Origin of the sequence: Mycolicibacterium psychrotolerans (genome assembly GCF_010729305.1) — a bacterium.
Taxonomy (GTDB): domain Bacteria; phylum Actinomycetota; class Actinomycetes; order Mycobacteriales; family Mycobacteriaceae; genus Mycobacterium; species Mycobacterium psychrotolerans.
In genome coordinates, this window is the sequence record NZ_AP022574.1 from 3,170,473 (window position 1) to 3,226,549 (window position 56,077).

The window sequence follows — 56,077 nt, forward strand, 5'->3', positions numbered from 1 at the left end:
CGAGTTCCAGATCGCGTCCGCGGATGTGATCCACGGGTTCTGGGTGCCCGAGTTCCTGTTCAAGCGTGACGTGCTGCCGGACCCGAAGGCGAACAACTCCGACAACGTGTTCCAGGTCAGCGAGATCAACCAGACCGGCGCGTTCGTCGGCCGCTGCACCGAGATGTGCGGCACCTATCACTCAATGATGAACTTCGAGTTGCGGGTCGTGGAGCCCAACGACTTCAAGGCCTACATGGACCAGCGGATCGCCGGCAAGAGCAACGCCGAGGCGTTGCAGGCGATCAACCAGTCACCGGTGGCCACCACCACCAGGCCGTTCGACACGCGCCGCGGTGAGCAGGTCGGCGTGCCCCAGGCGAGCAGGTAGGACAGCACATGCATATCGAAGCCCGGTTGTTCGAGTTCCTGACGGCGTTCTTCGCGCTGGCATCGGTGGTCTACGCCGTACTGACGGCGCTGTTCGCCAACGGCGGCGTGGAGTGGGCCGGCACCACCGCGCTGGTGCTGACCACCGGCCTGACGCTGATCACCGGCACCTTCTTCCGCTTCGTGGCGCGTCGCCTCGACACCCGCCCCGAGGACTACGAGGACGCCGAGATCGCCGACGGCGCCGGCGAGCTGGGCTTCTACAGCCCGCACAGCTGGTGGCCGGTGATGATCGCGCTGTCGGCGTCGGTCACCGCGGTCGGCATGGCGCTGTGGCTGCCGTGGCTGATCGTCGCGGGGGTGTGCTTCGTGCTGACCACCGTCTCCGGTCTGGTCTTCGAGTACCACACCGGGCCCGAGAAGCACTGACGCCCGGCGACTTCGACGCAAGGGTCGCGTGCAAGGTCACAATCCGGACATGAGTTGGTGCGCCACCCGCGCACGACGGCTCACCGCAGACCCCGCGTTGGGTAGTGTTGCCGTCGCGCCGTGGGCCGCCGAAGGTGGCCGTCGGCGCCGGACAAGCCGGCGAGAAGGATAGACGCACATGAGCGGGCCGAAAGGCGAGGACCCGGGGGACCGGCCCTCCCCGGATGAACCGACCCAGGAGGTCCCCGGGGTCGGTGACAGCGCCGCTGACCCCGGCACCGGCGCAACCGACTTCTACTCCCGGGCCTACTCCGCACCGGAGTCCGAGCAGTTCGTCAGCGCGCCGTACGTCGCCGGCGACTCCTCCCTGTACGACTACGACAACTACGACGCCGCCGAGGAACCGGTCGAGACGCCGGAGCCGCCGCGCTGGCCGTGGGTCGTCGGCGTGGTGGCCATCGTCGCGGCCGTGGCCCTCGTGGTGTCCGTCTCGGTCCTGGTGACCCGCACCGAGACCGACACGCTCGCGACGCCGGAGACCACCACCAGCGCGCCGCCGGTGCAGGACGAGATCACCACCACGACGCCGCCCCCTCCGCCGCCACCGCCACCGCCCACCACCGAAGAGCCCCCGCCTCCGCCACCGGAGACGGTGACGGTGACCGAGCCGCCGCCCCCGCCGCCGGCCACCGAGGAGCCCCCGCCGCCTCCGCCGCCGACCACCAGTGAAGCGCCGCCCCCGCCGCCTACCACGACGCGGGCGGGCCCACGCCAGGTCACCTACTCGGTGACCGGCACCAAGGCGCCCGGCGATATCATCACGGTCACCTACATCGACGCGTCGGGGCGCAGCCGCACCCAGCGCAACGTCTACATTCCGTGGTCGCTGACGGTCACCCCGATCTCGCAGTCCGAAGTCGGCTCGGTGCAGGCCTCCAGCCTGTTCCTGGTCAGCCGGCTGAACTGCTCGATCACCACCAGCGACGGCACGGTGCTGTCCTCCAACGCCAACAACACCGCCCAGACCAGCTGCTAGGCCGATACACACCAGTGATGACGACTCCTGCCGCCGAATACACCCCCGACCGCACCGATCGCATCCTGCTCGGCAGCTGCGCGGCCGTTTGGCTCGCCGCGCTCGGGGCCGGCGTAGCCGCGACGGTGGCCCTGGTCGACCTCGCGAACGGCCGCACCGGCGGTGGCGGGGACTCCGGCACCCCGTGGTTCCTCTACGTCGTGATCGGTGTGTCGGCGGCCGTCATCATCGCGGCCGTGCCGCTGCTGCTGCGTGCGCGCCGTGACGCCCGCCGGGACGCCGAGCCCGTCTCCCGTGCCCCTGAGCGCGCTGCAGAGCCGTCCGCGCCCGCGCGGGTGGCCGAGGCGCCCACCGAGAAGATCCGGGCGGTCACGCCCGCTGCGACGGCGCTGCGCGCGCCCGCGGCGACCCCCTCACCGGCGGTCGAACGTCTGTGGGTCCGCGCCGCCTCGTCGATCGGCTGCGCGATGGGCGTCGCCACGCTGCTGATCGGCGTCGCGACCTACCTCATGGCGGCCGAGAACGATGTCGCATCCTGGGTGTTCTACGGGGCGGCCGGCGTCGTCACGCTCGGCATGATCGCGATACCGGTCTACTTCCTGCGCGAGCTGCACGCCCAGACCGGAGTCTGATCCGCGCACAAAAAAATCCGCCCCGGCCGGAGCCGGGGCGGATCTTCTCAGGTGACGTGGTGGTCAGTGATGACCGTTGCCGGACGAGCCGTTGCCGTGCCCGTCGGACGAGCCGTTGGAGTGCCCGTTCGACGAGCCGTCCGTGCCGAGGCGTTCGCGCAGGGCGGTGAGCGCCCTGCGTTCGGACGCATGGGCAGCCTCGGTGAGCGCCTCGTGCTCGGAGATCGGGTCGGCACTGATGAAGCTGCCCGTTCCGGGGGCGCCCGCCGAACCAAGCTTGTTCATCCGCTTGGGCAGCGCCGCGCCCTGGTACTCCAGCGGGATGGCGTGGCCGTGCTCGTCGACCGGACCCAACGGCTGGTGCAGCTCGATGTAGGCACCGTGCGGTAGCCGCTTGATGATGCCCGTCTCGATGCCGTGCTCGAGCACCTCGCGGTCGCTGCGCTGCAGCGCCACCGCCCAGCGGTAGGCGAGGTAGTAGACGATCGCGGGCAGCACCACCATGCCGATGCGGCCGATCCACGTCGTCGCGTTCAGCGAGATGTGGAACTTCAGCGCGATGATGTCGTTCATGCACGCGAACGTCAGCACGATGTACAGCGCGATCGCCGCCGAGCCGATCGCGGTGCGCGTCGGTGCGTCACGCGGACGCTGCAACAGGTTGTGGTGGGCGTCGTCGCCGGAGAACTTCTTCTCCAGGAACGGGTAGGCGATCAGCAGCATGAACACCAGGCCCATGCCGACCGCCACCCACACGCCCTGCGGAATGGTGTGGCCGAAGGGGTAGAACTCCCACGCCGGCCACAGGCGGATCAGCCCGTCCGTCCACATCATGTAGAAGTCGGGCTGGCTGCCCGCTGACACCTGGGAGGGCTTGTACGGCCCCAGCACCCAGATCGGGTTGATCTGCAGAAGGCCGCCCATCAGGCCCAGGATGCCGACGGTCACGGCGAAGAACGCCCCGGACTTGACCGCGAACACCGGCATGACGCGCACGCCGACGACGTTGGTCTCGGTGCGGCCGGGGCCGGGGAACTGCGTGTGCTTCTGGAACCAGACCAGCGCGAGGTGCACACCGATGAGCGCCAAGATGATCCCTGGGATCAACAGGATGTGCAGCGCGTACAGCCGGGGGATCAGGATCTCGCCGGGGAAGTCGCCGCCGAACAGCGCCCAGTGCATCCAGGTGCCGACGATCGGGATGCCCATCGTGATGCCGGACAGCGCGGCGCGGATACCGGTGCCGGACAGCAGATCGTCGGGCAGCGAGTAGCCGAAGAAGCCCTCGAACATCGCCAGGATCAGCAGCAACGAACCGATCACCCAGTTCGCCTCGCGGGGCCGGCGGAACGCGCCGGTGAAGAAGATGCGCGCCAGGTGCACCATGATCGACGCGGCGAACAGCAGCGCCGCCCAGTGGTGGACCTGCCGGACGAACAGGCCGCCGCGGATCTCGAAGCTGATGTCCAGCGCGGTCTCGTACGCCCGCGACATGCCGACACCGCGCAGCGGCTGATAGACGCCGTTGTAGGTGACTTCCTGCATCGACGGGTCGAAGAACAGCGTCAGCCACACACCGGTGAGCAGTAGCACGATGAAGCTGTACAGCGCGATCTCACCGAGCAGGAACGACCAGTGGGTCGGGAACACCTTGTTCAGCTGGCGGCGGACCGCGGCCGACGGGTGGTACCGCGAGTCGATCGCCTCGCCCTGCTTGGCGGCGATCTCGGCCATGTTGAGTCGTGGGCTCATGACGTGCGCTCCCAGAATGCCGGTCCGACGGGTTCGATGAAGTCACCGTTGGCTACAAGGTAGCCGTCTTTGTCGATCGTGATCGGGAGCTGCGCCAACGCGCGGGCCGCCGGTCCGAAGATGGGTCGTGCGAAGTGCAGTGCGTCGAACTGCGACTGGTGGCACGGGCACAGGATGCGATTGGTCTGCGACTCGTACAGCGACGCCGGACATCCCAGATGCGAGCACACCTTGGTGTAGGCGAACAGCTCGCCGAAGTTGAAGCTCTCCTGGCCCTTGCGCTTGACCACCCGCGACATCTCCGCCGGCCGGATGCGGATCAGCATCACCGGGTTGCGCACGCCCATCGAGATCTCGTGCAGCTTGTGCTCGGACTCCACGGTGGTCCCGTCGCCGTCCGACTCCCGCCACGGGAACACGGTCTCCATGCCGCCCGCGTCGATGTCCTCCGGGCGCATCTTCACGAACGGTGACTCGCCGGGTCGGCCGGTGGCCCGGGCCAGGTAGATCGTCTCGCCGGTGAACCGCGGCGTCCAGCCCGACGTCCACAGCACGGCCTTCATGCCCTCGGCGGTCGGGACGACCGGCTTCCACGGGTTCTTGATCAGGCCACCCATGAACGCGACCAGAGTGCCCAGGCCGAACGCGCCGAAGCCGATGCCCAGCGAGAGTCCGATCAGCTTGCGCCGCTTGAGCGTCGAGCCCTCCAGCGCGTTCCCGAGGTTGGCCGCGATGGTCCTGCGGTGGAGCTCGGGGGAGGCGCCGTCGTGGCGGTCCTGGATCGAGATCTCCTCGGGGATGAACTTCTTCTGGAACAGCACCGCGCCGACGCCGATCGCGAGCACCGACAGGCCGAAAGTCAGACCGTAGAGCGGAGTGGCCAGCGAGTACAGGAACTCGCCTTCGGATCCGAACGGCTTGTACTCCCACGGCCAGAACAGGAACACCAGCAACAGCGCGAAGCCCGAGATGCCCGCCAGCAGAAGCCAATACGCGACGGTCCGCTCAGCGCGCTTCTCGGCCTTGGTGCCGGGGATGGGCCACCGCGGCTCCTGGTAGACGATTTCGACGCCGTCGAGCTTGCCGCCGAGCGCGAGCAGTTCCTGCTGCGACATCTCGGCGAGCTGGGCGTCGGTCGGCTGGCCGGGCGCACCCTCCTGCCCCGGCGAGTCCGTGCCCTTCACGGTGCCCTCCTCAGGGCCCCGTTCGGTACCGGTGGTGGCGTCACTCATGCCCGTGCTCCGATCCAGAGGGCGGCCGCGATGATGGCCACCATGCCGACGATCCACGCGACCATGCCCTCGGAGGTCGGACCGAAACCGCCCAGCCCGAGACCACCGGGCGAGGGGGTCTCCGCCGCCTCGCGGACGTACGCGACGATGTCGCGCTTCTCGTCGGGCGAGAGCTGACGGTCGGAGAACTTCGGCATGTTCTGCGGACCGGTCAGCATCGCGGTGTACACCTGCGCGGGCACCTTGGCCGCGTCGCCGAGGTCCGGCGCCCACTTGCCCGACGACAGCGCGCCGCCCTTGCCGGTGAAGTTGTGGCACGACGCGCAGTTCAGCCGGAACAGGTCGCCGCCACGGGCGACGTCGTTGCCGATCAGCGACTGCGAGGCGATCTGGCCGTTCTCGTCGCGGGGGACGACCGGTCCGCCGCCGTTGGCCTGGATGTAGGCGCCGAGCGCATCGATCTGGGACTCGTCGAAGGCCGGGTCCTTGCGCTGGGCCTGCGCCTCGCCGCGCATCGCCGGCATGCGTCCGGTGGACACCTGGAAGTACACCGCCGCCTCACCGACGCCGATCAGGCTGGGCCCACGCTGCTCGACGCCCTGCAGGTTCAGGCCGTGGCAGGACACGCACGAGGTCTCGTAGAGCTGTTGGCCGGTGCGCAGCATGGCGGACGCCGACTCGTCGGCGACCGCCACCTGGGGTGTCGGCGTGAAGGTGGCCGCCAGGCCACCGGCCACTGCCAGTCCGATCAGCAGCAACAGTGCCGCCGAGACGCGCCGGCGCAGTCGGCGCTGGCGCACTGTCGCCGGCCTCCCGGCCCCGGGTGCCTTGCTTGTCATCGAACCCCTTCTCATCCGCGGGTTGGGAGACTTCGGTGTCATCGCTTCCGTCATCGCACGAAGTAGATGACGGCGAACAGCGCGATCCAGACGATGTCGACGAAGTGCCAGTAGTACGACACGACGATCGCCGCGGTGGCCTGCGCCGGGGTGAACTTGCTCATCCGGGTGCGCATGAGCAGCAGGATGAACGCGATCAGACCCCCGATGACGTGCAGGCCGTGGAAGCCGGTGGCGAGGTAGAAGACGGTGCCGTAGGCGCTGCCCGGGATCGTGGTGCCCTCGTGGACCAGGTGGTAGTACTCGTAACCCTGGCCGGCCACGAAGAAGGCACCCATCGCGAACGTCAGCAGGTACCAGCGGCGCAGACCGAAGACGTCGCCGCGCTCGGCGGCGAAGACACCCATCTGGCAGGTGAACGACGAGGCGATCAGCACCAGCGTCACCGGCACCGCCAGCGCGAGGTTCAGCTCGGTCGGTTCCGGGGGCCAGTTGCCCTGCGCCTGGGCGCGGGCCGTGAAGTACATCGCGAACAGTCCAGCAAAGAACATCAACTCACTGGAAAGCCACACGATCGTGCCGACACTGACCATGTTCGGACGGTTCAGCGAATGCACTCGCGACGTGATGGCGGTTCCCGAGGTCCCTACAGCGCTCGTCACAACAGCAAGTATGACGCTTTGTAGTTGTCGAACTCCACCCGGGTCGAGCAATTCGTCATAATCGCGTCGTGACTTCCGCTCCCGCCCCGAGCTGGCCGATGATCCTCGGCAGGCTGACCACCAACCAGTCGCTGCTGCCCGGGCAGGCGGGCTGGGCGATGGACCAGATCATGACCGGCGTAGCGACCCCCGCCCAGATCGCCGGATTCGGCGTGTCGATGAAGATGAAGCGCCCGACGTCGGCGGAGGTCGCCGAGCTCGCCGACATCATGCTCAAACACGCCCGGCGGGTGCCCACCGACACGATCGGCACCGACACCGTGGATGTGGTCGGCACCGGCGGCGACGGCGCGAACACCGTGAACCTGTCCACGATGGCGTCGATCGTGGTGGCCGCCGCGGGGGTCAAGGTGGTCAAGCACGGCAACCGCGCGGCGTCGTCGCTGTCCGGCGGTGCCGACACCCTCGAGGCGCTCGGGGTACGCATCGACCTCGAGCCCGAGCAGGTGGCACGCTGCGTGGCCGAGGTGGGCATCGGCTTCGCGTTCGCCCCGCAGTTCCACCCGTCGTATCGGCACGCCGGGGCCGCGCGACGCGAGATCGGGGTGCCGACGGTGTTCAACCTGCTCGGTCCGCTGACGAATCCGGCGAGCCCGCGGGCGGGGCTGATCGGTTGCGCGTGGGCGGAACTGGCCGAGGTGATGGCCGAGGTGTTCGCGACGCGCGGCGCCAGCGTGCTGGTGGTCCACGGCGACGACGGCCTCGACGAGCTGACCACGACGACGACCAGCACGATCTGGCGGGTGCAGGCCGGCACCGTCGAGCGGTTGCGATTCGATCCGGCCGCGTTCGGCTTCGCGCGCGCCCACATCTCCGAGCTCGTCGGCGGGGACGCCGAGACGAACGCGGCCGAGGCCCGGTCGGTCTTCGGCGGCGCGCCGGGGCCGGTGCGCGACGCGGTGGTGCTCAACGCCGCGGGGGCGCTGGTCGCTCATGCCGGCTTATCCAGCGACGCCAAGTGGGTCCCGGCCTGGGAGTCCGGGCTCGCGCGCGCCAAGGAGGCGATCGACTCCGGGGCGGCCGAACAGCTGCTCGCGCGTTGGGCGCGGTTCACCCAGCAGCTCTGACCCGTCGAACTGCTCGGTCAACTGCTCGGCCGCCACGCGCGCGGACCGGGCCGACGCCGCCCAGCCCGCCCACCGTCCCGCTGCGCCGATCGGCGAGCAGTACCCGCTGTCGGCCCGCACGATCCGGACGCCGGGGTGGGCCAGCCACCGTGCGATGAGCGCGATCTCCTCGACCAGTGCGCCGCCGTGCGGCCCGTCGATGGGCAGCACGGTCTGCGCGGCGGCGCACAGCGCGTCGACGACCGGCATCGGCGGGACTCCGCGGGGCGCCACCCCGGCCGCGGCGAGCTGACCGTGCCGGATCACCGCGAGGTGCCAGCCGCGCGCGCCGTCGGGCCGGGCGGCGATCAGTTCGCCGATGCCCGACAGGGCGCGTAGTCGCTGGCCGCGCCAGAGCACGTCGATGGTGGCGGCCGCCCGGTCACGCATCCGCGCCGCGGTCTCGTAGCGGTGGCGTCCGGCGAGGTCGTCGATGTGGGCCAGCATCGCGCTCAGTGCGTGCCCGTGGTGCCCGTCGATGAGCGCCCGCGCGTCGCGCACGACGGCGGCGTAGTCGTCGGGTCCAGTGCCCCGTACCGCCGGGCAGGGGGACACCTCGAGTTCCGGGCAGGCGGGCCCGTGCACGGCCGATCGGGACAGCCGCCGGGTGCAGGTGCGCACCCCGGTGAACCGCGCGACCAGGTCGGCGGCGTCGACGGCGTCGGCGCGGGCGCGGAACGGTCCGATCGCGGTGTCGGTGCGCGGCGCCCGCACCACGGTGAACCGGGGGAACGCCTCGTCGGTGAGCGTCACCCACCACCAGCGGTGCGGGAACTTCGACCGGCGGTTGTACGGCGGTGCGTGGGCGGCCAGCAGGCGCAGTTCCCGCACACCGGCCTCGAGGTCGTGGGCGCACTCGACGTGGTCGACCGCGGTGGCCAGGGAGGCCATCTCCTTCATCCGGGTGCGTGGATCGGCGCCGTTGAAGTACTGGCCCACGCGGCGGCGCAGGTCCACCGCCGTGCCCACGTAGAGCACCTCAGCCGACGGGCCGCGGAACAGGTAGACCCCGGGGCCGCGCGGCAGCGACCGGGCCAGGTGGCGGTTGCGGCGCTGGGCCGGGCTCACGTCGGGCAGATACGACCGCAGCTCGGTGTAGGTCTGCACGCCTTGGTTGCCGACCCGCTCGATCAGCCCGTGCAGCACGTCCACCGTGGCCCGGGCGTCGGCGAGGGCGCGGTGGTTGGGCGTGGTGGCGGCGCCGAACAGCTGCGCGAGCGCGGACAGCCGCACGCTGGGCGCCTCGTCGCGGTTCAGCACGCGGCGCGCCAGCCGCACCGTGCACAGCACCGGCGGCTTGGGCCAGGGGATGTGGTTGCGTTCGGCGGCTGCGCGCAGGAAGCCGATGTCGAAGCCGGCGTTGTGCGCGACGAGCACGGCTCCGCGGGCGAATTCGAGAAACGCCGGCAGCACCGCGTCGATGCGGGGGGCGTCATAGACCATCGCCGTCGTGATGCCGGTGAGCGCGACGATCTGCGGCGGGATCGCCCGTCCCGGGTCCACGAGCGTCGCGAACTCGCCCAGCACCTCGCCGGCGCGCACCTTCACCGCCGCGATCTCGGTGATCTCGTCGTGCCGGTCGCCGCTGGCGCGGCCGCCCGTCGTCTCGAGATCGACGACGACGAACGTGGTCTCGCGCAGCGTCAGATCGGCGTCGGGGTCAACGTCGGCGAAGCTCAGCTGACCCATGCGCCGACCGTAGGCGGCGGCGCCGACAAGTCCGGGGAGAAACGCGGCCCGCCCGGACTTGTCGGTCGGTGTCGATACCGTGCGCTCGACTGCGATGAGAGGACGGGTGCCATGACACACGAACAACCACCGGGCGAGAGCCCACGTTCGGCCGACACGGGGACCGTGACGATCGACTGCGACGACTGCGCAGTCCGGGGACCCGGCTGCGAGGACTGCGTCGTCAGCGTGCTGCTCGGCGTGCCCGAAACTTTGCTGGTCGACGAGCGTCGCGCGCTGGAAGTGCTGGCCGAAGTGGGTCTGGCGCCGCGATTGCGGTTGGTTCCGATCCATCGACACGGCAGCTCCGGAGTTGCCTGAGGACACGCCGCGTCACCCGCGCCCCAGGCACCACAGGAGCAACTGTTAAATTTGCGTCTCCTGTTGGACAAGGCCGATGCCGTTTCGTAACCTGTCTGAGACCAAAGAGAGTTCGAGACGGCTCGTTACGGCAGTTGAAGGACATATAAACCTTGACGCTCGACCGCGCGCACCGGAGTTCCAGCCGTTCCCGGCGACCCGTCATCAGTGCACTGGCCTTCTTGGTGATGCTCGGCGCCGTCTTCGCCGGACCGGGTCATGCCGATCCCGCCGACGACGCGCTGACGAAGCTGAACGAACTGTCCCGGCAGGCCGAGCAGACGACGGAGGCGATGCACTCCGCGCAGCTCGACCTCAACAAGAAGCTGGAGATCCAGCAGGCCGCGGAGACCAAGCACACCGCTGACGTCGCGGCCGTCGACACGGCCAAGGCGCAGCTTGCCGACTTCCAGCACAAGGTCGACAACCTCGCCGCCGCCCAGTACATGGGTGGGCGGCCGTCGGGCTTCCAGGCGATGCTCACCGCGTCCTCGCCGCAGGGTCTGATCGACCAGCTCGCGATCCAGCGGGTGATGGCCCACGAGATGTCGGCCCAGATGAGTCGGTTCCTCGAGGTCGGCAAGCAGGCCCAGGCCGCCGAGCAGGCCTCGGCCGCATCCGCATCGGAGGCCAAGACCGCCGCCGAGCAGGCCGCCGCGGTACGCGCCGACCTGCAGTCCAAGCAGAGCCAGCTGCAGGTGCAGATCGCGATCGTGAAGTCCCGCTACGACGCGCTGACCCCGCCGCAGCGCGAGGCGCTCGCCGCGATGCCGCCCGCCCCGCCTGCCCCTGTCGCCGCGCCCGTCCCGCCGCCGCCTGGCCAGGATCCGGCCGTGCTGGCCGCCCCGCCCGCGCCTCCGGCGCCCGGTGCGATCCCGCCCGGGGACATGGCCGCGCCCGGATCACCGGAAGCCACCACTGTCATCCAGGCCGCGCTGAGCCGGATCGGGTCGCCGTACTCGTGGGGCGCCGCCGGTCCGAGCGCCTTCGACTGCTCGGGTCTGGTGATGTGGTCCTTCCAGCAGGCCGGCATCTCGCTGCCGCACTCCAGCCAAGCGCTCGCCGCAGGCGGGCAGCCTGTCTCCCGCGACCAGATGCAGCCCGGCGACCTCGTCACCTACTACTCCGATGCCTCTCACGTCGGCATCTACATCGGTGACGGAATGATGGTGCATGCGTCCACCTACGGCACGCCCGTGCGAGTCGCCCCCGTGGACAATGCGCCCATCTACAACGTCCGCCGCTACTGACCGTGCCCGGACCCGGCGCCGCCTGGCTGCGGTCCTGGGTACCGAACTGGTCTGCGCCGCTCTGCTGATCAGCGGTCCGCTGCCGGGCACTCCGGTCGGGCCGGCGGTCGCGGCGCCGTCGCCCACCACCGGCACGGCCGCACCGAGCGGTGCTCCGCTGCGCACCGTGACCACGCCCGACGGCCGGACCGCGCAGTTGATCGATCTCGGCGGCGGTGCCGGCGCGCTGCTCGACCGGGTGGCCGCCGAACTCCCCGGGGCCGAGGCGGCCGTCAGCGCATTCTGGGGGCCGCAGTGGCCGCGGGAGATCCCGATCGTGGTGGCGGGTTCTCCTGAGCAGTTCGCCGTGCTGGCCGGCGCGGGAGCGGACACCGCCGCCACCACCACCGCCGAGCGCATCACGTTCTCGCCGGCTGCGGGGGCGATGGATCCCGCAGATCTGCGAATCGTGTTGCGTCACGAGCTCTTTCACTACGCGGCGCGCGCCGGGACCGCGGCAGACGCTCCGGTCTGGCTGACCGAGGGCGTCGCCGACTTCGTCGGCCGCCCGGCGCCGAGCGTCCTCGTCGGGCTGCCTGAGCGCCTGCCCACCGACGCCGACCTGGTCACCCCCGGACCCCAGCGCTCGGCCGCCTACGACCGGGCGTGGGCGTTCGCGACCCATGTCGCCCAGGCCTACGGCGCCGACCGGCTGCGCGCGCTCTACGTCGGCGCGTGCGGGCCCGGACACTCCGATACCGCCACCGCGGTGCGCGACGTGCTGGGAATCGACCTGCCCGCATGAGCCGCGTCCTGCTGGTCACCAACGACTACCCGCCGCGCCGCGGCGGCATCCAGTCCTACCTGGAGGCGCTGGTCGACCATCTTCTCGGATCCGCCGATGCGGGGGTCGACGCGCTGACGGTGTACGCCCCGAAATGGAAAGGCGCGGATGACTACGACGCGGTGGCGGCCACGTCGGGCTACGACGTCGTCCGTCATCCGACGACGCTGATGCTGCCCGAGCCCGCGGTCGCGATGCGGATGCGGCGGCTGATCCGCGAGCGCGACATCGACACCGTCTGGTTCGGCGCGGCCGCGCCGCTGGCGTTGATGGCGCCGCTGGCGCGGGCGGCCGGGGCGCGCCGCGTCATCGCGAGCACCCACGGCCACGAGGTCGGTTGGTCGATGGTGCCGCTGGCACGAACGGCGTTGCGCCGCATCGGCAATGACGCCGACGTCGTCACCTACATCAGTTCCTACACCCGGCGCCGGTTCGCGTCGGCGTTCGGCCCGCACGCCGCGCTCGAACGTGTGCCGCCGGGCGTCGACGTCGAGCGCTTCATGCCCAACGAGGTGGCCCGCGCCGAACTGCGCGCCCGATACCGGCTCGGCGACCGGCCGGTGGTGGTCTGCGTCTCGCGGTTGGTGCCGCGCAAAGGTCAGGACATGCTCATCCGCGCGCTGTCCGCGATCCGCGAGCGGGCGCCGGGCGCGGCGCTGGTGATCGTGGGCGGCGGGCCATACCGCACCTCACTGCACCGTCTGGCGCACACCTTCGGGGTGGCCGAGCACGTGGTGTTCACCGACGGCGTGCCCGGCGAGGAACTGCCCGACCACCACGCGATGGCCGACGTGTTCGCGATGCCGTGCCGCACCCGGGGCGCCGGTCTGGACGTCGAGGGCCTCGGGATCGTCTACCTGGAGGCCTCGGCGACCGGGGTGCCGGTGGTGGCGGGACGTTCCGGAGGCGCGCCGGAGACCGTCCTCGACGGCGAAACCGGCCTCGTCGTCGACGGCTGGGACGTCGGAGCCATCGCCGCGGCCGTGGGCGATCTGCTCGCCGACCCGGCGCGTGCGGCGGCGATGGGCGCCGCCGGCCGGAAGTGGGCCGTCGATCACTGGCAGTGGAGCATGCAGGCGCAGCGGCTGGCGCGGCTGCTTCAGTCCGACGACGATCAAGCGGCGAGGGACGAGCCGCGTTGAGGAGTTGGACCGGCTGCTCTAGCGGTCAGTCCTTCTCGTACAGAGCTTCGATCTCGGCGGCGAACTTGTCGGCGACGACCTTGCGCTTGACCTTCAGGGTCGGCGTCAGCTCGCCGGTGAGCACCGTGAAATCGCACGGCAGGATCCGGAACTTGCGGATCGCCTCCGCCTTGGAGACCGCCTGATTGGCGTTCTTGACCGCCTGGTCGATCTCGGCGAGAAGGTCCGGGTCCTCCGCCAGGTCGCCCACCGATGCGCCCGCTGCCTTGCCGTGGTGCTGCTTCCACACCTCGAACGACTCGGGGTCGATCGCGATCAGCGCCGCGATGAACGGCTTCGCGTCGCCGACGGCCATCGCCTGGCTGATCAGCGGGTGCGCGCGCAGCTGATCCTCGAGCACGGCGGGCGCGACGTTCTTGCCGCCCGCGGTGACGATGATCTCCTTCTTGCGCCCGACGATCGACAGGAAACCGTCCGCGTCCACGCTGCCGAGGTCACCGGTGTGGAACCAGCCGTCGACGATGGCTTCCGCGGTGGCGGTCTCGTTGTGCCAGTAGCCGCCGAAAACCACTCCGCCGCGCACCAGCAGCTCGCCGTCGGGTGCGATCGTCATGCTGTTGCCCGGCAACAGTTTTCCGACGGTGCCCACCTTCAGCTCGCCGATCCGGTTGGCGGTGATCGCCGCGCTTGTCTCGGTCAGCCCGTAGCCCTCGTAGATGGTCAGGCCGATGCCGCGGTAGAAGTGGCCGAGGCGGGCGCCCAGTGGAGCGCCGCCGGAGATCGACGCCCGGCAGTTGCCGCCGGTGGCAGCCCGCAGCTTCGTGTACACCAGCCGGTCGAACACCGCGTGCTTGGCGCGCAGCAGCAGACCCGGGCCCCCGGTGTCCTGGGCCTTGCTCCAGTCGATCGCCGCCTGGGCGGCCATCGCGAAGATCGCGCCCTTGCCGCTGTCCTGGGCGTTGAGTTCGGCGGTGTTGTACACCTTCTCGAACACCCGGGGGACCGACACGATCACGGTCGGCTTGAACAGCCCGAACATCGGAACCAGATTCTTGATGTCGCTGGTGTAGCCGATCGTCACCCCGTTGGCGAACGCCGTCATCGACAGCGCCCGGGCCAGCACGTGCGCCAGCGGCAGGAACACCAGCAGCCGCTCACCCTTGCGCAGCAGGCTGGGGAAGCAGTGCGTCGCCCCGCGGGTCTCGTGCAGCAGGTTGGAGTGGGTGAGCTGGCAGCCCTTCGGCCGGCCGGTGGTGCCCGAGGTGTAGATCAGCGTGGCGGGATCACTGGACCGGATGCCGGCCAGCCGCCGGTCCACCTCGGCCGGTTCGGTCGCCGCGCCGGCCTGCGCCAGCGCGTCGAGCGCCGACGGCGCCGCCGACTCGATGACCGCCACCTTGCGCAGCGCAGGCAGCTCGTCGTGCAGCTCCTTGACCATCAACGCGTGCGCCTCGATCTCGACGAACGCGAGCACCGCCCCGGAGTCCTCGAGCACCCAGCGCACCTGCTCGGGCGAGGACGTCTCGTAGATCGGAACGGTCACCGCGCCGATGGACAGGATCGCGTAGTCGAGGATCACCCACTCGTAGCGGGTCGACGACAGCAGCGCCACCCGGTCTCCGGGCTGCACGCCCTCGGCGATCAGGCCGCGGGCGGCCGAGCGGATCTGCTCGGCGGCCTGACGGCACGTCACGTCGACCCAGACCCCGTCGACCAGCCGCTGGAAGATCACGTGGTCGGGGTTCTCCCGTTCGTGGGAGTAGACGACGGAGGCGACGTTGTCCTGATCCCCGACGGTGAAGGTTGCCGGAACGGTGTACTCACGCACGATGAAGGCCCTCTCGCTGTACCGGCCGCATTGGCCCTGTACAGCGTAGTCGCCCCGTCTCGGCCGTCGCCGGAGCATGTGTGAAGCTTGTCAGTCATGTACAGCATCCAGATCGCCGACGAGACGTTCGTCGCGGCGGATCCCGCAGCGGTGGGCGCCGCGATCGCCGATCCCGCGAGTTGGGCGCGCTGGTGGCCGGATCTGCGGCTGACCGTGGTCGAGGATCGCAAGGAGCTCGGCCAGCGCTGGACGGTGACGGGCGCGTTGACGGGCACCATGGAGATCTGGCTGGAGAAGGTGCTCGACGGGGTGGTGCTGCACTATTTCGTGCATGCCGAACCGTCCGGAGCGGCCGCGTGGCAGCTGGCGAAGATGAACCTCGCCGCGATGAACCACCGCCGCCGGGTCGCCGGCAAGGAGATGGCCTTCGAGATCAAGCGCACGCTCGAGGCGGGCCGCCCCGTCGGCGTGTCGCGGTTGGCCTAGACGATCCCGGCCATACCTGTCGACGGAAGGGTAGATTCGCCGCCATCGGCGGGGTACTCGAGGGTCGGGAACGGCCCCGAGACGGCACCGAAAGGACTGGGGAAGGCTTCAGTGGCGGACAAGACGGCACAGACCATATACATCGACGCCGACCCTGCGACGGTGATGGACGTCATCGCCGACATCGGCTCCTACCCGGAATGGGTCAACGAGTACAAGGAGGCCGAGGTTCTCGAGGCCGACGACCACGGCTATCCGAAGGTGGCCCGGCTCGTGCTCGACGCCGCGGTGCTCAAGGACAGCATGGTGCTGGCCTACCAGTGGCCCACCGATCACAAGTCGGTGACCTGGTCGCTGGTGTCCAGCTCGCTGCTCAAGTCGCTGGACGGCGCATATCGGTTGGCGCCCAAGGGATCTGGCACCGACGTCACGTACGAGCTGTCGGTGGACCTGATGATCCCGATGATCGGCCTGCTCAAACGCAAGGCCGAACGACGGCTGACGGACACCGCGTTGAAGGACCTCAAGAAACGAGTCGAGGCTGACTGAGCGCGCAGCCGCCGCCGACGCGTCCGGGGTGACCCGGATCAGTCTGTTCGTCGGCAAGGGCGGCGTGGGGAAGTCGACGCTGGCGACCGCGACGGCCGTGCGCGCAGCGCGTAGCGGGCTGCGCGTGTTGATCGTGTCCACCGACCAGGCGCACTCGACCGGCGATGTGCTCGGCGTGACGATCACGCCGACGGGGGAGCGCGCGCCGACCCGGGTGATGGCCGACCTCGACACCGCCGACGCCGGCGGCGGAGTCCTCGACGCGCTGGCCCTGGACACCCTGGCACTGCTGGCCGCGCACTGGCGCGACACCGCCGGGCTGCTCGCCGACAGGTTTCCCGAATCGGACATGAGTGATCTTGCGCCTGAGGAGCTTTCGGCGTTGCCGGGAGTGCAGGAGGTGCTCGGGCTGCACGAGGTCGCCGAGCTCGCCGGCTCGGGACGCTGGGATCTGGTCGTCGTCGACTGTGCCTCGACCGCCGATGCGATGCGCATGCTCACCCTGCCCGCCACGTTCGGGCTGTACCTGGAGCGGGCCTGGCCCCGGCATCGGCGGCTGTCCACGTTCGACGATCCGAAGTCCGCGGCGGTGGTCACGCTGCTCGAGCGCATCGGCGCGGGCACCGAACGGCTCGGCGCACTGCTCACCGATGCGTCGCGGGTCGCCGCGCACCTGGTGATGACTCCCGAGCGGGTGGTCGCCGCCGAAGCCGTCCGCACGCTGGGGTCGCTGGCCCTGATGGGCGTCAGCGTCGCGGAGTTGATCGTGAATCAGGTCCTGGTGCAGGACGATTCGTTCGAGTACCGCAACCTGCCCGAACATCCGGCCTTCGACTGGTACTCCGAGCGGATCGGCGAACAGCGATCGGTGCTCGACGAGCTCGACCGGGTCATCGGCGACGTGGCGCTGGTGATGGTGCCGCATCTGGCCGGCGAGCCGATCGGGCCCAAGGCACTCGGTGAGCTGCTCGACAGCGCGCGCCGGCGCGACGGCCTCCCACCGCCGGGTCCGTTGCGGCCGGTCGTGGACCGCGAATCGGGCAGTGGTCTGGATGCGGTGTACCGGCTGCGGGTCGATCTGCCTCAGGTGGATTCCACGGCGCTGTCGTTGGGTAGGGTCGACGATGACCTGATCATCGGCGTCGGCGGTATGCGGCGCCGGGTGCGTCTTGCGTCGGTGCTGAGAAGGTGCATCGTCGTCGACGCCCAGCTCCGCGGCACCGCGCTGACGGTGCGTTTCCGACCGAACCCGGAGGTGTGGCCGGCATGAGTGGCTCTCACCCTGATCCCGGCCCGGAGTTGCGCGCCCTGGCGCAGGCCCTGCTGGACCGTCTCGAGCCCGCGATCCGGTTCGCGGCCGCGCGGGCGAAGACCTCGGCCGACAATCCGGGTCGGTGCCAGCAGGTGTGGTGCCCGGTGTGCGCGCTGGCGGCGATGGTCTCCGGCGAACAGCACCCGTTGCTGTCCGTGGTGGCTGAGCACAGCGTCGCGCTGCTGGCGGTGGTCAAGGCAATCGTCAACGACGTCGACGACGGGCCGAACACGACACCGCCGCCGGAGCCGGGCGGTCCGCCCCCCGAGGCCCCGCCGCCGCCCGGGCGGTACGAACACATTCCTGTGACGGTCGAGGAGTAGGGCGCAGCTGTGGTTGTTCCCACATTGCGTGGGTAAGGTTGGCGCAGAGCATCGCGGTGGGATGATCCGGAGGATCCATGTGGTACTGGCTGTTCAAGTTCGTCTTCATGGGACCCTTGCTGACCCTGTTGGGCCGCCCGAAAGTCGAAGGCTTGGAGAATGTTCCGGCCTCCGGTGCGGTGATCCTGGCCAGTAACCACCTGGCCGTCGCTGACAGTTTCTACCTTCCGCTGGTCGTGAGCAGGCGCATCACGTTCCTCGCCAAGGCCGAGTACTTCACCGGGACCGGTCTCAAGGGCTGGTTCACCCGGTGGTTCTACACCGTCGCGGGGCAGGTTCCCATCGACCGCACCGACGCCGACAGCGCGCAGAGCGCGCTGACCACCGCTCAGCGCATCCTCGGTCAGGGCAAACTGCTCGGGATGTACCCCGAGGGCACCCGCTCGCCCGACGGCCGTCTCTACAAGGGCAAGACCGGTCTGGCCCGCCTCGCCCTCGAGACGCAGGTGCCCGTCATTCCCGTCGCGATGATTGGAACCGACGTCGTCAACCCGCCCGGCAGCAAGATGTGGAAGTTCGGCCGGGTGACCGTCAAGTTCGGCGCCCCGATGGATTTCAGCCGGTTCGAGGGGCTCGCCGGGAACCGCTTCATCGAGCGTGCGGTCATCGACGAGGTCATGTACGAGCTGATGAGCCTGTCGGGCCAGGAGTATGTCGACCTCTACGCGGCCGACATCAAAGAGGGAAAAGGTGAGGCGGCCGTGAAGCCGCCGACCCGGCTCCCCGAGGCTGCGGCCGGCTAGTCCCGTCCCCCTTTCTCTCTCTCCTCTTTCGCCCAAACCAACGTTCGGGCGAGAAAGTGCGAGTGAATTGCGCCTTTTCGTCGGTTTCGACGCCGGCCGGGCATGGTTGTCATAGGTGACGGCGACGATCTCGTCATGACAGAGGTCTTTCTCGGCCGAGAAGCGCTGGGCGACGGTCTTCCCCGCCACGAGTTGCGTCGCTGGTACAAGCAGATGTTCCGCGGGGTGTACCTGCCCAAGAACGCCACGCCCACCTTCGAGGACCGAGCTCTCGGCGCGTGGCTGACCTCGGATCGACAGGGTGTCATCGCCGGAGCCGCTGCCTCGGCGTTGCACGGCGCCCGGTGGGTCGACGTGCGGGAGCCGATCGAGCTTCTGGTCGCAGAACGTCGTCGTCAACCCGGCTTGGTCATCCGCATGGACCGGTTCCGGGACGACGAGGTCACCACGCTGGCGGGGATGCCCGTCACGACGGCAGCACGCACGGCGTTCGACCTCGGCCGTCATCAACCACGCGCACTGGCCTTGGGCCGGCTCGACGCGCTGATGCGCGCGGCACCTTACGGCTTGGCCGATGTGCAGCGGCTCATCGACCGATACGGCCCGGTCCGGGGTGTGCGACAGCTACGTGAGCTGCTGCCCATCGTTGACGGTGGTGCGGAGTCGCTGCCCGAGAGCAGGCTGCGGCTGCTGCTCATCGACCACGGGTTCGCCGCCCCAGAGACCCAGATCGCGGTGTCCGGTGGCGACGGTTTCACCGCGTTGCTGGACATGGGGTGGCGGGATCTGCGCTTGGCCGTCGAGTACGACGGCGCGCATCACCAGAGCGACCGTGTCCAGTACCTGAAGGACAGGCGGCGCCTTCCGGGGCTGATGGAGCGCGAGTGGGAGGTGCTGACGTTCGTCAACGAGGACACGCCCCGCGAGGTGATCGCTCGCACGTATGAGGCGTATGTGCGCCGCGGCGGTGCCGAGATCGACGCTTTGGCGTGGGTCACTCGCAGTTCTGCGCCCAATCGTCGGTTCGGGCGGGAAGGGGGTGACGGGTGGGCCGCCTAGGCCTGGACGGTGTCGACCGCAGGCACGGCCGGAGACGGCCGGCGCCGCGGCGCGTGGGCACTGACCGTCCCGGCGACGACGATCAATGCCAGCGCCCACCACAGGTACGACGCGCCGGCGAGCTGCCGCCACAGCGACGCGGTCGTCTCGCGGTGCTCGGGCAGCAGGGTGATCGGCGTCCACACCATCAACGGCAATCCGACGGCGAACACCGCCGCCAGGCCGACATGCCGCAGTCGCACAGCCAGCACGGCCGTCGTCACCATGACCGGCAGGGTCCACACCCAGTGGTGCGACCACGACACCGGGGACACGACCAGGCCGAACATCGCCACGCAGACCAACGCCAGCACCGGCTGATCGGCGCGCAGTGCCCGGCGCACCGCCCACACGGTCAGGGCCAGCACCGCGAAGCACGCGACCGTCCACAGCACGAACCGCACGTCGTCGCCCAGCCCCAGCCGGGCCAGCGCCCCGGCGATGTTCTGGTTGGTGTTCAGCGTGGCTGTGCCGATGCGGTCGGTGTTGCGGACGGTCTCGGTCCAGTACTCCCAGGAGTCGCGCCACGCGAACGCGAAACCCACCAGCGTCGCCACCACCGCCGAGGCCACCGTCACCAGCAGGGCGCGGGTGTCGCGGCGCAGCAGGAAGTACAGCAGGAACACCGCGGGGGTCAGCTTGAGCGCGATCGCCAGCCCCAGCAGCATGCCCCGCGGCCACGGGGTCCGCCTGGGTACGCAGTCGGCGATCACCAGCGTCATCAGCACCACGTTGATCTGGCCGAAGTCGAAGTTCGCGCGGATCGGTTCCAGGTAGACCACCGCCGGTGCGACGATCGCCGCGGCCAGCCAGGTCCGGCGGACCCAGGCCGGCTCGCCGGTGATCTGGGTGGTCGGCCAGACGTCGAGCCGGGTCAGCAGGATCACCGTGGAGACCACCAGCAGCACCAGCGTGGTCGCCGTGATGGCCACGCTGGCGGCTTCCAGCGACAGGAGCGCGAACGGGGAGAAGACGACCGCCGCCAGCGGCGGATAGGTGAACGGCAGGTCCAGGCCGCCGCGGGTGTGGAACATCGCGCCGTCGGCGTAGAGCGGGCGCCCGTCGAGCCAGGCCCGCCCGCCCATTCGGTAGACGTCGATGTCGATGCGGTAGGGAACGTGCCCCAGCAACCGCCACGCCACCGCGGTCAGTGCCGCCGCCGTCAGCAGCTGGAAGAGCCGCCAGGCGAGCACTGGCCACCATTCGGCCCTCCCGGGCGACCGCAACGTCCTCATGTCGCCGACCAGACTATCGGGGCGCACCGGCGCACCTGCGAGTAACCACGCCTCGACACGCGCAGGTCGGCGCAACTTTTGACGTAAGTTCTCCTGGTGCACCTGACCATGGACTTCGACCTGGGGTTGCCCAACGGCATCCCGTACTCCCGGCTGCCGCTGGTGTGTTGCCTGGTCGCGTTCATCCTGACGTTCTCCGTCACCCGCACGATCGTCCGTTACATCCGCAGCCACGCCGACAGCGATGCGCCGCGCAAGTGGTGGCAGCCCCGCAACATCTCCGCGGGCGGCGGGCTGCACATCCACCACGTCGTCATCGGCGTGATCTTGGTCATGGTCTCCGGGGTGACGATGGTGACGCTGGCGGTCGACGGAGGAGTACCCGAATTCACGGCCGCGTCCATCGTGTTCGGCATCGGGGCGGCGCTGGTTCTCGACGAGTTCGCACTGATCCTGCATCTGTCCGACGTGTACTGGTCCGAGGACGGGCGCACGTCGGTGGACGCGGTGTTCGTCGCCGTCGCCGTGGCGGGACTGCTGATCCTCGGGTTCAATCCGCTGTCGTTCTTCGACGTCAGCATCTGGCGCAGCGACCAGTCGCCGGCGGCGCGGGCCGTCGTGGTCGGCTTCGCGGTCCTCACGCTGGCGCTGGCGGTCGTCGTGCTGCTCAAGGGGAAGGTGTGGACCGGGTTGGTCGGCATGTTCATCACCCCGCTGCTGTTCGTCGGCGCCATCCGGCTGTCCCGCCCGCATGCGCCCTGGGCGCGGTGGCGGTACACGAACCGGCCCCGCAAGATGCATCGGTCGCTGGAACGGGAACGCTGGCTGCGCCGGCCGGTGGTGCAGGCCAAGCTGTGGCTGCAGGACGCGATCTCCGGGATGCCGAAGTTTCCCGACGACGCGCTGGTCGACCAGGAACTCGACCGTGAGATCCATGCCGCGCCGGCGCCACGGCCGCGCGACGAGGCCAGCCAGGAAGTCGCGTAGCTTGCGGTATTTCTACGACACCGAGTTCATCGACAACGGGCGCACCATCGAGCTGATCTCCATCGGCGTGGCCGCCGAGGACGGCCGCGAGTACTACGCGATCTCCACCGAGTTCGATCCTGAGCGGGCGGGCCGCTGGGTGCGCAAGAACGTGCTGCCCAAACTGCCTTCCCCGGCGTCGAAGTTGTGGCGTTCGCGCCGGCAGATCCGCTCGGAGCTGGAGGATTTCTTCGGCGTCGACGGCGACGAGCCGATCGAACTGTGGGCCTGGGTGGGCGCCTACGACCATGTCGTGCTGTGCCAACTGTGGGGGCCGATGACCGACCTGCCGCCCGCGATGCCCCGCTTCACCCGCGAGTTGCGCCAGTACTGGGAGGACCACGGGTGTCCGCGCATGCCCCCGCGGCCGCGTGACGCGCACGACGCACTGGTCGACGCCAAGCACAACCTGGTGCGCTACCAGCTCATCACCGGCGAAAAGTGGTTTTGATCCGCCGTTACCATGGGTGGGTGAATTGGACCGTCGACGTACCCATCGACCAGCTGCCTGCGCTCCCGCCGCTGCCGGAGGATCTGCGTGCGCGCCTCGACGCGGCACTGGCCAAGCCGGCGCTGCAGCAGCCGAGCTGGGACGCCGGGCAGGCGGCCGCGATGCGCACCGTGCTCGAGAGCGTGCCGCCGGTCACCGTGCCCTCGGAAATCGAGAAGCTCAAGGCGCAGCTGGCCGACGTGGCGCTGGGCAAGGCGTTCCTGCTGCAGGGCGGCGACTGCGCCGAGACGTTCGTCGACAACACCGAGCCGCACATCCGGGCCAACATCCGCACGCTGCTGCAGATGGCGGTCGTGCTGACCTACGGCGCCAGCATGCCGGTGGTGAAGGTGGCCCGCATCGCCGGCCAGTACGCCAAGCCGCGCTCCTCGGACACCGACGCGCTGGGCCTGAAGTCCTACCGAGGCGACATGGTCAACGGGTTCGCCCCCGATGCCGCGGTCCGCCAGCACGATCCGTCGCGGCTGGTGCGCGCCTACGCCAACGCCAGCGCCGCGATGAACCTGGTGCGCGCCCTGACCTCCTCGGGGATGGCGTCACTGCACCATGTGCACGAGTGGAACCGCGAGTTCGTCCGGACCTCGCCCGCGGGGGCGCGCTACGAGGCGCTGGCCGGCGAGATCGACCGCGGTATGCGGTTCATGAGTGCCTGCCGGGTCGATGACCGCAATCTCGACACCGCCGAGATCTACGCCAGCCACGAGGCGCTGGTGCTCGATTACGAGCGCGCGATGCTGCGGATGGACACCGAATCGCCCACCGGACCGAAGCTCTACGACCTGTCCGCGCACTACGTGTGGATCGGCGAGCGGACCCGTCAGCTCGACGGTGCGCACGTCGCGTTCGCCGAGGTGATCGCCAACCCGATCGGCATCAAGATCGGGCCGACGACGTCGCCCGAGTTGGCGGTGGAGTACGTCGAGCGGCTCGACCCGAACAACGAGCCGGGCCGGCTCACGCTGGTCAGCCGGATGGGCAACCACAAGGTGCGCGACGCCTTGCCGCCGATCATCGAGAAGGTGCAGGCGTCGGGTCACCACGTGATCTGGCAGTGCGACCCGATGCACGGCAACACCCACGAGTCGTCGACCGGATACAAGACCCGCCACTTCGACCGTATCGTCGACGAGGTTCAGGGCTTCTTCGAGGTTCACCACGCGCTGGGCACCCACCCGGGCGGCATCCACGTGGAGATCACCGGTGAGAACGTCACCGAGTGTCTCGGTGGGGCGCAGGACATTTCGGACACCGACCTGGCGGGCCGGTACGAGACCGCGTGCGATCCGCGGCTGAACACGCAGCAGTCGCTGGAGCTGGCGTTCCTGGTCGCGGAGATGCTCCGCGATTAGGCAGGGGCGGAGATGCTCCGCGACTGACCTACAGCAGGTTCGGCAGGTTCGTGCCGAGCGTCCAGGCGCCTGCGCCGGCGAGTGCTGCCAGCGTCAGCACGGCGACGACCCAGAAGAACAGCACACGCTTGGCGCGCTGACGTGCCCAGTAGAACTCGTCCAGGTCGATCCCCGCGAAACGCGCTGTGAGAGACCGATATTCGTCGTCCTCCTCGGAGGGCGGGGGCGGCAACTCGTCGCGGGTGAACACCCGGGTGTGCCGCGGGCCGGCCACGTCGGCCGTCGGCGCCGAGGAATCGGCGACGAAAGACAGCGACTGGTGCATCGCCGAGTTGCGCGGTGCAGGCACCTTGAATCTGGGCAGACCCAGTTCGGTCGCGACCACCTCCAGTTCGCCGGCCATCTCGGCTGCGTCGGCGAATCGTTCGGCGGGGTCGCGCGCGGTCGAATACGCCACCAGCTCGTCGAACTGCCTTGGTACGCCGGTGATCCGGGTGCTCGGCGGCGGAACGTCGTGATCCATCCGCTGGTAGGCCACCGCCAGCGGGCTGTCCCCGGTGAAGGGCGTGTTCCCCGTGAGCAACTCGTAGACCAGCACGCCGACGGCGTACACGTCGCCGCGGGCATCCGTGTCGCCGGTGGCCACCTGCTCGGGGGACAGGTACGCCGCGGTGCCCAGGATGACGTCGGTCGAGGTGATCTTGGCGTCGGCCAGTGCGCGAACCAACCCGAAGTCGGCGATCTTGACGTCGCCGTCGTCGCTGATCAGCACGTTCTCCGGTTTGATGTCGCGATGTACCAGCCCGGCGCGGTGCGCGGCGGCCAGGCCTGACAGCACGGGCCGCAGCACGGCCGCCACCGCGTGCGGCGGCATCGGCCCGCGTTCGCGCAGCAGTTCGCGCAGCGTGCCGCCCTCGACGAGTTCCATCACCAGATAGGGGGGTTGCCCTCCCGGCGCGCCGGCGCCCTGGTCGTAGACCGCGACCAGACCCGGATCCTTCAGGCGCGCCACGGCGCGGGCCTCGCGCTGGAAACGGGTCAGGAAGTGCTCGTCGGAGGCGTAGCGCGCGTCCATGATCTTGACCGCCACGGGACGGTCCAGGCGCAGATCCACCCCGCGGTACACCGCGGACATGCCGCCGGTGGCGATCAGCGCATCGACCCGGTAGCGACCGTCCAGCACGGCGCCCGACAGCGCGCCCGTCGGCTGGTAGGTCTCCATCGGACTCATGGTACGAGCCGCGCGGCGAAGGACTTGGCAAGCTGGCGTCGAAAGTGCCGCCGTGGCCTTAAACTTGACGCGATGAGCAGCATCCCGACTGCCGATGACGTACTGGATCCCGACGAGGCCGTCTACGACCTGCCCACCGTCGCGAGACTGCTGCGCATACCCGTGAGCAAGGTGCACCAGCATCTCCGCGAAGGCCATCTGGTCGCGGTGCGCCGCGGACGCGAGGTGGTGGTGCCGAGAATCTTCTTCGACGACACCGGCCACGTGGTCAAGAGCCTGTCCGGCCTTCTCGTGGTCCTTCGCGACGGCGGCTACCACGAAACCGAGATCATGCGTTGGTTGTTCACCCCAGACCCGTCGCTGACCATCAGCCGCGACGGCGACACGGAGCGGCAGGCTAACGCCCGCCCGGTGGACGCGTTGCACTCGCATCAGGCTCGAGAGGTGGTTCGCCGGGCGCAGGCGATGGCGTACTGAGCGCCGCGGGGGTGCGGTGCAGCCAGTACCAGGCGCCGGCGGCACAGGCGGTGGCGAGCAGCACGTGGAACCACGAGTACATGCCGTGCGCCCCGTCGGGCCGCCAGATCACCGTGATCCACGTGGAGAACCCGGCGATCAGCGCGATCGCCCTCGGGGACTGCGCCAGCGCCGACATCACCGCCAGCGGCCAGGTGTAGTACCAGGGCAGCGCGGCCGGCACGAACAGCACCACGATCACCATCAGCGTGGCGATACCCACCAGCGCGTCGCGGTCGGTGTGCCGGAATCGCCACCACAGCAGCGGCGCCGAGACCGCGATGATGCCGATGCCGATGATCCGCAGGATGTCCAGCACCGCATAGAAGTTCACCGGGATCACCAGGCCGACCACCGCGTTGACCAGATTCGCGGTTGCGGTCGGCACGGTGAGCCAGTTGATGATCTTGACCGATCCGGCCAATGCGGTCAGCCATCCCAGCCCCACCCCGGCGGCCAGGGACAGCACCGCGAACACCGCCGCGAAGACCAGTACGCACGCCGCTGTCGCGACCACGAACGACTTCGGCGCCGAGAAGCCGCGCCGGTCCCGCAGTCCGCGGGCCCAGACCCAGACCATGAACGGAAGTGCCAGGCCCGCGGTGGCTTTCACCGCGACGGCCACGCCGATCAGCGTCACCCCGGCGACACAGCGGCCGCGGAAGCACAGCGCGATGCCGGCCATCATCAGGCCCACCATGAGCATCTCGTTGTGCACGCCGCCCATCAGCTGGATGATCACCAGCGGGTTGAGCACGCAGATCCACAGCGCCGCCGCGCTGTTCGCGCCGACGTGGCGGGCGATCCGGGGGACCGCCCAGATCAGCAGCGCCAGACCGGGCAGCATGCACAGCCGCAGCAACATGGTGCCCGCGACGACGTCGTTGCCGACGAGCATCGTGACGAACTTGGCGACCAGGATGAACGCGGGCCCGTACGGTGCGGTCGTCGTCGTCCAGATGGGACTGACGTTGTCGAGCAACGAGTTCGGGTTCTCGATCGGACCGACCAGGTAGGGGTCGAACCCGTCGCGCAGCAGCGCGCCCTGGGCCAGATAGGAATAGGTGTCGCGGCTGAACACCGGCACGCTGAGCAGTAGCGGGGTCAGCCAGAAGCCGGTGGTCGCCACCATCGTGTACTGGGTGGCGGTGCGGTCGATGACATGGCGTCCCAACCACAGCCACGCCGACAGCATGAGCACCACGCCGAGCCACAGCAGCAGCGACGACAGCACCAGACCGTGCCCGAAGCGCAACCAGGACAGGTGCATCGACTCCAGGAGGGGATCGTGCAGCCGGGTGCTGCCCGCGCCGAGGCCGCCGGCGGTGACGAGCAGCGCCCCGAGCCCACCCACCCAGGCCGGTCGGGCCTGCGGGGACAGCGCGAACTCGCGGAACCGCTGCAGCGGTGGCGCGGGGTGCCGGGACGGCGCGGGTGTCGTCATCGGCCTAGGCGGATCTGTTCGCGGCCAATCTGGCGAGCTCGATCAGACCCGCCCTGGCCTTCTCGTCGATCGGCGCGGAGTCCAGTACTCCGATCGCCGTGCGGGTCAGCGTGTCGATCCGGGTCTCCACCGCGGCGAGCGCTCCGACCGACTCGATCAGGCCGCGCAGTTCGGTGACCGCGGCGTCGGTGAGGTCGGTGCCGATGGAGGTGCGCAGCAGCTTGGCTCCGACCGGGTCGCGCTTCTCGGCCAGTTCGACCGCCTCGGCCAGCAGCACGGTGCGCTTGCCCGAACGCAGGTCGTCGCCGGACGGCTTGCCCGTGACCGCGGGGTCGCCGAACACGCCGAGCACGTCGTCGCGCAGCTGGAAGGCAACCCCGAGGCTGGTGCCCAGCTCGTGGAAGGCCTCCTGGATGTCGGGGCGGTCGGCGGCGGCTGCGGCTCCGAGCTGCAGGGGACGCGAGATGGTGTACGACGCGGTCTTGTAGATGTTGACCGTCAGCGCCGAGGCGACGGATTCGGCGCCGCTCGCCTCGTTGACGATGTCGAGGTACTGGCCACCGAGAACTTCGGTGCGGATCGCCGACCACACCCGCTGGACCCGCCCGTGCGCGTCGGCGTCGATCGGGGCCGTGGCGACGATGTCGTCGGCCCACACCAGCGACAGGTCGCCCAGCAGGATCGCCGCGGACAGGCCGAACTGTTCGGGCGAGCCGTGCCAGCGGTTCTCGCGATGCCGCTCGGTGAAGATGCGGTGCACCGTCGGCAGGCCGCGGCGCGTGGCCGAGGCGTCGATGACGTCGTCGTGCACCAGGGCGCAGGCGTGCAGCAGCTCCAGTGCCGAGAACAGCCGCAGCACGGCGGCATCGGGTTCGGTGCCCGCGACGGCGCGCCAGCCCCAGTAGGCGAAGGCGGGCCGCAGTCGCTTGCCGCCGCGCAGCACGAATTCCTCGAGCGCCTCGGTGAGCACCGCGTAGTCCGCGCCGATGTACGCCGCGTCGCGCCGCCGGTCGCGCAGGTACTCGCGAAGCTGTTCGGTGACGGCCGCGGCCAGCTCGACGGCTGACGGTGCCGTTGCGTCGACGCTCAGCGGGCGCCCCTTTCTTCCGTTCGTTCGGTGCTCAGCGTAGAGCCTGTGACACCCGGATGGCCGCCGCAGCGCCTACTGGGAATGTTCCTGCGGCTGGCCGGGTCGCGGGGAGCGGTCCCGGTTGTTGTAGGCCAGCGCGCCGATGATGCCGGCGACGACGAGCGAGGCCACGCCCAACCAGATGGCCGCGCCGGTGAACGACCGCGCGCTCGGATCGGTGTAGCGGGCCTGGGCGTTCATGGTGCTGACCACGCCGGGGCGCAGTTTCCATTCGACGACCTCCGTCGACACCCGGTCGCCGTTGGTGGAGGTGACCTCGCCGGGGAACGAGACCGACAGCGACACGTCGGCTTCCGGATCGCTCAGCGAGGTCAGGTCGGCGCGGCCCTCGAGGATCACCAGGTCTCCGGCCCGACGCAGCGAGATGTCCACGCCCGCGGCGTCCCGGTTCATCCCGGCGAGCTGGGGCAGTTCGGCGAAGGTCAGATCGGAGAAGACGGCCTGGGAGCCGACGTAGTCGTCGCGGTTGTAGTCCGACACGGCGACCTTCTGCGCGAAGGGCAGGTTGTTGAGCAGCTGCGGGCCCTTGTCGCTGGCGTCGCGGGGTTTGGCCGCGGCCACGATCTGGCCGGACACCCGGTCGTCGGGGGAGACCGTCAGCGAGGCGCGCACGCGCACGCATCCGATCAGCGACGGCGCCAGCACCAGCAGCAGCAACACCATCGCGACAAGACGCCTGGAGGTCCGGTGACGGTTCGGCACCAGGTCATCGTGCCAGACCGCGCCCGTGATGACGGTGCGGAGCGGCTCTACAGGGGCAGCGACCGGCCGAGGATGGCGAACGCCCGTGGATCGCCGGCGAAGTGGTAGCCGCGGATCACGTCGGTGAAGCCGAGCCGGCGGTAGAGCCGCCAGGCCCGGTTGCCCTCGCCGGTGATCTCGGGGGTCGACAGCAGGACGTGGTCTTCGCCGCGGTCGCCGAGCAGTCGGCGGATCAGCGCCTCGCCGAGGCCGCGGCCCTGGGCGGACGGCACGATGTGCAGTTCGGTCAGCTCGAAATAGCTGGTCATCAGCGTCGCGATGCGTTCGGTGTTCGCGCCGCTGCGGCGCAGGCCGGCGACCACCTGCTGCTGCCACCACTGATCGGGTGCGCCGCAGTAGCCGTAGGCGATGCCGAGCATGGGCGCCGAGGCGAGGTCGGTCTCCGACGGGCCCGCCCCGTCCCCGGTCTGGACCGCGGCGACCGCCTTCCAGCCGTGCCTGCGGGTGTGCTCGAGCCACATCGAGGCGCGCTGCTCCTCGGTACCGCGCGGGTAGCGCATGGCGTCGACATAGATCGCGAGCGCATCACCGAGACGGCGCTGCATGTCGACGGGCGACAGCTCGATCAGATGCGTCGCCAACTGTTCGTCCCTCCCGGCGGTGATTCGGTGGCCGCCATCATTATCTCCGTCGATCCGGATGATCCACGGTGCGCCGGGTCCGCGGACAGGGCTTCGTCATAGAATCAGGCAGCGAACTAGGTGGTACGGCTCAGATTCTGCTCGTATCATTGCGGTTGAGTGCCCGTAGAAGCGGGCACGCCTGACGTTGAACGACTGCGACGCCCCCACGGCAAGAGGGAGGGACGAATGCCACTCTCCGATCATGAGCAGCGCATGCTCGACCAGATCGAGAGCGCGCTCTATGCCGAGGACCCCAAGTTCGCGTCGAGCGTTCGGGGCGGAACTCTGCGGGCGCCCTCGACCCGGCGCCGTCTGCAGGGTGCGGCGTTGTTCGTGCTGGGGCTGGCGATGCTGGTGTCGGGCGTCGCGTTCAAGGCCACGATGATCGGCAGCTTCCCGATCCTGTCGGTGATCGGCTTCATCATCATGTTCGGTGGCGTCGTGTTCGCCATCACCGGGCCGCGCGTGGGTGCTCCGGGTGAGCGCCTGCCTCATGATGCCGGGCCGAATCGGCAGAAGCGGGCCAAGGGTGGGGGAGGTTCCTTCACCAGCCGGATGGAGGATCGTTTCCGCCGGCGCTTCGACGAGTAGCGCGTCGACCACGTAGGGGCAGTCCACCAGGGCTGCCCCTTCTTTTTGCCCCACAGTCCCCCACAGGCAGCCCTAACGGCGCGATCATGCCGCTGAGCTGGGTGTTTGTGCTGCGCGGACATGCGCGGTGCGCGACGGCGCACCCTGGGCGGAATCCTTCGACCTCGTGAAAGTGGGGAGGCAGGTGAATTGCTGTCCGCGCTTGGGCGCAAAGTGGGGCATTGTGGGGTAAAGTGGCGGACAACGGAGCGACCGGGGTTCCGTCAGGGCAAGGTCTAGCGAGGTGGCGAGATGTTCTTCGGCACCTACACGCCCAAGCTCGACGACAAGGGGCGACTGACGTTGCCCGCCAAGTTCCGCGACGCACTGGCAGGAGGGTTGATGGTCACCAAGAGCCAAGATCACAGCCTGGCTGTCTATCCGAGGGCGGAGTTCGAGGCGATGGTCGCCGAGATCTCCGGCCGCGCGAAGCGGGGCAATCCGCAGGCCCGCGCCTACCTGCGCAACCTGGCCGCCAGCACCGACGAGCAGTACCCGGACACCCAGGGCCGGATCACGCTGTCGGCCGAGCACCGCCGCTACGCGAACCTGACCAAGGAGTGCGTGGTGACCGGCTCGATCGAATTCCTCGAGATCTGGGACGCCCAGGCATGGCAGGACTACCAGGAGCTTCACGAAGAGAACTTCTCCGCGGCCAGCGATGAAGCACTCGGCGACATTATTTGACCTGGCCCCGCAGGCCCGTGCGGCGCGGCCTCTGCCCGAACCGGCCCTGACGTACTTCCCCGACGTCAGGTCCGTGCTCTCGGACAGGGACCTCGCCGCAGGGGCCGCCCCGATCCCTCACGGTGCTGCGATGGTGGATGAGCCTCATGTTCCGGTCCTGCTGGACCGGTGCGTCGAACTGCTCGCTCCGGCGCTGACCCGGCGCGACGCCGACGGCACGGGCGCGACGCTGGTCGACGCCACGCTGGGCGCCGGAGGGCATGCGGAGCGCTTCCTCACCCGGTATCCCGGTCTGCACGTGATCGGCCTGGACCGCGACCCCGACGCCCTGCGGATCGCCGGAGACCGGCTGGCGCCGTTCGGTGACCGCTTCACCCCGGTCCGCACCCGCTACGACGGGTTCGACCTCACCGACGTCGACGCGTTCCTGTTCGACCTGGGGGTCTCTTCGATGCAGCTGGACCGGCCCGAACGCGGCTTCTCCTATGCCACCGACGCACCGCTGGACATGCGCATGGACACCGACGCCGGCCTGACCGCCGCCGACATCCTCAACACGTACGAGCAGAAGCAGATCGCCCGGGTGCTGCGCGAGTACGGCGAGGAGCGCTTCGCCGGCCGCATCGCCGCGCACATCGTTCGGCGCCGGGCGACCACGCCGTTCACCACCACCGGTGAACTCGTCGAACTGCTGTACCAGGCGATCCCGGCACCGGCCCGCCGCACCGGAGGCCACCCGGCCAAGCGGACCTTCCAGGCGTTGCGCATCGCGGTCAACGCCGAATTGGACGCGTTGCGGCTGGCGATTCCCAAGGCGCTGCGGGCCCTGCGTCCCGGTGGCCGTATCGCCGTGATGGCCTACCAGTCGCTGGAGGACCGCATCGTCAAGACGGAGTTCGCGGCGGCCACGGCGTCGCGCTCACCCGACGGCCTTCCTGTCGAGTTGCCCGGCCATGGACCCGAATTCGTCGCACTGACCCGCGGAGCAGAGCGCGCGAGTGCCGAAGAGATCGACCGCAATCCCAGAAGCGCTCCGGTCCGGTTGCGCGCGTTGGAGAAAGTTGGGGGACAGTAGCGATGAGGACGCAGAAGGCACAGAAGGCGGCCAAGCCCGCGCGCGGCGCCGCGCCGGCGTCGGCCCGCTCCCGCCAGAAGGCCACGGATCAGAAGGTGCGGACCCGCCGGCCGGTGCGCGACCCCAAGCGCGTTCCCGTCGACGCGCCGCCCCGGGGGCGTACCTCCACCCGCGACGCGCGGCCTGCGCGGCGCACCACACCGAATCCGCGGCTGACCGACACGCCGGCGCGGCCGAAGAGCGCGAGCCAGGCCAAGGCCCGCGCGAAGGCGCGGAAGGCCAAGGCGCCCAAGGTTGTTCGTCCTCCGCTGCGGGAGCGCCTGCTCACCCGCCTGGCGTCCATCGAGCTGAACCCGCGCCGGCTGGTGGCGCGCGTGCCCTTCGTGGTGCTGGTGATCGGATGCCTCGGGATGGGGTTGGGGGTGACGCTGTGGCTGTCCACCGACGCGGCCGAGCGCTCCTATCAACTCGGTCACGCCCGCCAGCTCAACCAGGCGCTTATGCAGCAGAAGGAGGCACTGGAGCGCGACGTGCTGCAGGCGCAGGCGGCGCCCGCGCTGGCCGAGGCGGCCCGAAACCTGGGCATGATCCCGTCACGCGACACCGCCCATCTGGTGCAGGACGCGTCGGGCAACTGGGTGGTGGTCGGAACCCCCAAGCCCGCCGAGGGTGTGCCGCCGCCGCCGTTGAACGCCCCGCTGCCCGAGCCGGCCCCGCCCGCGCCGCCCGCGCCGCGCGTCGTGACGCCGTCGGAGGTCCCCGTCCGGTTACCGTCACAGACTGTGCCCTTGAACTCGACCGGTCAGGTCCCGACGGCTCCCGGCCTCGAGGTGCCGCACGCGGTTTCGGGTCAACTGCCCACGCCCGGTCCGGCACCGGCGCTGCCTCCGGTGATCGTGCCTGCACCGCTCGCCACGCCTCTCGATGCCGGCTCGCCTCACCTGGTGCCGGGTGACCCGGCCGTCCCCGGCGCCCCGTCGGGCACCGAGCAGGTCGGCCCTGCGGCACCGGTGCCGGGCCCGCCCGCATGAGTCGCGAGGCCGGGCGTCGGGGCCGCCCCGCGCGGGCGGCCGGTGCCGAACGCTCGGCGCGTTCGCGTCGTGTCCGCCAGGCGGCTCCGCGCAGTGGGCTGCGCAGCGCGTCGTTCGTGTTCCGGCACCGCGCGGGCAACGCGGTGATCTTCCTGCTGATCGTCGTGGCGGCCGCGCAACTGTTCACGCTGCAGGTGCCTCGCGCCGAGGGCCTGCGCGCCGAGGCCGCCGGCCAGCTCAAGGTCACCGACGTCGACGCCGCCGTGCGCGGATCCATCGTCGATCGCAACGCCGACAAGCTGGCCTTCACCATCGAGGCGCGCGCGCTGACCTTCCAGCCGGTCAAGGTGCGCAAGCAACTGCAGGAGGCTTACGAGAAAAGCGGGGCCAAGGCCGGCGAGAAGGCCGACGCCGAGAACGCCGAGGCCGCACCGGATCCCGACAAGCGGCTGCGCGAGATCGCCGACGGCGTGGCCTCACGGCTGGGCAACAAGCCCGACAGCGCCACCGTGCTCAAGAAGCTGCGCAGCAACGAGACGTTCGTCTACCTCGCGCGCGCCGTCGATCCGGCGATCGCCGACGCCATCACCACCGCGTACCCGGAGGTCGGCGCGGAGCGCCAGGATCTGCGGCAGTATCCCGGCGGCGCGCTGGCGGCCAATGTCGTCGGTGGCATCGACTGGGACGGCCACGGTCTGCTCGGCCTCGAGGACTCGCTGGACTCGGTGCTGGCCGGTACCGACGGATCGGTGACCTACGACCGCGGATCCGACGGCGTGGTGATCCCCGGCAGCTACCGCAACCGCCACGACGCGGTGAACGGTTCGACGGTGATGCTCACCCTCGACGACGACATCCAGTTCTACGTCCAGCAGCAGGTGCAGCTGGCCAAGGACGCCTCCGGCGCCAAGAACGTCTCGGCCGTGGTGCTCGACGCCAAAACCGGTGAGGTGCTGGCGATGTCGAACGACAACACCTTCAACCCCGCCCAGGACATCAGCAAGCAGTCCAGCCGCGAGCTGGGCAACGTGTCGGTGTCGTCCCCGTTCGAGCCGGGATCGGTGAACAAGATCGTCACCGCCGCATCGGTCATCGAGTACAACCTGTCGAATCCCGATGAGGTGCTCCAGGTTCCGGGGTCCATCGACATGGGCGGGGTGAACGTCCGCGATGCGTGGAGCCACGGGGTGATGCCGTACACCACCACGGGCGTGTTCGGGAAGTCGTCGAACGTCGGCACGCTGATGCTCGCCCAGCGGGTCGGACCGCAGCACTACGCCGAGATGCTGCGAAAGTTCGGGCTGGGTCAGCGCACCGGTGTCGGACTACCCGGCGAGAGCGCCGGCCTGGTTCCGCCGATCGATCAGTGGTCGGGCAGCACCTTCTCCAATCTGCCGATCGGACAGGGTCTTTCGATGACCCTGCTGCAGATGGCCGGCATGTACCAGGCCATCGCCAACGACGGGGTGCGGATGCCGCCGCGCATCCTCAAGGCGACGATCGCCCCGGACGGCACCCGCACCGACGAACCGCGGCCCGAGGGCGTCCGGGTGGTGTCCCCGCAGACCGCGCGCACGGTGCGCGACATGTTCCGTTCGGTGGTGCAGCGCGACCCGATGGGTTACCAGCAGGGCACCGGTCCGGCGGCGGCGGTCGAGGGCTACCAGATCGCCGGCAAGACCGGCACCGCCCAGCAGATCAACCCGGCCTGCGGGTGCTACTTCGACGACGTCTACTGGATCACCTTCGCGGGCATGGCGCCTGCCGACGATCCGCGCTACGTGGTCGGCATCATGATGGACAACCCGCAGCGCAACGCCGACGGCTCGGCAGGCCACTCGGCAGCACCGCTGTTCCACAACATCGCCTCGTGGCTGCTGCAGCGCGAGAACGTGCCCCTGTCGAAGGATCCCGGTGCGCCGCTGACCCTTCAGGCGGGTTGACGCCCGCGGGCGGCGCCGGCGGTCTGGGTACTGTGGCATGGCCATGAATCTGCGCCCCAGCCATCCCGTCGGTGTACCGCTCGGCGACGTGGCCCGTCTGATCTCCGCACTGCGCGCCGACGGCGCCACGGTGCCCGACGTCCCGGTGACCGGCGTGACCCTGCGCGGGCAGGACGCGCGGCCCGGTGACCTGTTCGCGGCACTGCCCGGCACGCGTGCGCATGGCGCCCGCTACGCCGCGGATGCGGTGGCGCACGGTGCGGTGGCCGTGCTGACCGATCAGGACGGGATGGCCGAACTCGGCGGGGCGTCCGGTCTGGGGGTGCCGCTGCTGCTGCACGCCACGCCGCGGAGCGTGTTGGGCGCGGCGGCGTCGGCGGTGTACGGGCATCCGTCCGAGCAGCTGCGCGTCATCGGCGTCACGGGCACCTCCGGCAAGACCACCACCACCTATCTGGTGGAGGCGGGCCTGCGGGCGGCGGGCCGGGTGGCCGGCCTGATCGGCACCGTCGGCGTGCGCATCGACGGCCGCGACGAGGCGGGCGGTCTCACCACCCCGGAGGCCCCCGATCTGCAGGCGCTGCTGGCCGTGATGCTCGAGCGCGGCGTCGACACCGTGGTGATGGAGGTGTCCAGCCACGCGCTGACCCTCGGGCGCGTCGACGGGACCACCTTCGCGGTCGGCGGCTTCACCAACCTGTCGCGGGACCATCTGGACTTCCACCCCACGATGGACGACTACTTCGACGCCAAGGCCCGGCTGTTCGATCCCGGCTCGCCGACGCGCGCCGCCGCGTCGGTGATCTGCGTCGACGACGACTGGGGCCGCGCGATGGCACGACGTGCCGACAACGCGGTCACCGTCGCGGTCGGCGGCACCGGCGACTGGACGGCCGAGCAGATCCGCTCGGTGGGCGACGGCGTGCAGGACTTCGTCGCGGTCGACCCGGCCGGCGTGCACCACGGTGTGGAGATCGGACTGCCCGGCCGCTACAACATCGCCAACTGCCTGCTCGCGCTGGCACTGCTGGACGCGGTGGGGGTGTCGCCCGAGCAGGCGGTGCCCGGGCTGCGCGCGGCGAGCGTGCCGGGCCGGCTGGAGAAGATCGACCGCGGCCAGCCGTTCCTGGCCGTCGTGGACTACGCGCACAAGCCCGGAGCGCTGCGCGCGGTGCTGGAGACGCTGCGCGACCAGTGCGCCGGCCGGCTCGCCGTGGTCTTCGGTGCCGGCGGCAACCGGGACGCGGGCAAACGCGAACCGATGGGGGAGGTGGCCGCCGAAGCGGCCGATCTCGTGGTGGTCACCGACGACAACCCCCGCGACGAGGATCCCGCCGCCATCCGGGCCGCGGTGCTCTCGGGTGCGGCGGGCGGGACGGCTGAGGTGGTCGAGATCGGTGACCGGCGCGCCGCGATCGACCACGCGGTGGCGTGGGCCCGTCCCGGGGACACCGTGCTGATCGCAGGCAAGGGCCACGAGACGGGCCAGACCAGCCACGGGACCACCCGCGCGTTCGACGACCGCGCCGAACTCGCCGCGGCACTGGAGGCACTGACCGCGGGAAAGGCGGGCCGATGATCGCGTTGTCGCTGGCCCGGATCGCCGACATCGTGGGCGGCCGCCTCGCCGACGTCACCCCCGAGGAGGCGGCCGAGACCCGGGTGACCGGCACCGTCGAATTCGACTCGCGCGCCGTCGGTCCGGGATGTCTGTTCCTGGCGCTGCCGGGTGCACGCGCCGACGGGCACGACTACGCCGCCGCGGCGATCGGCGCCGGTGCGGTCGCCGTGCTGGCCGCACGCCCGGTCGGCGTGCCCGCGATCGTGGTGGATCCGGTGGCCGCCGAGGACGGCGCGACCGGCGTCCTCGAGCACGACACCGACGGCTCGGGCGCGGCGGTGCTCGCGGCGCTGGCACGGCTGGCCGCCGCGGTGGCCGCCGAGCTGGTCGCCGACGGGCTGAGGATCGTCGGCATCACCGGGTCCTCGGGCAAGACCTCGACCAAGGACCTGATCGCCGCGGTGCTCGCCCCGTTGGGCGAGGTGATCGCCCCGCCCGGGTCGTTCAACAACGAGCTCGGGCATCCGTGGACGGTGCTGCGCGCCACCCCCGACACCGACTTCCTCGTCCTGGAGATGTCGGCCCGCCATCCGGGCAACATCGCCGCGCTGGCCCGGATCGCGCCGCCGTCGATCGCGGTCGTGCTGAACGTCGGCACCGCCCATCTCGGCGAGTTCGGTTCCCGGGAAGCCATTGCCGCCACGAAATCTGAACTGCCGCAAGCAGTTCCGTCATCAGGGGTGGTGGTCCTCAACTCCGACGACCCGGTGGTGGCGGCGATGGCCGACGTGACCGCCGCCCGCGTCGTGCGGGTCGGCCGGTCGCCGGAGGCCGACGTCTGGGCCGACAACGTCACCCTCGACCCTCTGGCGCGTCCCCACTTCACCCTGCACGCCGCACAGGACGAGGCGGACGTGTCGCTCGCCGTGCACGGGGACCACCAGGTGTCCAACGCGCTGTGCGCAGCCGCGGTCGCGCTGGAGTGCGGTGCCTCGCTCGACCAGGTCGCGGCGGCGCTGGCGACCGCGGGCCCGGTGTCGCGGCAGCGGATGGCCGTCACCACCCGCGGCGACGGGGTGACGATCATCAATGACGCCTACAACGCCAACCCGGACTCGATGAGCGCGGGGCTCAAGGCGCTGGCGTGGATGGGACGAGAAGGCCGCACGTGGGCGGTGCTGGGCGAGATGGCCGAGCTCGGCGAGGACGCGATATCAGAACACGACCGCATCGGCAGGCTGGCGGTGCGCTTAGATGTCTCGAGACTCGTCGTCGTCGGAACCGGGAGGCCTATGAGCGCCATGCTGCACGGGGCGGTCATGGAGGGCTCATGGGGCTCTGAGGCCACTCCGGTTGCCGACGCCGACGCCGCGCTGGCCGTGCTGCGCGCCGAGCTGCGGCCCGGCGACGTGGTGTTGGTCAAGGCCTCCAACTCCGCAGGCCTGGGCGCGCTGGCCGACGCCCTGCTCGCCGAGGGCGCCCGATGAGGCAGATCCTCATCGCGGTCGGGATCGCACTGGCGGTGTCGATCCTGCTCACTCCGGTGCTGATCCGGCTGTTCACCCGGCAGGGATTCGGTCATGAGATCCGCGAGGACGGCCCGCCCAGCCACGCCAAGAAGCGTGGCACGCCCTCGATGGGCGGCGTGGCGATCGTCGCCGGTATCTGGGCCAGCTACTTCGGCACCCACCTCGTCGGCGTGCTGATCGACGGCAAGGGCCCGTCGGCGTCGGGCCTGCTGGTGCTGGGCCTGGCCACCTCGCTGGGCGTGGTGGGGTTCGTCGACGACCTGATCAAGCTGCGCCGCGCCCGCAACCTCGGGCTGAACAAGACCGCCAAGACCGTCGGCATCCTGGTCGCCGCGGTGCTGTTCGGCGTGCTGGCGCTGCAGTTCCGCAACGCCGACGGGCTCACCCCCGGCAGCCCCGAGTTGTCCTACGTGCGCGAGATCGCCACGGTCACGCTGGCGCCTGCGATCTTCGTGCTGTTCTGCGTGGTCATCGTCAGTGCCTGGTCGAACGCGGTGAATTTCACCGACGGCCTGGACGGGCTCGCCGCCGGGGCGATGGCGATGGTGTGCGCCGCCTATGTGCTGATCACGTTCTGGCAGTTCCGCAACGCGTGCGCCACCAGTCCGGGGCTGGGCTGCTACAACGTGCGCGACCCGCTGGACCTGGCGATCATCGCCGCCGCGACCGCCGGGGCATGCATCGGCTTCCTGTGGTGGAACGCCGCGCCGGCCAAGATCTTCATGGGCGACACCGGCTCACTCGCCCTGGGCGGCATCATCGCAGGCCTGTCGGTGACCAGCCGCACCGAGATGCTCGCCGTCGTCCTCGGCGCGCTGTTCGTCGCCGAGGTCACCTCGGTGGTCGTCCAGATCCTGGCGTTCCGCACCACCGGCCGCCGCGTGTTCCGGATGGCGCCGTTCCATCACCACTTCGAGCTGGTGGGCTGGGCCGAGACGACGGTGATCATCCGGTTCTGGCTGCTCACCGCGATCGCGTGCGGGCTCGGCGTCGCCCTCTTCTACAGCGAGTGGCTGACCACCGTCGGGGCCTGACGTGACGACACCGTCGCGACCTGACATGGACGAGCCCCTGCGCTCCGGCGCCGCGGTCCTGGTCGTCGGGGCGGGCATCACCGGCCGTGCGGTGCTGGCCGCGCTGACGCCGCTGGGCGTGCGCGCCACCCTCACCGACGACAGCCCGTCGGCGCTCACGGCGTTCGCCCAGCAGGGAGTCGCCGTCATCGATCCCGCCGGGGCGGTCGCGACGATCGCCGACGTCGACCTCGTCGTCGTCAGCCCGGGCATCCCCCCTACCGCGCCGATCCCCGTCGCCGCCGCGGCGGCGGGCGTGCCGGTGTGGGGCGACGTCGAACTCGCGTGGCGGCTGGACCGGGCCGGCCACTACGGCCCACCGAAGACGTGGCTGGTCGTGACGGGCACCAACGGCAAGACCACCACGACGTCGATGCTTTTCGCGATGCTGAGCACGGCGGGCCGGCGTGCGGCGCTGTGCGGCAACATCGGCGAGCCGGTGCTGGCCGTGCTCGATCAGCCGGCAGACGTGCTGGCCGTGGAGCTGTCGAGCTTCCAGCTGCACTGGGCACCGTCGGTGCGACCCGACGCGGGCGTGGTGCTCAACGTGGCCGAGGACCACCTGGACTGGCACGGGTCGCTGGAGGCCTACGCGCAGGACAAGGCGCGCGCGCTGACGGGCCGGGTGGCCGTCGGCGGCGTGGACGACGCGATCGCGGCCAGGTTGCTGCGCGAGTCGGACGCGCCGACAAGGGTCGGCTTCCGGCTGGGGGAGCCCCTCGCGGGTGAGCTCGGCGTGGTCGACGGCCGGCTGGTCGACAACGCGTTCGCCTCGGCGCAGGTGCTCGCCGACACGGCGGTGATCCCGGTGGCCGGTCCGGTGGGGGTGCTCGACGCGCTGGGTGCGGCGGCGCTGGCCCGGGCGGCCGACGTTCCCGCGGAGTCGATCGCCGAGGCGCTGTCCACGTTCGCGGTGGGCCGGCATCGCGCCGAGGTCGTGGCCGTCGCCGACGGAGTGCGTTACGTCGACGATTCGAAGGCGACCAACCCGCACGCCGCCCAAGCCTCGATCAGCGCCTATCCGCGGGTGATCTGGGTGGCCGGCGGTCTGCTCAAGGGCGCCTCGGTCGACGAGATGGTCGCTGCAGTGGCAGACCGCCTGGTCGGGGCGGTGGTGATCGGGCGGGACCGGGCCATCGTCGGCGACGCGTTATCACGACACGCACCGGATGTCCCCGTCGTCGAGGTGGTGACGGGGGAGGATTCTGGGGTGGTTGAGAATGCTGAGACACCTGTGACTGGTGTGACTCGAGTGGTCGACACCGGCGGCAGGCCGCTGGCCCAGGCTGTGATGGCCACCGTCGTCGACGCCGCCCGTGGCCTCGCCCGGTCCGGCGACACGGTGCTCCTGGCGCCGGCGGGGGCATCCTTCGACCAGTTCAGCGGCTACGGACAGCGGGGTGACGCGTTCGCCGCGGCCGTGCGCGCAGCGATCGGCTAGCGGGGCCACGTGAGCACGATCCTCACCCGCCTGCGCCACCGGCGCGCCAACCCCGCCGCCGACGACGCGGGGACCTCGCTGACGTCGTCGACCGCGTCCCACAACGGCTCCGGCACCGGTCCGCCGGCCCCGCGCACCCGGGTCGGGGCGTGGCTGGACCGGCCGATGACGTCGTTCCACCTGATCATCGCCGTCACCTCGCTGCTGCTCACGATGGGTCTGACCATGGTGCTGTCGGCCTCGGGTGTCTACTCCTACGACATGGACGGCTCGCCGTGGGCCGTCTTCGGCAAGCAGCTGCTCTGGACGGCCATCGGGCTGTTCGCCTTCTATGTCGCGATGCGTGTCCCGGTCTCGGCGATGCGCCGGTTCGCATTCTCGGGCTTCGCGTTCACCATCGTGTTGCTGGTGCTCGTGCTGATCCCGGGGATCGGCAAGGTGGCCAACGGCTCCCGCGGCTGGTTCGTGGTCGCCGGGTTCTCGATGCAGCCCTCGGAGCTCGCCAAGATCGCATTGGCGATCTGGGGTGCGCACCTGCTCGCCGCGCGGCGCATGGAGCAGGCCACTCTGAAGGAGATGCTCGTCCCGCTGGTGCCCGCGGCGGTCATCGCGCTGGCGCTCATCGTCTCCCAGCCCGACCTCGGGCAGACGCTGTCGATGGGTGTGATCCTGCTGGGCCTGCTCTGGTATGCCGGCCTGCCACTGCGCGTGTTCCTGACGTCGCTGAGCGCGGTCGCGGTCTCCGGTGCGGTGCTGGCGTTGACGGTGAGCTACCGCTCGGCGCGCGTGCAGTCCTGGCTGAACCCGGGTGCTGACGCGCAGGGCTCCGGGTACCAGGCCCGTCAGGCGCGGTTCGCGCTGGCCAACGGCGGGGTGTTCGGCGACGGACTGGGCCAGGGCACCGCGAAGTGGAACTACCTGCCCAACGCCCACAACGATTTCATCTTCGCGATCATCGGCGAGGAACTGGGGTTCATCGGCGCCGCCGGGCTGCTGTGCCTGTTCGGCCTGTTCGCCTACACCGGCATGCGGATCGCCCGGCGCTCCGCCGACCCGTTCCTGCGGTTGCTCACCGCCACCGCCACGCTGTGGATCCTCTCGCAGGTGTTCATCAACGTCGGCTACGTCGTGGGCCTGCTGCCGGTCACCGGCCTGCAGCTGCCGCTGATCTCGGCCGGCGGAACGTCCACGGCGACCACCCTGCTGATGATCGGCATCATGGCCAACGCGGCCCGGCACGAACCGCAGGCCGTGGCCGCGCTGCGCGCCGGCCGCGACGACCGGGTGAACCGGCTGCTCCGCTTGCCGCTGCCCGCGCCGTATGTCCCCACCCGCACCGAGGCGCTGCGGGAGCGGCTGCGGTCCCGCACCGGCCGGGCACCCAAACCGGCCGCGAAACCCGCCGCCAAGAAGCCGGCACCCGCCAAGCGGACCCGGTCGGCGCACCGCCCGGTGCGCTCGGGCCGGGCGTCGGTCGGTTATGGTGCTGGCCGTCGTAGTCAGGGCCGGCCGGCCCGCGCACTGGAAGGTGAGCGTTACGGGTGACGGGGATCTCGGTCCCGCCGGGGCGAGGCGCAGGGGATGACCGGAGGCTTTCGGTGGTTCTCGCGGGCGGAGGCACGGCGGGCCACGTCGAACCCGCGATGGCCGTCGCCGACGCGCTGCGCGCACTCGACGCAGGTGTGCGGATCACCGCTTTGGGCACCGCCCGGGGCCTGGAGACGCGGCTCGTCCCCGAGCGCGGCTACGACCTCGAGCTGATCACGCCGGTGCCGCTGCCCCGCAAGCCGTCCGCCGATCTCGCCCGGCTGCCGCTGCGGCTGCGCCGAGCCGTCCGGCAGACCCGGGCGGTGCTCGACGATGTCCAGGCCGACGTCGTCGTCGGTTTCGGCGGCTACGTCGCGGTGCCCGCCTACCTGGCGGCCCGCAGCGTGCGCCGCAGCAGGCGCGTACCTGTCGTGGTCCACGAGGCGAACGCCAGCGCCGGCTGGGCGAATCGGGTCGGCGCCCGCTCGGCGGTGCGGGTCCTCTCGGCGGTACCCGACCCCGGTCTCGGCCCCGTCGAGGTGGTCGGGGTGCCGGTGCGCGAGAGCATCACCTCGCTGGACCGCCGCGCCTTGAGGGCCGAGGCCCGCGCGTTCTTCGGCTTCGCCGACGACGCCAGGGTGCTGCTGGTCTTCGGCGGCTCGCAGGGTGCGCAATCGCTCAACCGGGCGGTCTCAGCGGCCGCCGAAGCCCTTGCCCGACAAGGTATTTCGGTTCTGCACGCACACGGCCCGAAGAACACGCTGGCGCTGCGCAGCCCGGCCGCCGGTGATCCGCCCTACGTCGCGGTGCCGTACCTGGATCGCATGGACCTGGCGTACGCCGCCGCGGACCTGGCGATCTGCCGCTCCGGCGCGATGACCGTGGCCGAGGTCAGCGCCGTCGGCCTGCCCGCGGTGTACGTACCGCTGCCGATCGGCAACGGCGAACAGCGCCTCAACGCCCTGCCGGTCGTCGAGGCGGGCGGCGGCCTGATCGTCGACGACCGCGACCTGACCCCCGAGTTCGTCGCCGGCACGGTGGCCGGTCTGCTCACCGACCGGGACCGGCTCACCGCGATGACGGCCGCCGCGGCGCTGGCGGGACACCCCGACGCCGCCCAGCGCGTCGCTCAGGTCGCGCTCGACGTCGCGGCGGCCGCCCACAGCGGGCGGATCCGCCGATGACCGGACAGCCGCTGCCCGCGGAGTTGCAGCGGGTGCACATGGTCGGGATCGGCGGCGCCGGCATGTCGGGCATCGCGCGCATCCTGCTCGACCGTGGCGGCCAGGTGTCCGGATCGGACGCCAAGGAGTCGCGCGCGGTGCTGGCGCTGCGGGCCCGCGGCGCGCAGGTCCGGATCGGGCACGATGCGTCCGCGCTGGACATCCTGCCCGGCGGCCCGACCGCGGTGGTCACCACGCACGCCGCGATCCCGAAGACCAATCCCGAACTGGTCGAGGCCCGCAGTCGCGGTATCCCGGTGATCCTGCGGCCCGCCGTGCTCGCCCAACTGATGGCCGGGCAGACCACGTTGATGGTCACCGGTACGGCGGGCAAGACGACGACGACGTCGATGCTCATCGTGGCGCTGCAGCACAGCGGTTTCGATCCGTCGTTCGCCGTCGGCGGTGACCTCGGCGAGCCCGGCACCAACGCCCACCACGGTAGCGGCGCCTACTTCGTCGCCGAGGCCGACGAGAGTGACGGGTCGCTGGTGCAGTACCGGCCCGATGTCGCGGTGGTGACCAACATCGAAGCCGACCACCTCGACTTCTTCGGCACCGAGCAGGCCTACGTCGACGTGTTCGACGCTTTCATGGAGCGCCTGGCGCCCGGTGGGGCGGTCGTGGTGTGTGTCGACGACCCCGGTGCCGCCGCTTTCGCCGAACGCACAGCGGCACTGGGGATTCGGGTGCTCCGCTACGGTCGCGGGGATCAGCCCGGGTTGGCCGGCGCGCTCCTGGACTGGCAGCAGAAGGGCACCACCGCCGTGGCTACGGTGCAGTTGGAGGGGGAGGCCAGGCCGCGGACCATGCGGCTGGCGGTGCCCGGCCGGCACATGGCGCTCAATGCGCTGGCCGCACTGCTGGCGGCGATGCAGGTCGGCGCCTCACCGGACGATGTGCTCGACGCACTGGCCGAATTCGAGGGCGTGCGACGCCGATTCGAGTTGGTGGGCACGGCTGCCGGGGTCCGGGTCTTCGACGACTACGCCCACCACCCGACGAAGGTCACCGCCGCGTTGACGACGGTGACCGCGCTCGCGCGGGAGTCGGGCGGCCGCGCCGTGGTCGTCTTCCAGCCCCACTTGTACTCCCGCACACAGGCTTTCGCGGCGGAGTTCGGCAAGGCGCTCAGCCTCGCCGACGAGGTGTTCGTGCTCGACGTGTACGCCGCGCGCGAGCAGCCGCTGGCGGGGGTCAGTGGTGCGACCATCGCCGAGACGGTGACCGCGCCGGTGACCTACGTTCCGGATTTCTCGGCGGTGGCGGCGGCCGTGGCGGCCGCGGCGCGGCCCGGCGACGTGGTGGTGACCATGGGCGCGGGTGATGTGACGCTGCTGGGCAAGGAGATCCTGACGGAGTTGCGGCACCGCGCCGACCGGCGATCCGGGGGAGCCGGGGGAGCAGAGCCGCGATGACCGGGCCCACCGACGGCGAACCCGCCCCGCCCGCCGAGGACGCGCCGGACGACGCCGCGCCGGACTCCGAGGGTCCGCGCCGGCGCGCCCGACGGGAACGCGAGGAGCGCCGCGCGGCGCAGGCGCGGGCCGTCGCGATCGAGGAGGCGCGCCGCGAAGCCAAGCGGCGGACCCAGGGCCGGCCGTTGCCGCAGACCGCGACGCTGGGCCGTGGCGCGGTCCGCGGGCTGAAGATGCTGATGTGGACCGCGGTGATCGCGGTGCTGGTCGTCGGCATCGGTTTGCTGCTGTACTTCACGCCGATCATGTCGGCCCGCAGCATCGTCGTCACCGGGCTGGGCGCGGTCACCCAGGACGAGGTGGTGTCGGTGGCCGCGGTGCCGCCGGGCACCCCGCTGTTGCAGGTGAACACCGACGCGGTGGCCGAGAAGGTCGCAGGCATCCGGCGCGTGGCCAGTGCCCGGGTGCAGCGCGAGTACCCCTCGACGCTGCGGATCACCGTCGTGGAGCGGGTGCCCGTCGTGGTCCGCGACTATCCGGACGGGGTGCACCTGTTCGACAAGGACGGCGTCGACTTCGCGAGCGGGCCTCCGCCGCCGGGCATTCCGTACCTGGACACCGAGAATCCGGGGCCCGACGATCCGGCCACCAAGGCCGCGCTGGAGGTCATGACCTCGCTGCGTCCTGACGTGGCGGGTCAGGTCGGCCGGGTGTCGGCGCCGTCGGTCGCGGCGATCACTCTGACGCTGATCGACGGGCGCACCGTGGTCTGGGGCACCACCGACCGCACCGAGGAGAAGGCGCTCAAGCTGGGCGCGCTGTTGACCCAGCCCGGCAAGGTCTACGACGTCTCGAGTCCGGATCTGCCGACGGTCAAGTAGCTCGTCAGTGCCTGCCGGGTCACTCGAGCGATCCCCACGAAACTCGGTCAACATTTGTCGTGTCGTTTCGGCGCGCCTGCCGGGCATCGGCGCGCGGTCACCCTACCGTTCTGTTTGCGCGGAACAACTTGACATAACTCTAAGCCTCTAGTTGAGATTGAGGGTTTGCACCAGTGGTTATCCGTGACACGACAGGCAACCAGGCAGGAAAGGGCGATGCGATGACCCCCCCGCATAACTACCTCGCAGTGATCAAGGTGGTCGGCATCGGCGGCGGCGGCGTCAACGCCGTCAACCGAATGATCGAGCAGGGCCTCAAAGGCGTCGAGTTTATTGCGATCAACACCGACGCACAGGCGCTGTTGATGAGCGATGCCGACGTCAAACTCGACGTCGGGCGCGACTCGACGCGCGGCCTCGGGGCGGGCGCGGACCCCGAGGTGGGCCGCAAGGCCGCCGAAGACGCCAAGGACGACATCGAGGAGCTGCTCCGCGGCGCCGACATGGTGTTCGTGACCGCCGGTGAGGGCGGCGGCACCGGCACCGGCGGCGCGCCGGTGGTGGCCTCGATCGCCCGCAAGCTGGGCGCGCTGACCGTGGGCGTGGTGACGCGGCCGTTCTCCTTCGAGGGCAAGCGGCGCAGCAACCAGGCGGCGGACGGCATCCAGGCCTTGCGTGAGAGCTGCGACACCCTCATCGTGATCCCGAACGACCGCCTGCTGCAGATGGGCGATGCAGCGGTGTCGCTGATGGACGCCTTCCGCAGCGCCGACGAGGTGCTGCTCAACGGCGTGCAGGGCATCACCGACCTGATCACCACCCCGGGTCTGATCAATGTGGACTTCGCCGACGTCAAGGGCGTGATGAGCTCGGCGGGCACCGCGTTGATGGGCATCGGCTCTGCCCGCGGGGACGGTCGCGCGCTCAAGGCCGCCGAGATCGCGATCAACTCGCCGCTGCTCGAGGCATCGATGGAGGGCGCCCAGGGCGTGCTGCTGTCGGTCGCCGGCGGCAGCGATCTCGGCCTTTTCGAGATCAACGAAGCGGCATCGCTGGTGCAGGAGGCCGCACATCCCGACGCCAACATCATCTTCGGCACCGTCATCGACGACTCGCTCGGCGACGAGGTGCGCGTCACCGTCATCGCCGCGGGCTTCGACGCCGCCGGTCCGGGGCGCAAGCCGGTCACCGGCGAGACCGCCGCCGCGGCCGCGGCGGCGGCACAGCCGATCGCGCCGGGCAAGGCCGGCCGGGTGGGCTCGCTGTTCGAGTCGGCCGATCCGGCCAGTGTGCCGGCCGCGCACACCAACGGCGCCACGGTGCGCATCGGGGGCGGCGATGACGGCATCTCCGATGACGACGTCGACGTGCCGCCGTTCATGCGCCACTGATTCGACGTACGGTCGCACCTGATGTTCCGTGTGCGCCGCGTGACCACCACCCGGGCGGGTGGGGTGTCCCGGCCGCCGTTCGCCACGTTCAACCTCGGTGACCACGTCGGCGACGACCCGGCCGCGGTGGCCGCCAACCGGCGCCGCCTCGCCACCGCCACCGGGCTGGACGTCGACGGCATCGTCTGGATGAATCAGACCCACAGCACCCGCGTCGAACTCGTCGATCACGGCGGTCAGACCGTCGATGCCACCGACGGGGTGGTGACGACGACGCCGTCGCTCGGGCTGGCGGTGGTGACGGCCGACTGCGTGCCCGTGCTCTTGGCCGATGTCCGCCACGGCGTGATCGCCGCCGTCCATGCGGGCCGGGTGGGCGCCGCGGGCGGCATCGTTGCCCGCGCGGTGCAGGTTATGGTCGACGTCGGCGCGCGGGCCGAGGACATCTCCGCGCTGCTGGGTCCGGCGGTCAGCGGGCGTAACTACGAGGTGCCCGCCGAGATGGCCGACGAGGTGGAACGCGCGCTTCCGGGAAGCCGGACCACCACCGGCCGGGGCACGCCGGGGCTGGATCTGCGCGCGGGCATCGCCGCGCAGCTGCGCACGCTGGGCATCACGGCGATCGACGTCGATCCGCGCTGCACGGTCGAGGACGCCACGTTGTTCAGCCATCGACGCGATGCGCCGACCGGCCGGCTGGCGTCGGTGATCTGGCTGGAGCCGGCACAGTGAGCGCCCCGCGTGAGCAGGAACTGGCCGACAAGCTCGGGCAGATCCGCACCCGCCTGGCCCGCGCGGCCGAGGCGGCCGGACGCGACGTCGAGACCATCGAGCTGCTGCCGGTCACCAAGTTCTTCCCCCCCTCCGATGTCGCCGCGCTGTGCCGGCTGGGCTGCCGGTCGTTCGGTGAATCCCGGGAACAGGAGGCGACGCGCAAGATCGACGACTTGCGCGACGTCGAGGACTGCGCGGGAATCCGCTGGCACATGATCGGTCGCATCCAGCGCAACAAGGCACGCTCGATCGGCGAATGGGCTTACGCCGCACACTCTGTCGACAACGCCAAGGTCGTCGCCGCGCTGGACCGGTCGGCCTCCGACGCGCTGGAACGCGGTGCGCGCCCCGAGCCGCTGCGGGTGTTCCTGCAGGTGAGCCTCGACGGAGACGAGAGCCGCGGCGGAGTCGACGTGACCGCGACGGCGCGCGTCGACGACCTGTGCGCCGCGATCGACGAGGCCCGGGGACTGACCTTCGTCGGGCTGATGGCCATTCCGCCGCTGGGCGCCGACCCGGACGCGGCCTTCGCCCGGTTGGCCGAGGAGCACCACCGGGTGCAGGAGCGGTTCTCGCAGCGGCTGGACCTGTCGGCGGGCATGTCGGGCGACCTCGAGGCCGCGGTGCGACACGGATCCACTTGTGTGCGTGTCGGTACCGCGCTCTTGGGCGCACGACCGCTAACGTCACCTCCAGAAGTCACACGAGTCACACCTTCATCACAGACAACAGAGTCTTTCGACTCACCCGAAACCGGTCACAGGTCATCACCGCACGAGGGGTCCTCACAATGAGCACACTGCACAAGGTCAAGGCCTACTTCGGTATGGCCCCGATGGATGATTACGAGGACGACTACTACGAGGACGACGAGCGCGGCCCCGCCCGCGGCTACCGTCGCCCCCGCGAGGACCGGTTCGAGGACGAGGGGTACACCCGCGGCTACGACGACCTGCCCGAGGCCCGCCGCCGCGACTACGACGAGCCGGCCGCCTACCGGGGCGGTATGGGTGGCGGCTTCGACGACGCACGGTTCGAGCCCAGGTTGCGCTCACCGCGTGAATTCGACCGCACCCCACCGCGTTTCGGTGCGATGCGGGGCTCGACGCGAGGAGCCTTGGCGATGGATCCGCGCGGCATGGCCGAGTTGTTCGAGGCCGGCAGCCCGCTGGCCAAGATCACCACGCTGCGACCCAAGGACTACAGCGAGGCCCGCACCATCGGTGAGCGGTTCCGCGACGGCACGCCCGTCATCATGGATCTCGTCTCGATGGACAACGCCGACGCCAAGCGGCTGGTCGACTTCGCGGCCGGGCTGGCGTTCGCGCTGCGCGGCTCGTTCGACAAGGTCGCGACGAAGGTCTTCCTGCTCTCGCCCGCCGATGTCGACGTCACCGCCGAACAGCGCCGCCGGATCGCCGAGGCCGGCTTCTACGCCTACCAGTAGCAGCCCACCGGGAGCGTCACCGGAGTCGCAGGTCCCCCGGCACGGGTAGGCTGGCGGCGCCGACCGACATCGCGGCCGGCATCCCCGTCACATCGCCTGAGTGAGGTCACCTTCCGTTGGGGCTGTTCTTCGAAATCCTGGGTTTCGCGCTGTTCGTGTTCTGGCTCCTGTTGATCGCCCGCGTCGTGGTCGAGTTCATCCGCTCGTTCAGCCGGGACTGGCATCCGCGTGGCGCGACCGTGGTGATGCTCGAGGTCATCATGACGCTGACGGACCCGCCCGTGAAACTGTTGCGGCGCATCATCCCGCAACTGACGATCGGCGCTGTGCGCTTCGATCTGTCGATCATGGTGCTGCTGCTCGTCGCGTTCATCGGAATGCAGCTGGCCTTCGGGGCTGCGGCGTGAGACAGGGCTGCGAACTGGGCTTTTCCCCGGTCTGATCGGCGCGCAGGGTTCGGCCGGCGGCGGCGCCGTGACCCGGGCGAATGTTGAGTTTCGATCTTATTTATCGCCCTCGACTGCAACCGCAGGGTCTGGTGTGACAGGATGGACGCCAGTTACCTTCAAGCCAGGCTTTACACTGTGAGATCGTTCGCCGATCCAGACTCAAGGGGGCAGACAATGCCGCTCACTCCCGCCGACGTGCACAACGTTGCGTTCAGCAAGCCACCCATCGGCAAACGCGGCTACAACGAGGACGAGGTCGACGCCTTCCTCGATCTCGTCGAGAACGAGCTGTCCCGTCTGATCGAGGAGAACACCGACCTCCGGCAGCGTGTCGCCGAGCTGGATTCCGAACTCGCCTCGGCGCGGTCCGGCGGCGGCGCCGCCCAGCCGACGCAGACCCTGCCGGTCTACGAGCCCGAACCCGAGCCCGCCCCGGCTCCGACGCCGGCTCCGCAACCCGTGCACGAGGCGCCCGCCGCGCAGCAGGCCGCGCCCGCGCCCGAGGATCAGCACCTGCGCGCCGCCAAGGTGCTCAGCCTGGCCCAGGACACCGCCGATCGGCTCACCAACAGCGCGAAGGCCGAGTCCGAGAAGATGCTCTCCGACGCGCGGGCCCAGGCCGATGCCATGGTCACCGAGGCCCGGCAGACCGCCGATACCACGGTCACCGAAGCCCGTCAGCGGGCCGACGCCATGCTCGCCGACGCGCAGAGCCGGTCGGAGGCCCAGCTGCGGCAGGCGCAGGAGAAGGCCGACGCCCTGCAGGCGGACGCCGAGCGCAAGCACTCCGAGATCATGGGCACGATCAATCAGCAGCGCACGGTTCTCGAAGGCCGGCTCGAGCAGCTGCGCACGTTCGAGCGCGAGTACCGCACTCGCCTGAAGACCTACCTGGAGTCTCAGCTCGAAGAACTGGGTCAGCGCGGCTCGGCCGCGCCGGTCGACTCCGGCGCCAACAACGACGGCGGGTTCAACCAGTTCAACCGGGGCAACAACTAGTCCCGTGAACCCATGCTGATCGTCGCGCTCGTCCTTGCCGTCATCGGCCTCGCCGCACTGGTGATGGCCGTGGTCACGAGCAATGAGTTGATCGCCTGGGTGTGCATCGCCGCGAGCGTGATCGGGGTGGTGTTGCTGATCGTCGACGCGCTGCGCGACCGGTCCAAGAGCGACGCCGGCGAGGCCGCCGAAGACACCGTCGACGAGGACGCCGTTCCCGACACGACCGACGACGTCGAGGACTACCCCGACGAGGCTCCTGTCGCCGCCGACTACGACGACGAAACCCCGGTCCCCGCCGAGCGTGTCGACGAGGATCCGCCGCGGAGCTGAAAAGCCCTGTGATTCAGTCGGATTCGGTCACGGTGATCGGGCTGTCGAGCAGTTCGTGCACCTCCTCGTCATCGATCTGGTGGAAGTCTCCGTAGACCTGTCCGACCGCGTGGAAGTCGCTGGGCATGGTCGAACACACCACGTCGTCGGCCTCGGCACGCAGCGTCCGGCACACCGCGGCCGGACCGACCGGTACCGCGACGACGACATCCGCGGCGCCTGCCCGGCGCACCGAACGAACCGCCGCGACCATGCTCGCGCCGGTCGCGATCCCGTCGTCGACGAGGATCACGGTGCGTCCGGTGAGCTCGAGCGGATCCCGGCCGGGCCGGTAGGCATCCTCGCGGCGATGCAACTCGACCGTCTCGCGGTCCAGGACCTCGCGCACCTGATCGTCGGTGAGATCGAGACTGCGCAGAAGATCGTCGTTGAGCACCACGCCGCCGCCGGTGGCGACCGCGCCCATCGCCAGTTCGGGCCACTGGGGCACGCCGAGCTTACGGACCAGGCACACATCCAACGGGGCATGCAGGAACGCCGCCACTTCGCGCGCGACCGGCAGCCCACCCCGGGCCAGCCCGAGCACAAGGACATCGGCGCGGTCGCGGTACCCGGCCAGGTCACGCGCCAGGACACGGCCTGCCTCGCGGCGGTCGCGGAACGTTCGCGCGGATCTCGTCATGGCGGTGATTGTCCCGGTGATGTCTGCAGTACCACCCAGTATCACCGCAGTATCGCTCCAGGGCGCCGCCACCCGCAGCCGAGTCGGCCAATCCGGCAGGGCCGCGGCGACGAATGACTTTTCGACCGACGAGAGCACGGAGGACCATGGGCATCGCATACGACAGTGTCGTCGACCACCCGCTGCGCGAGGTGTGGGACTGGCACACCCGCCCGGGTGCGATGCGCCGCCTCGTCCCGCCGTTCCAGCCGATGACGGTCCTCGCCGAAGCCGAATCCCTGGCCGACGGCGTGGCGGTACTCGGCCTGCCGGGCGGGTTGCGCTGGGTGGCGCGCCACGTCCCCGCCGAATACGAGGAAGGCCACCGGTTCGTCGACGAACTGTCCTCCCAGGGGCCGACGTCGTGGCCGCCGCGCATCGTCGGCGGCTGGCGGCACATCCACACGTTCACCGAACACGGCACCGGCACCCTGATCAACGACCGCGTCGAGGCGGTGGTGCCCGGTGCGTTGCTGCGGCCGATGTTCGCCTACCGGCACCGTCAGCTGATCGACGACCTCGCCGCGCACCGCCGCGCCGCCGAGGCCGGGGCAGGTCCGCTGGTCGTCGCGATGACCGGTGCGTCGGGGCTGGTCGGCTCCGCGCTGAGCGCGTTCCTCACCACCGGCGGTCACCGCGTGATCCGGCTGGTGCGCCACGATCCCGCCCACGAGGACGAACGCCGCTGGGATCCGCACGCCCCCGCGGCGGACCTGCTGGCCGGCGTCGACGCCGTCGTGCATCTGGCGGGGGAGTCGATCGCCGGTCGGTTCACCGACAGTCATCGAAAGTCCATCCGCGACAGCCGGATCGAGCCGACCAGGCTGCTGGCGGCCGCGGCCGCGGACACTCCCGACGGGCCGAAGACCTTCGTCAGTGCCTCGGCGATCGGGTACTACGGGTTCGACCGGGGCGATGTGCAGCTCACCGAGGACGGTTCGCGTGGCGAGGGATTCCTGGCCGACGTGGTCACCGACTGGGAAGCGGCCACCACGCCCGCATCCGATGCCGGTCTGCGGGTTGTGCTGGTGCGCACGGGGATCGTGCAGGCCGCGGCCGGAGGCACCCTGCGCCTGCTGCGGCCGCTGTTCGCCGCCGGGCTGGGGGGCCGCGTCGGCGACGGCCGTCAGTGGCTGTCCTGGATCGGGCTGGACGATCTGCTCGACATTTACCACCGTGCCCTCTACGACGACCGGCTCAGCGGACCGGTCAACGCCGTCGGGCCGGAACCGGTGCGCAACACGGAGTACACCAAAGAGCTTGCGCGCGTGCTGCATCGGCCCGCATTGCTGCCGGTGCCGAAGCTGGGCCCACGGGTGCTGCTCGGTGCCCAGGGCGCCCGCGAGCTCGCCGAGGCCAGTCAGCGGGTGGTGCCTGCCAAACTGCTGGCCGTCGGCCACCCGTTCCGCCATCCGGATGTCGCCGACGCACTGGCCCATCAGCTCGGCAAGGAATGACCTGCCACGCGGGTGAGGAACCCGGCGACCAGCGCCCGAATGCGGGTGCCGACGTCGTCGGCGAGTTCGGTTGTCCGCGTGAGTAACTGGTCATGATCCAGGCCGGCGGCCGCGACATCGCCGTCGCGGTCGTCGGCCAGCCAGCCCTTGAGCAGGTCCGTGTCGATCTCCGGATGGAACTGCAGCCCCATCGCGCGGCCGAGCACGAACGCCTGCGACGAGTTCGGTGTCCTGGCCAGTTCGGTGGCACCCGGCGGGAGTGTCCACCGGTCGAAGTGCCACTGGAACCATGGACCGGCCGGCACGACGTCGGGCCGCTCGCTCACCACGTCGTACCAGCCGATCTCGGGCCCCCGTGAGCGCGCCACGGTCCCGCCGAACGTCTGGGCGAGCAACTGGCCGCCGAAGCACACGCCCAGCAGTGCGACCCCGGCGTCGGCGGCGTCGCGCAACAGCGCCATCTCGCTGCCCACCCAGGTGTCGCGCAGCGCGGGGTCGTACACCGGCCACCGGGCGCCCAGCGGGACGATGACGTCGTAGCCGGTCGGGTCGGGAAACGTCACGTCGACGGCGGGGGAGTCCACCCGCGCGGGCGGTACCACCTCGAAGGCGTCGACATCGAAGCCGTGGTCGGTGAAGGCCTCACCGAGCAGTGCCTCGGTCGCCATGTGTTCGTTGCGCAGGAAGAGGACCGTGGGTGCCACGGCCGCCATTATCTCCCTCGATCAGCCGCACCGCGTGCCGGTGTCCCGGTCGCCAGACGAAAGACCGGCCAGCCGATCTCGGTGCGCCAGTCGGCCGCGTCCGGTGTGTCGCGGGGACCCACCAGGTACGTCTCGTGGATCGGGCCGTCGACGGCCAGCGCATGCGTGACCACCCAGGCGCCGAGGCGGCCGTAGGTGACGTCGATGTCGTCGTGGCGGCCGGTGTGCACCGTGACCGCGAGGTCCGCCCCGGGCAGGGCGATCACCTCGATCCGGCCGGACGCCCGCGGCGTGCGCACCGGACGGAAGACCGTGAACATGCCTGCCCCCTGGGTGAACAGTTCGTTGTCATAGCAGCCACCCGGAGCGCCGGTGCGCTCGTGCGCAGGAAAGGCGGCGTCCAGTTCGGCCATGGCCGCGTCGTACCAGGACAGCGAGTCGTCCTGATCGACAACGCCTTTGATGCCGACGACCGTGCGCCCCGGTACGGACCGGAGTTCGACCTCGAGGTCGGCGGGGTCGGGATGGAGCAGACGCTGCAGTGAGACCACGGCGGCGCGGGTCCGGTCGAGCTCGGCTTCCAGCCTGCGGAGGTGACCGGAGATGACCTCGGCGCGCTGCCGCGGGTCGTCCGCCGACAGGATGGTCTCGACCTCGGCCAGCGGCAGGTCGAGCTGCCGCAGCCGATGGATCACCTGGGCGGTCGGGATCTGCTCGGCGGCGTAGTACCGGTAGCCGGTGAAGTCGTCGGTCCAGGCGGGCTCCAACAGTCCGGACTCGTGGTAGCGGCGCAGCGTACGCACGGTCAGGTGCGTCACCGTGGCGAACTCGCCGATCGTCAGTCCCGGACGCATGCGAGTGCGCTCCCTTCCTCCGCCGGCTGTCCACGATAGCCAAAGCCTGCGCGAGGATTGGAATCCCGGTTGAGTCAGTAGTCGGTCTCGAAGGCGATCGGCAGGGTCGCCGGTCCGCTGATTCCGGTGAGGCTCTTCCAGACCGTCGGACCGTCGCGGCGCATCGACGGCATCCGCCGTGCCATCGTCGTCAGCGCCTCGGCCAGTTCGATGCGCGCGAGGTGGGCCCCGAGGCAGTAGTGCACACCGCCGCCGAAGGTCAGCATCGGCGCGGCGCCGCTGCGGGTGATGTCGAAGCGGTCCGGCTCGGGGTAGACGGCCGGATCGCGGTTGGCTGCCGCAGTGTTGGCGATCAGCATCGTGCCTGCCGGCACGACGTGGCCCGCCAGCTCGACGTCCTCCTTCGCGGTGCGGAAGGTGGCGAAGATGACGGGCGAGAACCGCATGACCTCCTCCACCGCCTGCGGGCCCAGCTCGGGATGTTCGCCGAGCAGCGCCCACTGCTCGGGGTGGTCGCAGAACACCTCGACTGCGGCCGCCAGCTGATTGCGTGTCGTGTCGGTGCCCGCCATCAACAACGTCGCGGCGAGGGTCAGCAGCTCCTCGTGGCGTAGCCGGTCGCCGTCGTCCTCGGCCCGCATCATGTCCGAGAGCAGGTCGTCGGTCAGCTGATCACGCCGCTGCGCCACCATGGCGTCGAGATAGGACTCGAGCGCTCGCCAGGCGCGCACGATGTCGGCTTCGTCCTCGACGACGTTCCAGTCGAAGACCTTGAAGATGTCGTCGGCCCACTGCGACAGCCGATCCCAGTCGGCGCGCCGGGTGCCGAGCAGTTGGCAGATGACGGGGACCGGATACTTCCGGGCGATGTCGGCGACCACATCGCAGCGTCCTGCCGCGCGGACCTTGTACGCGAGCTCGGCGACGATGTCGGCGCAGGTGTTGCGCAGGCGTCCGGCGGCCCGCGGTGTGAAGGCCTTCGACACGAGCTTGCGCTGCCGGTGGTGATCGGCGCCGTCGAGGCTGAGCAGGCCGCTGAGTACGATGTCCCACAGCGCACCGGAGGTGATGCCCTGCGCTTGGAGGGTGACCCCCTTGGGCATCACGAACCGGTCGTCGCGCAGCACGGTCCGGACGAGGTCGTAGGTCAGCACCTCGGGCCCGTGCGGTCCGAGGGCGACCGGCCCTTGTCGCCGCGCCGCTCCGATGAGCCGGTGCGCTTCTAAAGGGCTCCCGGCGTGCTCGTAGGCGATGGTCGGAAGC

The 56,077-nt window shown here is 70.3% G+C and carries 55 protein-coding genes and 1 pseudogene (2 of these 56 running past the window's edge); 40 read left to right on the plus strand and 16 right to left on the minus strand.

Annotated features, from left to right (window positions below):
• From ctaC to G6N45_RS15450, 4 genes are all read left to right on the plus strand, one after another.
• A protein-coding gene (ctaC, locus tag G6N45_RS15435; RefSeq protein WP_246229112.1) for an aa3-type cytochrome oxidase subunit II crosses the window boundary here: on the plus strand, positions 1-370 show its end. The gene continues 719 nt to the left of window position 1, outside the view; 370 of the gene's 1,089 nt are visible here — the last part of the coding sequence; its start codon lies off the left edge, out of view; it ends in the stop codon at positions 368-370.
• A gap of 8 nt (positions 371-378) precedes the next feature.
• Entirely contained in the window at positions 379-798 is a 420-nt protein-coding gene (locus G6N45_RS15440) for a cytochrome c oxidase subunit 4 (RefSeq protein ID WP_163723078.1), read from the plus strand.
• Positions 799-976: 178 nt separating this feature from the next.
• The gene (locus G6N45_RS15445) at positions 977-1,834 is read left to right on the plus strand and encodes an MmpS family transport accessory protein (protein ID WP_163723079.1); all 858 of its coding nucleotides are present in this window, start codon (positions 977-979) and stop codon (positions 1,832-1,834) included.
• Positions 1,835-1,851: 17 nt separating this feature from the next.
• Positions 1,852-2,466 (plus strand): DUF2561 family protein, encoded by a 615-nt coding sequence (locus G6N45_RS15450; RefSeq protein ID WP_163723080.1) that lies wholly within the window; start codon positions 1,852-1,854, stop codon positions 2,464-2,466.
• Positions 2,467-2,529: 63 nt separating this feature from the next.
• Here the strand turns inward: G6N45_RS15450 and qcrB are convergent, their stop codons facing one another.
• From qcrB to ctaE, 4 genes are read right to left on the minus strand one after another with little or no spacing between them, the layout of a single operon-like run.
• Positions 2,530-4,218: a cytochrome bc1 complex cytochrome b subunit gene (qcrB, locus tag G6N45_RS15455; protein ID WP_163723081.1), complete on the minus strand. Its 1,689-nt coding sequence runs from the start codon at positions 4,216-4,218 to the stop codon at positions 2,530-2,532.
• Positions 4,215-5,450, minus strand: a complete 1,236-nt coding sequence (gene qcrA / locus G6N45_RS15460; RefSeq protein WP_163723082.1) for a cytochrome bc1 complex Rieske iron-sulfur subunit — start codon at positions 5,448-5,450, stop codon at positions 4,215-4,217. The genes qcrB and qcrA overlap by 4 nt, the downstream gene beginning before the upstream one ends.
• The gene (gene qcrC, locus G6N45_RS15465; protein WP_163723083.1) at positions 5,447-6,289 is read right to left on the minus strand and encodes a cytochrome bc1 complex diheme cytochrome c subunit; all 843 of its coding nucleotides are present in this window, start codon (positions 6,287-6,289) and stop codon (positions 5,447-5,449) included. Before qcrC ends, qcrA begins: the two co-directional genes overlap by 4 nt.
• A gap of 50 nt (positions 6,290-6,339) precedes the next feature.
• Positions 6,340-6,951 carry an aa3-type cytochrome oxidase subunit III gene (ctaE, locus tag G6N45_RS15470; RefSeq protein WP_043410243.1) on the minus strand — a complete coding sequence of 204 codons (612 nt, stop codon included), beginning with the start codon at positions 6,949-6,951 and terminating at the stop codon, positions 6,340-6,342.
• Positions 6,952-7,049: 98 nt separating this feature from the next.
• Between ctaE and trpD the strand changes: the two genes are divergently transcribed.
• A complete protein-coding gene (gene trpD, locus G6N45_RS15475) occupies positions 7,050-8,078 on the plus strand; it encodes an anthranilate phosphoribosyltransferase (protein WP_246229117.1) in 1,029 nt (342 codons plus the stop codon).
• Here trpD and G6N45_RS15480 read toward each other — a convergent pair.
• Positions 8,016-9,806, minus strand: a pseudogene (locus G6N45_RS15480) (DEDD exonuclease domain-containing protein); the annotation flags it as partial. The gene trpD and the pseudogene G6N45_RS15480 sit on opposite strands and share 63 nt — an antisense overlap.
• 111 nt (positions 9,807-9,917) lie before the next feature.
• On the opposite strand from G6N45_RS15480, the gene G6N45_RS15485 reads away from it, so the two are divergent.
• The 4 genes from G6N45_RS15485 (at position 9,918) to G6N45_RS15500 (ending at position 13,420) form a co-directional block, all read left to right on the plus strand.
• Positions 9,918-10,166 (plus strand): hypothetical protein, encoded by a 249-nt coding sequence (locus tag G6N45_RS15485; RefSeq protein WP_163723085.1) that lies wholly within the window; start codon positions 9,918-9,920, stop codon positions 10,164-10,166.
• A 152-nt stretch (positions 10,167-10,318) separates the two neighbouring features.
• Positions 10,319-11,455, plus strand: a complete 1,137-nt coding sequence (gene ripC / locus G6N45_RS15490) for a peptidoglycan hydrolase RipC (protein ID WP_163723086.1) — start codon at positions 10,319-10,321, stop codon at positions 11,453-11,455.
• A complete protein-coding gene (locus tag G6N45_RS15495; RefSeq protein WP_163723087.1) occupies positions 11,424-12,239 on the plus strand; it encodes a peptidase in 816 nt (271 codons plus the stop codon). The genes ripC and G6N45_RS15495 overlap by 32 nt, the downstream gene beginning before the upstream one ends.
• Entirely contained in the window at positions 12,236-13,420 is a 1,185-nt protein-coding gene (locus G6N45_RS15500) for a glycosyltransferase family 4 protein (RefSeq protein ID WP_163723088.1), read from the plus strand. The genes G6N45_RS15495 and G6N45_RS15500 overlap by 4 nt, the downstream gene beginning before the upstream one ends.
• Before the next feature lie 25 nt (positions 13,421-13,445).
• Here the strand turns inward: G6N45_RS15500 and G6N45_RS15505 are convergent, their stop codons facing one another.
• Positions 13,446-15,248 carry an AMP-dependent synthetase/ligase gene (locus tag G6N45_RS15505; RefSeq protein WP_163723089.1) on the minus strand — a complete coding sequence of 601 codons (1,803 nt, stop codon included), beginning with the start codon at positions 15,246-15,248 and terminating at the stop codon, positions 13,446-13,448.
• Positions 15,249-15,344: 96 nt separating this feature from the next.
• Here G6N45_RS15505 and G6N45_RS15510 point away from each other — a divergent pair, with 96 nt between their 5' ends.
• The 6 genes from G6N45_RS15510 to G6N45_RS15535 all read left to right on the plus strand — a co-directional run bounded on the left by G6N45_RS15510 (position 15,345) and on the right by G6N45_RS15535 (position 19,780).
• Positions 15,345-15,734 carry a polyketide cyclase / dehydrase and lipid transport gene (locus tag G6N45_RS15510; RefSeq protein WP_163723090.1) on the plus strand — a complete coding sequence of 130 codons (390 nt, stop codon included), beginning with the start codon at positions 15,345-15,347 and terminating at the stop codon, positions 15,732-15,734.
• Positions 15,735-15,845: 111 nt separating this feature from the next.
• Complete coding sequence (locus tag G6N45_RS15515) at positions 15,846-16,283, plus strand: SRPBCC family protein (RefSeq protein WP_163723091.1); 438 nt, start codon at positions 15,846-15,848, stop codon at positions 16,281-16,283.
• Between the two features lie 28 nt (positions 16,284-16,311).
• Entirely contained in the window at positions 16,312-17,553 is a 1,242-nt protein-coding gene (locus tag G6N45_RS15520) for an ArsA family ATPase (protein ID WP_163723092.1), read from the plus strand.
• Complete coding sequence (locus G6N45_RS15525) at positions 17,550-17,918, plus strand: hypothetical protein (protein ID WP_163723093.1); 369 nt, start codon at positions 17,550-17,552, stop codon at positions 17,916-17,918. Before G6N45_RS15520 ends, G6N45_RS15525 begins: the two co-directional genes overlap by 4 nt.
• 77 nt (positions 17,919-17,995) lie before the next feature.
• Positions 17,996-18,721 carry a lysophospholipid acyltransferase family protein gene (locus G6N45_RS15530; protein ID WP_048416222.1) on the plus strand — a complete coding sequence of 242 codons (726 nt, stop codon included), beginning with the start codon at positions 17,996-17,998 and terminating at the stop codon, positions 18,719-18,721.
• 135 nt (positions 18,722-18,856) lie between these two features.
• Positions 18,857-19,780, plus strand: a complete 924-nt coding sequence (locus G6N45_RS15535; RefSeq protein ID WP_246228697.1) for a type IV toxin-antitoxin system AbiEi family antitoxin — start codon at positions 18,857-18,859, stop codon at positions 19,778-19,780.
• Here the strand turns inward: G6N45_RS15535 and G6N45_RS15540 are convergent.
• The gene (locus G6N45_RS15540) at positions 19,777-21,054 is read right to left on the minus strand and encodes a glycosyltransferase 87 family protein (RefSeq protein ID WP_163728511.1); all 1,278 of its coding nucleotides are present in this window, start codon (positions 21,052-21,054) and stop codon (positions 19,777-19,779) included. The genes G6N45_RS15535 and G6N45_RS15540 overlap by 4 nt on opposite strands.
• 108 nt (positions 21,055-21,162) lie before the next feature.
• On the opposite strand from G6N45_RS15540, the gene G6N45_RS15545 reads away from it, so the two are divergent.
• From G6N45_RS15545 to G6N45_RS15555, 3 genes are read left to right on the plus strand one after another with little or no spacing between them, the layout of a single operon-like run.
• Positions 21,163-22,041 carry a hypothetical protein gene (locus G6N45_RS15545; RefSeq protein ID WP_163728514.1) on the plus strand — a complete coding sequence of 293 codons (879 nt, stop codon included), beginning with the start codon at positions 21,163-21,165 and terminating at the stop codon, positions 22,039-22,041.
• Between the two features lies 1 nt (position 22,042).
• The gene (locus G6N45_RS15550) at positions 22,043-22,531 is read left to right on the plus strand and encodes a polyadenylate-specific 3'-exoribonuclease AS (RefSeq protein ID WP_057148590.1); all 489 of its coding nucleotides are present in this window, start codon (positions 22,043-22,045) and stop codon (positions 22,529-22,531) included.
• Positions 22,532-22,551: 20 nt separating this feature from the next.
• Positions 22,552-23,940 carry a class II 3-deoxy-7-phosphoheptulonate synthase gene (locus tag G6N45_RS15555; protein WP_163723094.1) on the plus strand — a complete coding sequence of 463 codons (1,389 nt, stop codon included), beginning with the start codon at positions 22,552-22,554 and terminating at the stop codon, positions 23,938-23,940.
• Positions 23,941-23,968: 28 nt separating this feature from the next.
• On the opposite strand, the gene G6N45_RS15560 is transcribed toward G6N45_RS15555, so the two are convergent.
• Positions 23,969-25,171: a protein kinase domain-containing protein gene (locus G6N45_RS15560; protein ID WP_163723095.1), complete on the minus strand. Its 1,203-nt coding sequence runs from the start codon at positions 25,169-25,171 to the stop codon at positions 23,969-23,971.
• A 72-nt stretch (positions 25,172-25,243) separates the two neighbouring features.
• Between G6N45_RS15560 and G6N45_RS15565 the strand changes: the two genes are divergently transcribed.
• Entirely contained in the window at positions 25,244-25,648 is a 405-nt protein-coding gene (locus G6N45_RS15565; protein ID WP_057148596.1) for an Rv2175c family DNA-binding protein, read from the plus strand.
• On the opposite strand, the gene G6N45_RS15570 is transcribed toward G6N45_RS15565, so the two are convergent.
• The 4 genes from G6N45_RS15570 to G6N45_RS15585 all read right to left on the minus strand — a co-directional run bounded on the left by G6N45_RS15570 (position 25,569) and on the right by G6N45_RS15585 (position 29,624).
• A complete protein-coding gene (locus G6N45_RS15570) occupies positions 25,569-27,131 on the minus strand; it encodes an alpha-(1->6)-mannopyranosyltransferase A (RefSeq protein ID WP_163723096.1) in 1,563 nt (520 codons plus the stop codon). The two genes, G6N45_RS15565 and G6N45_RS15570, sit on opposite strands and share 80 nt — an antisense overlap.
• A gap of 4 nt (positions 27,132-27,135) precedes the next feature.
• Positions 27,136-28,221 carry a bifunctional (2E,6E)-farnesyl/geranyl diphosphate synthase gene (idsA2, locus tag G6N45_RS15575; RefSeq protein ID WP_163728516.1) on the minus strand — a complete coding sequence of 362 codons (1,086 nt, stop codon included), beginning with the start codon at positions 28,219-28,221 and terminating at the stop codon, positions 27,136-27,138.
• Positions 28,222-28,293: 72 nt separating this feature from the next.
• Complete coding sequence (locus G6N45_RS15580; protein ID WP_281353688.1) at positions 28,294-28,983, minus strand: LppM family (lipo)protein; 690 nt, start codon at positions 28,981-28,983, stop codon at positions 28,294-28,296.
• A 47-nt stretch (positions 28,984-29,030) separates the two neighbouring features.
• Positions 29,031-29,624: a GNAT family N-acetyltransferase gene (locus tag G6N45_RS15585; protein ID WP_057148603.1), complete on the minus strand. Its 594-nt coding sequence runs from the start codon at positions 29,622-29,624 to the stop codon at positions 29,031-29,033.
• A gap of 228 nt (positions 29,625-29,852) precedes the next feature.
• Between G6N45_RS15585 and G6N45_RS15590 the strand changes: the two genes are divergently transcribed.
• The 20 genes from G6N45_RS15590 to G6N45_RS15685 all read left to right on the plus strand — a co-directional run bounded on the left by G6N45_RS15590 (position 29,853) and on the right by G6N45_RS15685 (position 51,078).
• Positions 29,853-30,257, plus strand: coding sequence for an SCO2097 family morphological protein (locus G6N45_RS15590; RefSeq protein ID WP_057148605.1), 405 nt, complete (start codon positions 29,853-29,855; stop codon positions 30,255-30,257).
• A 291-nt stretch (positions 30,258-30,548) separates the two neighbouring features.
• Positions 30,549-30,983: a division/cell wall cluster transcriptional repressor MraZ gene (locus tag G6N45_RS15595; RefSeq protein WP_057148607.1), complete on the plus strand. Its 435-nt coding sequence runs from the start codon at positions 30,549-30,551 to the stop codon at positions 30,981-30,983.
• Positions 30,958-32,058 carry a 16S rRNA (cytosine(1402)-N(4))-methyltransferase RsmH gene (gene rsmH / locus G6N45_RS15600; protein ID WP_163723097.1) on the plus strand — a complete coding sequence of 367 codons (1,101 nt, stop codon included), beginning with the start codon at positions 30,958-30,960 and terminating at the stop codon, positions 32,056-32,058. The genes G6N45_RS15595 and rsmH overlap by 26 nt, the downstream gene beginning before the upstream one ends.
• 2 nt (positions 32,059-32,060) lie before the next feature.
• Positions 32,061-33,089, plus strand: coding sequence for a cell division protein FtsL (locus G6N45_RS15605; RefSeq protein WP_163723098.1), 1,029 nt, complete (start codon positions 32,061-32,063; stop codon positions 33,087-33,089).
• Positions 33,086-35,032 (plus strand): peptidoglycan D,D-transpeptidase FtsI family protein, encoded by a 1,947-nt coding sequence (locus G6N45_RS15610; RefSeq protein WP_163723099.1) that lies wholly within the window; start codon positions 33,086-33,088, stop codon positions 35,030-35,032. Before G6N45_RS15605 ends, G6N45_RS15610 begins: the two co-directional genes overlap by 4 nt.
• 43 nt (positions 35,033-35,075) lie before the next feature.
• Entirely contained in the window at positions 35,076-36,611 is a 1,536-nt protein-coding gene (locus G6N45_RS15615) for a UDP-N-acetylmuramoyl-L-alanyl-D-glutamate--2,6-diaminopimelate ligase (RefSeq protein WP_163723100.1), read from the plus strand.
• On the plus strand, positions 36,608-38,080 hold the full coding sequence (locus G6N45_RS15620; protein WP_163723101.1) for a UDP-N-acetylmuramoyl-tripeptide--D-alanyl-D-alanine ligase: 1,473 nt from the start codon (positions 36,608-36,610) through the stop codon (positions 38,078-38,080). Before G6N45_RS15615 ends, G6N45_RS15620 begins: the two co-directional genes overlap by 4 nt.
• Entirely contained in the window at positions 38,077-39,156 is a 1,080-nt protein-coding gene (gene mraY, locus G6N45_RS15625) for a phospho-N-acetylmuramoyl-pentapeptide-transferase (protein ID WP_048421003.1), read from the plus strand. The genes G6N45_RS15620 and mraY overlap by 4 nt, the downstream gene beginning before the upstream one ends.
• Positions 39,157-39,181: 25 nt before the next feature.
• Entirely contained in the window at positions 39,182-40,636 is a 1,455-nt protein-coding gene (gene murD / locus G6N45_RS15630; RefSeq protein WP_163723102.1) for a UDP-N-acetylmuramoyl-L-alanine--D-glutamate ligase, read from the plus strand.
• Between the two features lie 9 nt (positions 40,637-40,645).
• A complete protein-coding gene (gene ftsW / locus G6N45_RS15635; RefSeq protein ID WP_163723103.1) occupies positions 40,646-42,181 on the plus strand; it encodes a putative lipid II flippase FtsW in 1,536 nt (511 codons plus the stop codon).
• Entirely contained in the window at positions 42,178-43,347 is a 1,170-nt protein-coding gene (gene murG / locus G6N45_RS15640) for an undecaprenyldiphospho-muramoylpentapeptide beta-N-acetylglucosaminyltransferase (RefSeq protein ID WP_163723104.1), read from the plus strand. The genes ftsW and murG overlap by 4 nt, the downstream gene beginning before the upstream one ends.
• A complete protein-coding gene (murC, locus tag G6N45_RS15645; RefSeq protein ID WP_163723105.1) occupies positions 43,344-44,804 on the plus strand; it encodes a UDP-N-acetylmuramate--L-alanine ligase in 1,461 nt (486 codons plus the stop codon). The genes murG and murC overlap by 4 nt, the downstream gene beginning before the upstream one ends.
• Positions 44,801-45,685 carry a cell division protein FtsQ/DivIB gene (locus G6N45_RS15650; RefSeq protein ID WP_163723106.1) on the plus strand — a complete coding sequence of 295 codons (885 nt, stop codon included), beginning with the start codon at positions 44,801-44,803 and terminating at the stop codon, positions 45,683-45,685. The genes murC and G6N45_RS15650 overlap by 4 nt, the downstream gene beginning before the upstream one ends.
• 221 nt (positions 45,686-45,906) lie before the next feature.
• Positions 45,907-47,076, plus strand: coding sequence for a cell division protein FtsZ (gene ftsZ, locus G6N45_RS15655; RefSeq protein WP_163723107.1), 1,170 nt, complete (start codon positions 45,907-45,909; stop codon positions 47,074-47,076).
• Positions 47,077-47,094: 18 nt separating this feature from the next.
• A complete protein-coding gene (gene pgeF, locus G6N45_RS15660) occupies positions 47,095-47,808 on the plus strand; it encodes a peptidoglycan editing factor PgeF (protein WP_163728524.1) in 714 nt (237 codons plus the stop codon).
• On the plus strand, positions 47,805-48,644 hold the full coding sequence (locus G6N45_RS15665) for a YggS family pyridoxal phosphate-dependent enzyme (protein WP_163723108.1): 840 nt from the start codon (positions 47,805-47,807) through the stop codon (positions 48,642-48,644). Before pgeF ends, G6N45_RS15665 begins: the two co-directional genes overlap by 4 nt.
• On the plus strand, positions 48,641-49,297 hold the full coding sequence (locus G6N45_RS15670; protein ID WP_163723109.1) for a cell division protein SepF: 657 nt from the start codon (positions 48,641-48,643) through the stop codon (positions 49,295-49,297). The genes G6N45_RS15665 and G6N45_RS15670 overlap by 4 nt, the downstream gene beginning before the upstream one ends.
• Positions 49,298-49,413: 116 nt before the next feature.
• Entirely contained in the window at positions 49,414-49,704 is a 291-nt protein-coding gene (locus G6N45_RS15675; RefSeq protein WP_163723110.1) for a YggT family protein, read from the plus strand.
• A gap of 216 nt (positions 49,705-49,920) precedes the next feature.
• Positions 49,921-50,745 carry a DivIVA-like cell division protein Wag31 gene (gene wag31 / locus G6N45_RS15680; protein WP_163723111.1) on the plus strand — a complete coding sequence of 275 codons (825 nt, stop codon included), beginning with the start codon at positions 49,921-49,923 and terminating at the stop codon, positions 50,743-50,745.
• 12 nt (positions 50,746-50,757) lie between these two features.
• Positions 50,758-51,078 (plus strand): cytochrome d ubiquinol oxidase subunit II, encoded by a 321-nt coding sequence (locus G6N45_RS15685; RefSeq protein ID WP_163723112.1) that lies wholly within the window; start codon positions 50,758-50,760, stop codon positions 51,076-51,078.
• 13 nt (positions 51,079-51,091) lie between these two features.
• Here G6N45_RS15685 and G6N45_RS15690 read toward each other — a convergent pair whose 3' ends face one another.
• Positions 51,092-51,760 carry a phosphoribosyltransferase gene (locus G6N45_RS15690; RefSeq protein WP_163723113.1) on the minus strand — a complete coding sequence of 223 codons (669 nt, stop codon included), beginning with the start codon at positions 51,758-51,760 and terminating at the stop codon, positions 51,092-51,094.
• Between the two features lie 146 nt (positions 51,761-51,906).
• On the opposite strand from G6N45_RS15690, the gene G6N45_RS15695 reads away from it, so the two are divergent.
• Positions 51,907-53,256 carry a TIGR01777 family oxidoreductase gene (locus G6N45_RS15695; RefSeq protein WP_163723114.1) on the plus strand — a complete coding sequence of 450 codons (1,350 nt, stop codon included), beginning with the start codon at positions 51,907-51,909 and terminating at the stop codon, positions 53,254-53,256.
• On the opposite strand, the gene G6N45_RS15700 is transcribed toward G6N45_RS15695, so the two are convergent.
• The 3 genes from G6N45_RS15700 to G6N45_RS15710 all read right to left on the minus strand — a co-directional run.
• Complete coding sequence (locus tag G6N45_RS15700; RefSeq protein WP_163723115.1) at positions 53,238-53,969, minus strand: type 1 glutamine amidotransferase; 732 nt, start codon at positions 53,967-53,969, stop codon at positions 53,238-53,240. The two genes, G6N45_RS15695 and G6N45_RS15700, sit on opposite strands and share 19 nt — an antisense overlap.
• Complete coding sequence (locus G6N45_RS15705) at positions 53,969-54,814, minus strand: MerR family transcriptional regulator (protein WP_163723116.1); 846 nt, start codon at positions 54,812-54,814, stop codon at positions 53,969-53,971. Before G6N45_RS15705 ends, G6N45_RS15700 begins: the two co-directional genes overlap by 1 nt.
• A 74-nt stretch (positions 54,815-54,888) precedes the next feature.
• On the minus strand, positions 54,889-56,077 hold the 3' portion of the coding sequence (locus G6N45_RS15710) for a cytochrome P450 (protein ID WP_163723117.1). It continues 23 nt past the right edge of the window; 1,189 of the gene's 1,212 nt are visible here — the last part of the coding sequence; its start codon lies off the right edge, out of view; its stop codon occupies positions 54,889-54,891.

Excerpts from the sequence above, each read along its gene's own strand:
- G6N45_RS15525 (WP_163723093.1), top strand. The coding sequence starts at position 17,550 with ATGAGTGGCTCTCACCCTGATCCCGGCCCGGAGTTGCGCGCCCTGGCG.
- G6N45_RS15615 (WP_163723100.1), top strand. The coding sequence starts at position 35,076 with ATGAATCTGCGCCCCAGCCATCCCGTCGGTGTACCGCTCGGCGACGTG.
- G6N45_RS15590 (WP_057148605.1), top strand. The coding sequence starts at position 29,853 with ATGCCACTCTCCGATCATGAGCAGCGCATGCTCGACCAGATCGAGAGC.
- mraY (WP_048421003.1), top strand. The coding sequence starts at position 38,077 with ATGAGGCAGATCCTCATCGCGGTCGGGATCGCACTGGCGGTGTCGATC.
- G6N45_RS15685 (WP_163723112.1), top strand. The coding sequence starts at position 50,758 with ATGCTGATCGTCGCGCTCGTCCTTGCCGTCATCGGCCTCGCCGCACTG.
- wag31 (WP_163723111.1), top strand. The coding sequence starts at position 49,921 with ATGCCGCTCACTCCCGCCGACGTGCACAACGTTGCGTTCAGCAAGCCA.
- G6N45_RS15545 (WP_163728514.1), top strand. The coding sequence starts at position 21,163 with ATGGACTTCGACCTGGGGTTGCCCAACGGCATCCCGTACTCCCGGCTG.
- G6N45_RS15670 (WP_163723109.1), top strand. The coding sequence starts at position 48,641 with ATGAGCACACTGCACAAGGTCAAGGCCTACTTCGGTATGGCCCCGATG.
- G6N45_RS15500 (WP_163723088.1), top strand. The coding sequence starts at position 12,236 with ATGAGCCGCGTCCTGCTGGTCACCAACGACTACCCGCCGCGCCGCGGC.
- G6N45_RS15705 (WP_163723116.1), bottom strand. The coding sequence starts at position 54,814 with ATGCGTCCGGGACTGACGATCGGCGAGTTCGCCACGGTGACGCACCTG.
- murC (WP_163723105.1), top strand. The coding sequence starts at position 43,344 with ATGACCGGACAGCCGCTGCCCGCGGAGTTGCAGCGGGTGCACATGGTC.
- G6N45_RS15450 (WP_163723080.1), top strand. The coding sequence starts at position 1,852 with ATGACGACTCCTGCCGCCGAATACACCCCCGACCGCACCGATCGCATC.
- G6N45_RS15700 (WP_163723115.1), bottom strand. The coding sequence starts at position 53,969 with ATGGCGGCCGTGGCACCCACGGTCCTCTTCCTGCGCAACGAACACATG.
- G6N45_RS15620 (WP_163723101.1), top strand. The coding sequence starts at position 36,608 with ATGATCGCGTTGTCGCTGGCCCGGATCGCCGACATCGTGGGCGGCCGC.
- G6N45_RS15690 (WP_163723113.1), bottom strand. The coding sequence starts at position 51,760 with ATGACGAGATCCGCGCGAACGTTCCGCGACCGCCGCGAGGCAGGCCGT.
- G6N45_RS15485 (WP_163723085.1), top strand. The coding sequence starts at position 9,918 with ATGACACACGAACAACCACCGGGCGAGAGCCCACGTTCGGCCGACACG.
- G6N45_RS15565 (WP_057148596.1), top strand. The coding sequence starts at position 25,244 with ATGAGCAGCATCCCGACTGCCGATGACGTACTGGATCCCGACGAGGCC.
- G6N45_RS15610 (WP_163723099.1), top strand. The coding sequence starts at position 33,086 with ATGAGTCGCGAGGCCGGGCGTCGGGGCCGCCCCGCGCGGGCGGCCGGT.
- G6N45_RS15595 (WP_057148607.1), top strand. The coding sequence starts at position 30,549 with ATGTTCTTCGGCACCTACACGCCCAAGCTCGACGACAAGGGGCGACTG.
- G6N45_RS15570 (WP_163723096.1), bottom strand. The coding sequence starts at position 27,131 with ATGACGACACCCGCGCCGTCCCGGCACCCCGCGCCACCGCTGCAGCGG.
- G6N45_RS15695 (WP_163723114.1), top strand. The coding sequence starts at position 51,907 with ATGGGCATCGCATACGACAGTGTCGTCGACCACCCGCTGCGCGAGGTG.
- G6N45_RS15530 (WP_048416222.1), top strand. The coding sequence starts at position 17,996 with ATGTGGTACTGGCTGTTCAAGTTCGTCTTCATGGGACCCTTGCTGACC.
- G6N45_RS15445 (WP_163723079.1), top strand. The coding sequence starts at position 977 with ATGAGCGGGCCGAAAGGCGAGGACCCGGGGGACCGGCCCTCCCCGGAT.
- qcrA (WP_163723082.1), bottom strand. The coding sequence starts at position 5,450 with ATGAGTGACGCCACCACCGGTACCGAACGGGGCCCTGAGGAGGGCACC.
- G6N45_RS15510 (WP_163723090.1), top strand. The coding sequence starts at position 15,345 with ATGTACAGCATCCAGATCGCCGACGAGACGTTCGTCGCGGCGGATCCC.
- G6N45_RS15495 (WP_163723087.1), top strand. The coding sequence starts at position 11,424 with ATGCGCCCATCTACAACGTCCGCCGCTACTGACCGTGCCCGGACCCGG.
- rsmH (WP_163723097.1), top strand. The coding sequence starts at position 30,958 with ATGAAGCACTCGGCGACATTATTTGACCTGGCCCCGCAGGCCCGTGCG.
- murD (WP_163723102.1), top strand. The coding sequence starts at position 39,182 with ATGGACGAGCCCCTGCGCTCCGGCGCCGCGGTCCTGGTCGTCGGGGCG.
- qcrB (WP_163723081.1), bottom strand. The coding sequence starts at position 4,218 with ATGAGCCCACGACTCAACATGGCCGAGATCGCCGCCAAGCAGGGCGAG.
- ftsZ (WP_163723107.1), top strand. The coding sequence starts at position 45,907 with ATGACCCCCCCGCATAACTACCTCGCAGTGATCAAGGTGGTCGGCATC.
- G6N45_RS15605 (WP_163723098.1), top strand. The coding sequence starts at position 32,061 with ATGAGGACGCAGAAGGCACAGAAGGCGGCCAAGCCCGCGCGCGGCGCC.
- trpD (WP_246229117.1), top strand. The coding sequence starts at position 7,050 with ATGATCCTCGGCAGGCTGACCACCAACCAGTCGCTGCTGCCCGGGCAG.
- G6N45_RS15650 (WP_163723106.1), top strand. The coding sequence starts at position 44,801 with ATGACCGGGCCCACCGACGGCGAACCCGCCCCGCCCGCCGAGGACGCG.
- qcrC (WP_163723083.1), bottom strand. The coding sequence starts at position 6,289 with ATGACAAGCAAGGCACCCGGGGCCGGGAGGCCGGCGACAGTGCGCCAG.
- G6N45_RS15560 (WP_163723095.1), bottom strand. The coding sequence starts at position 25,171 with ATGAGTCCGATGGAGACCTACCAGCCGACGGGCGCGCTGTCGGGCGCC.
- G6N45_RS15440 (WP_163723078.1), top strand. The coding sequence starts at position 379 with ATGCATATCGAAGCCCGGTTGTTCGAGTTCCTGACGGCGTTCTTCGCG.
- G6N45_RS15535 (WP_246228697.1), top strand. The coding sequence starts at position 18,857 with ATGACAGAGGTCTTTCTCGGCCGAGAAGCGCTGGGCGACGGTCTTCCC.
- G6N45_RS15540 (WP_163728511.1), bottom strand. The coding sequence starts at position 21,054 with ATGAGGACGTTGCGGTCGCCCGGGAGGGCCGAATGGTGGCCAGTGCTC.